The 50,169-nt window shown below is 53.1% G+C and carries 47 protein-coding genes and 3 tRNA genes; 28 read left to right on the top strand and 22 right to left on the bottom strand.

The features are described 5' to 3' along the window. A partial coding sequence (locus ACFE8Q_RS17160; RefSeq protein ID WP_375446648.1) for a hypothetical protein occupies positions 1-230 on the bottom strand: 230 nt, incomplete at its 3' end. Positions 231-384: 154 nt separating this feature from the next. Then, positions 385-1,755: a cytochrome P450 gene (locus ACFE8Q_RS17155; protein ID WP_375446647.1), complete on the bottom strand. Its 1,371-nt coding sequence runs from the start codon at positions 1,753-1,755 to the stop codon at positions 385-387. Positions 1,756-1,885: 130 nt separating this feature from the next. Here ACFE8Q_RS17155 and ACFE8Q_RS17150 point away from each other — a divergent pair, with 130 nt between their 5' ends. Further along, a complete protein-coding gene (locus tag ACFE8Q_RS17150) occupies positions 1,886-2,731 on the top strand; it encodes a ThuA domain-containing protein (RefSeq protein WP_375446646.1) in 846 nt (281 codons plus the stop codon). A 13-nt stretch (positions 2,732-2,744) separates the two neighbouring features. Here the strand turns inward: ACFE8Q_RS17150 and ACFE8Q_RS17145 are convergent, their stop codons facing one another. After that, positions 2,745-3,554 (bottom strand): hypothetical protein, encoded by an 810-nt coding sequence (locus ACFE8Q_RS17145; RefSeq protein ID WP_375446645.1) that lies wholly within the window; start codon positions 3,552-3,554, stop codon positions 2,745-2,747. Between the two features lie 345 nt (positions 3,555-3,899). On the opposite strand from ACFE8Q_RS17145, the gene ACFE8Q_RS17140 reads away from it, so the two are divergent. From ACFE8Q_RS17140 to ACFE8Q_RS17115, 6 genes are all read left to right on the top strand, one after another. After that, positions 3,900-5,036 (top strand): efflux RND transporter periplasmic adaptor subunit, encoded by a 1,137-nt coding sequence (locus tag ACFE8Q_RS17140; protein WP_375446644.1) that lies wholly within the window; start codon positions 3,900-3,902, stop codon positions 5,034-5,036. 159 nt (positions 5,037-5,195) lie between these two features. Continuing rightward, the gene (locus ACFE8Q_RS17135) at positions 5,196-8,399 is read left to right on the top strand and encodes an efflux RND transporter permease subunit (protein ID WP_375446643.1); all 3,204 of its coding nucleotides are present in this window, start codon (positions 5,196-5,198) and stop codon (positions 8,397-8,399) included. Beyond that, complete coding sequence (locus tag ACFE8Q_RS17130; RefSeq protein WP_375446642.1) at positions 8,371-9,843, top strand: TolC family protein; 1,473 nt, start codon at positions 8,371-8,373, stop codon at positions 9,841-9,843. The genes ACFE8Q_RS17135 and ACFE8Q_RS17130 overlap by 29 nt, the downstream gene beginning before the upstream one ends. Positions 9,844-9,927: 84 nt before the next feature. Then, on the top strand, positions 9,928-10,608 hold the full coding sequence (locus ACFE8Q_RS17125; RefSeq protein ID WP_375446641.1) for a response regulator transcription factor: 681 nt from the start codon (positions 9,928-9,930) through the stop codon (positions 10,606-10,608). 36 nt (positions 10,609-10,644) lie between these two features. Further along, on the top strand, positions 10,645-12,009 hold the full coding sequence (locus ACFE8Q_RS17120) for a sensor histidine kinase (protein WP_375446640.1): 1,365 nt from the start codon (positions 10,645-10,647) through the stop codon (positions 12,007-12,009). Between the two features lie 216 nt (positions 12,010-12,225). Further along, entirely contained in the window at positions 12,226-13,932 is a 1,707-nt protein-coding gene (locus ACFE8Q_RS17115) for a tetratricopeptide repeat protein (protein ID WP_375446639.1), read from the top strand. 42 nt (positions 13,933-13,974) lie between these two features. Here ACFE8Q_RS17115 and ACFE8Q_RS17110 read toward each other — a convergent pair whose 3' ends face one another. Next, positions 13,975-14,490: a DUF2231 domain-containing protein gene (locus ACFE8Q_RS17110; protein ID WP_375446638.1), complete on the bottom strand. Its 516-nt coding sequence runs from the start codon at positions 14,488-14,490 to the stop codon at positions 13,975-13,977. Between the two features lie 158 nt (positions 14,491-14,648). Here ACFE8Q_RS17110 and ACFE8Q_RS17105 point away from each other — a divergent pair, with 158 nt between their 5' ends. After that, positions 14,649-15,158, top strand: a complete 510-nt coding sequence (locus ACFE8Q_RS17105) for a hypothetical protein (RefSeq protein ID WP_375446637.1) — start codon at positions 14,649-14,651, stop codon at positions 15,156-15,158. 13 nt (positions 15,159-15,171) lie between these two features. On the opposite strand, the gene ACFE8Q_RS17100 is transcribed toward ACFE8Q_RS17105, so the two are convergent. The 5 genes from ACFE8Q_RS17100 to ACFE8Q_RS17080 all read right to left on the bottom strand — a co-directional run bounded on the left by ACFE8Q_RS17100 (position 15,172) and on the right by ACFE8Q_RS17080 (position 20,099). Beyond that, a complete protein-coding gene (locus ACFE8Q_RS17100) occupies positions 15,172-15,768 on the bottom strand; it encodes a hypothetical protein (protein WP_375446636.1) in 597 nt (198 codons plus the stop codon). Positions 15,769-15,980: 212 nt separating this feature from the next. Further along, on the bottom strand, positions 15,981-16,454 hold the full coding sequence (locus tag ACFE8Q_RS17095) for an adenylyltransferase/cytidyltransferase family protein (protein WP_375446635.1): 474 nt from the start codon (positions 16,452-16,454) through the stop codon (positions 15,981-15,983). Beyond that, positions 16,451-17,128: a nicotinamide riboside transporter PnuC gene (pnuC, locus tag ACFE8Q_RS17090; protein ID WP_375446634.1), complete on the bottom strand. Its 678-nt coding sequence runs from the start codon at positions 17,126-17,128 to the stop codon at positions 16,451-16,453. Before pnuC ends, ACFE8Q_RS17095 begins: the two co-directional genes overlap by 4 nt. A gap of 114 nt (positions 17,129-17,242) precedes the next feature. Continuing rightward, positions 17,243-18,901, bottom strand: coding sequence for a DEAD/DEAH box helicase (locus ACFE8Q_RS17085; RefSeq protein WP_375446923.1), 1,659 nt, complete (start codon positions 18,899-18,901; stop codon positions 17,243-17,245). A 169-nt stretch (positions 18,902-19,070) separates the two neighbouring features. Next, a complete protein-coding gene (locus tag ACFE8Q_RS17080) occupies positions 19,071-20,099 on the bottom strand; it encodes a S1C family serine protease (RefSeq protein WP_375446633.1) in 1,029 nt (342 codons plus the stop codon). A 345-nt stretch (positions 20,100-20,444) separates the two neighbouring features. Between ACFE8Q_RS17080 and ACFE8Q_RS17075 the strand changes: the two genes are divergently transcribed. Then, positions 20,445-20,852: a DUF4332 domain-containing protein gene (locus ACFE8Q_RS17075; protein ID WP_375446632.1), complete on the top strand. Its 408-nt coding sequence runs from the start codon at positions 20,445-20,447 to the stop codon at positions 20,850-20,852. Between the two features lie 158 nt (positions 20,853-21,010). Here the strand turns inward: ACFE8Q_RS17075 and cdaA are convergent, their stop codons facing one another. The 7 genes from cdaA to ACFE8Q_RS17040 form a co-directional block, all read right to left on the bottom strand. Continuing rightward, positions 21,011-21,814 (bottom strand): diadenylate cyclase CdaA, encoded by an 804-nt coding sequence (gene cdaA, locus ACFE8Q_RS17070; RefSeq protein WP_375446631.1) that lies wholly within the window; start codon positions 21,812-21,814, stop codon positions 21,011-21,013. An 87-nt stretch (positions 21,815-21,901) separates the two neighbouring features. Beyond that, entirely contained in the window at positions 21,902-22,882 is a 981-nt protein-coding gene (locus tag ACFE8Q_RS17065) for a ribonuclease Z (protein ID WP_375446630.1), read from the bottom strand. Then, the gene (locus ACFE8Q_RS17060; RefSeq protein WP_375446629.1) at positions 22,842-23,261 is read right to left on the bottom strand and encodes an anti-anti-sigma factor; all 420 of its coding nucleotides are present in this window, start codon (positions 23,259-23,261) and stop codon (positions 22,842-22,844) included. Before ACFE8Q_RS17060 ends, ACFE8Q_RS17065 begins: the two co-directional genes overlap by 41 nt. An 18-nt stretch (positions 23,262-23,279) precedes the next feature. Further along, on the bottom strand, positions 23,280-24,248 hold the full coding sequence (locus tag ACFE8Q_RS17055; RefSeq protein WP_375446628.1) for a phosphoribosylaminoimidazolesuccinocarboxamide synthase: 969 nt from the start codon (positions 24,246-24,248) through the stop codon (positions 23,280-23,282). A 115-nt stretch (positions 24,249-24,363) separates the two neighbouring features. Then, entirely contained in the window at positions 24,364-25,542 is a 1,179-nt protein-coding gene (locus ACFE8Q_RS17050; protein WP_375446627.1) for an acetyl-CoA C-acyltransferase, read from the bottom strand. Between the two features lie 34 nt (positions 25,543-25,576). Then, positions 25,577-26,284 carry a hypothetical protein gene (locus ACFE8Q_RS17045; RefSeq protein ID WP_375446626.1) on the bottom strand — a complete coding sequence of 236 codons (708 nt, stop codon included), beginning with the start codon at positions 26,282-26,284 and terminating at the stop codon, positions 25,577-25,579. A 102-nt stretch (positions 26,285-26,386) separates the two neighbouring features. Next, the gene (locus tag ACFE8Q_RS17040; protein WP_375446625.1) at positions 26,387-27,340 is read right to left on the bottom strand and encodes a VWA domain-containing protein; all 954 of its coding nucleotides are present in this window, start codon (positions 27,338-27,340) and stop codon (positions 26,387-26,389) included. Positions 27,341-27,556: 216 nt separating this feature from the next. Here ACFE8Q_RS17040 and ACFE8Q_RS17035 point away from each other — a divergent pair. Beyond that, positions 27,557-27,646 (top strand) — tRNA-Ser (locus ACFE8Q_RS17035). Between the two features lie 60 nt (positions 27,647-27,706). Further along, positions 27,707-27,780, top strand: a tRNA-Pro gene (locus ACFE8Q_RS17030). A gap of 278 nt (positions 27,781-28,058) precedes the next feature. Here ACFE8Q_RS17030 and ACFE8Q_RS17025 read toward each other — a convergent pair. Beyond that, positions 28,059-28,274 carry a hypothetical protein gene (locus tag ACFE8Q_RS17025; protein ID WP_375446624.1) on the bottom strand — a complete coding sequence of 72 codons (216 nt, stop codon included), beginning with the start codon at positions 28,272-28,274 and terminating at the stop codon, positions 28,059-28,061. Between the two features lie 352 nt (positions 28,275-28,626). Between ACFE8Q_RS17025 and ACFE8Q_RS17020 the strand changes: the two genes are divergently transcribed. Together ACFE8Q_RS17020 and ACFE8Q_RS17015 are read left to right on the top strand one after the other, a co-directional pair. Next, the gene (locus ACFE8Q_RS17020; RefSeq protein WP_375446623.1) at positions 28,627-28,797 is read left to right on the top strand and encodes a hypothetical protein; all 171 of its coding nucleotides are present in this window, start codon (positions 28,627-28,629) and stop codon (positions 28,795-28,797) included. A gap of 480 nt (positions 28,798-29,277) precedes the next feature. Continuing rightward, a tRNA-Arg gene (locus ACFE8Q_RS17015) sits at positions 29,278-29,351 on the top strand. Between the two features lie 496 nt (positions 29,352-29,847). Here the strand turns inward: ACFE8Q_RS17015 and ACFE8Q_RS17010 are convergent. The 4 genes from ACFE8Q_RS17010 to ispG all read right to left on the bottom strand — a co-directional run bounded on the left by ACFE8Q_RS17010 (position 29,848) and on the right by ispG (position 33,187). After that, the gene (locus ACFE8Q_RS17010; RefSeq protein ID WP_375446622.1) at positions 29,848-30,408 is read right to left on the bottom strand and encodes a tetratricopeptide repeat protein; all 561 of its coding nucleotides are present in this window, start codon (positions 30,406-30,408) and stop codon (positions 29,848-29,850) included. Positions 30,409-30,481: 73 nt separating this feature from the next. Beyond that, positions 30,482-30,841, bottom strand: coding sequence for an MmcQ/YjbR family DNA-binding protein (locus tag ACFE8Q_RS17005; RefSeq protein WP_375446621.1), 360 nt, complete (start codon positions 30,839-30,841; stop codon positions 30,482-30,484). Then, complete coding sequence (locus tag ACFE8Q_RS17000) at positions 30,838-31,026, bottom strand: DUF6728 family protein (protein WP_375446620.1); 189 nt, start codon at positions 31,024-31,026, stop codon at positions 30,838-30,840. Before ACFE8Q_RS17000 ends, ACFE8Q_RS17005 begins: the two co-directional genes overlap by 4 nt. Before the next feature lie 139 nt (positions 31,027-31,165). Further along, positions 31,166-33,187: a (E)-4-hydroxy-3-methylbut-2-enyl-diphosphate synthase gene (gene ispG, locus ACFE8Q_RS16995; protein ID WP_375446619.1), complete on the bottom strand. Its 2,022-nt coding sequence runs from the start codon at positions 33,185-33,187 to the stop codon at positions 31,166-31,168. A gap of 113 nt (positions 33,188-33,300) precedes the next feature. On the opposite strand from ispG, the gene nspC reads away from it, so the two are divergent. The 3 genes from nspC to ACFE8Q_RS16980 all read left to right on the top strand — a co-directional run bounded on the left by nspC (position 33,301) and on the right by ACFE8Q_RS16980 (position 37,495). Beyond that, positions 33,301-34,554, top strand: a complete 1,254-nt coding sequence (nspC, locus tag ACFE8Q_RS16990; RefSeq protein ID WP_375446618.1) for a carboxynorspermidine decarboxylase — start codon at positions 33,301-33,303, stop codon at positions 34,552-34,554. A 120-nt stretch (positions 34,555-34,674) separates the two neighbouring features. Then, positions 34,675-36,198, top strand: coding sequence for an aldehyde dehydrogenase family protein (locus ACFE8Q_RS16985; protein WP_375446617.1), 1,524 nt, complete (start codon positions 34,675-34,677; stop codon positions 36,196-36,198). A 109-nt stretch (positions 36,199-36,307) separates the two neighbouring features. Further along, positions 36,308-37,495: a tyrosine-type recombinase/integrase gene (locus ACFE8Q_RS16980; RefSeq protein WP_375446616.1), complete on the top strand. Its 1,188-nt coding sequence runs from the start codon at positions 36,308-36,310 to the stop codon at positions 37,493-37,495. A gap of 103 nt (positions 37,496-37,598) precedes the next feature. On the opposite strand, the gene ACFE8Q_RS16975 is transcribed toward ACFE8Q_RS16980, so the two are convergent. Beyond that, positions 37,599-37,850: a hypothetical protein gene (locus ACFE8Q_RS16975; protein ID WP_375446615.1), complete on the bottom strand. Its 252-nt coding sequence runs from the start codon at positions 37,848-37,850 to the stop codon at positions 37,599-37,601. A 474-nt stretch (positions 37,851-38,324) separates the two neighbouring features. On the opposite strand from ACFE8Q_RS16975, the gene ACFE8Q_RS16970 reads away from it, so the two are divergent. The 12 genes from ACFE8Q_RS16970 to ACFE8Q_RS16915 all read left to right on the top strand — a co-directional run bounded on the left by ACFE8Q_RS16970 (position 38,325) and on the right by ACFE8Q_RS16915 (position 49,563). Continuing rightward, positions 38,325-39,104, top strand: coding sequence for a LytR/AlgR family response regulator transcription factor (locus tag ACFE8Q_RS16970; RefSeq protein WP_375446614.1), 780 nt, complete (start codon positions 38,325-38,327; stop codon positions 39,102-39,104). Between the two features lie 246 nt (positions 39,105-39,350). After that, a complete protein-coding gene (locus tag ACFE8Q_RS16965; RefSeq protein ID WP_375446613.1) occupies positions 39,351-40,457 on the top strand; it encodes a DUF4440 domain-containing protein in 1,107 nt (368 codons plus the stop codon). A 72-nt stretch (positions 40,458-40,529) separates the two neighbouring features. Further along, entirely contained in the window at positions 40,530-41,033 is a 504-nt protein-coding gene (locus ACFE8Q_RS16960; RefSeq protein WP_375446612.1) for a RidA family protein, read from the top strand. A gap of 43 nt (positions 41,034-41,076) precedes the next feature. Beyond that, entirely contained in the window at positions 41,077-42,159 is a 1,083-nt protein-coding gene (locus ACFE8Q_RS16955; protein ID WP_375446611.1) for a DUF1624 domain-containing protein, read from the top strand. A 9-nt stretch (positions 42,160-42,168) separates the two neighbouring features. Next, on the top strand, positions 42,169-42,321 hold the full coding sequence (locus ACFE8Q_RS16950; protein WP_375446610.1) for a hypothetical protein: 153 nt from the start codon (positions 42,169-42,171) through the stop codon (positions 42,319-42,321). A 96-nt stretch (positions 42,322-42,417) separates the two neighbouring features. After that, positions 42,418-43,152, top strand: a complete 735-nt coding sequence (locus ACFE8Q_RS16945) for a hypothetical protein (protein ID WP_375446609.1) — start codon at positions 42,418-42,420, stop codon at positions 43,150-43,152. A gap of 196 nt (positions 43,153-43,348) precedes the next feature. After that, a complete protein-coding gene (locus ACFE8Q_RS16940) occupies positions 43,349-43,885 on the top strand; it encodes a GNAT family N-acetyltransferase (protein WP_375446608.1) in 537 nt (178 codons plus the stop codon). A 111-nt stretch (positions 43,886-43,996) separates the two neighbouring features. Further along, positions 43,997-44,485: a YybH family protein gene (locus ACFE8Q_RS16935; protein WP_375446607.1), complete on the top strand. Its 489-nt coding sequence runs from the start codon at positions 43,997-43,999 to the stop codon at positions 44,483-44,485. A 57-nt stretch (positions 44,486-44,542) separates the two neighbouring features. Next, entirely contained in the window at positions 44,543-45,082 is a 540-nt protein-coding gene (locus tag ACFE8Q_RS16930; protein WP_375446606.1) for a nuclear transport factor 2 family protein, read from the top strand. Positions 45,083-45,102: 20 nt separating this feature from the next. After that, positions 45,103-45,615, top strand: a complete 513-nt coding sequence (locus ACFE8Q_RS16925; RefSeq protein ID WP_375446605.1) for a YybH family protein — start codon at positions 45,103-45,105, stop codon at positions 45,613-45,615. A gap of 28 nt (positions 45,616-45,643) precedes the next feature. Beyond that, positions 45,644-48,823, top strand: coding sequence for a histidine kinase dimerization/phosphoacceptor domain -containing protein (locus tag ACFE8Q_RS16920; RefSeq protein ID WP_375446604.1), 3,180 nt, complete (start codon positions 45,644-45,646; stop codon positions 48,821-48,823). Between the two features lie 476 nt (positions 48,824-49,299). Beyond that, positions 49,300-49,563, top strand: a complete 264-nt coding sequence (locus ACFE8Q_RS16915; RefSeq protein WP_375446603.1) for a transposase — start codon at positions 49,300-49,302, stop codon at positions 49,561-49,563. Positions 49,564-50,169: the final 606 nt, after the last annotated feature.

Raw genomic sequence — 50,169 nt, 5'->3', positions numbered from 1 at the left:
TACACATACAATCCCCCCCCGTTGAACTGCACCTCCACGCCGGGGGCAATGGTCAGGGTGACGTTCGACGAAACGGTTATTCCCCCGTTAATCTGGTAAGGGCTTCCCGCTTTTGTCCAGGTGGTGTTTGTGGTAATTGAATTACGAACAACCGTTTGTCCGTATAAAATGCCTGTTTGCAAATGAACCAGCGACCAGACCGCCAGTAAAAAGAGTAAAAGGTGTCTCATAACTAATGTCAACAGAATGTGGATGGAAAATTGACGATGCGTTTACATCCACACAAGTTATGAGAATCGGCTCACTATGAAACTTTTAGTTGAAGAATTAAAGAATTATTAAAATGTGAATTTATTGATCGTAAGTAGTCGTTCTGTTTTGACGTTAGCGCAAGGTCAGTTTAACCTGAATTGGGCGGTTAGGACGGAGGGTGATCAGCGGTTTGGGACGGATCGAGGCGGCGTTGACAAGCTCAAAGTCGAAGGCTCGGATGAAGAAGGTGAGCAGGATCTGCATTTCCATCAGCGCAAACTGATTGCCGATACAGAGGCGTGGCCCACCGCCAAACGGCAGATAAGCGTAGGCCGGGCGATCTTTGTCGCGCCCCTCAGCAAACCGGTCGGGGTCGAACAGATCGGGGTTTGGCCAGTTGGTTGGATCGTGGTGAAGCAGGTAGGGACTCACGATGACGGTGTCGCCTTTGGGAATCCGATAGGGGCCGATGTGGTCGTCGTTGAGCGCCATACGGCTCATGGCCCAGGCGGGCGGGTAGAGTCGTAAGGCTTCCTGCACCACCTGTAGTGAGTAGGGCATGGCGCGAAAAGCAGCAACGGGTGGCAGCCCGTCGATCACCGCCTGGCCCGACTGGTCGGCATGGCCAAGCGCGGCGTCGGCTTCAGCGCGGAGTTTCGCCACTACGTCGGGGTGTTGGGCGAGCAGGTACGTTAGCCAGGCCATCGATACGGCCGTGGTTTCGTGACCCGCCGTAAAGAGGGTCACGCACTCGTCGCGCAGTTGCAGCTCCGACATCCCCTCGTTAGTATCTTCGTCTCTGGCATACAACAGCATGTCGAGCAGGTCGTCGCGGCGGTCGCCGGTTTGTTTGCGGGTGTGAATGAATTCGTAGATGAGCGAATCGACATGCGCTCTGGCCCGGTCGTAGCGGATGTTACTGGGCGTCGGCCAGGTACGTGGTAGCTTGATTGGCGACAGTAATGTTTTGTTAGCCAGTATATTAAGCGTCTCCAGTGAATGCGATAGCCCGTCGAGCCGCCCGTCGACGCTGGTGCTGAAGAGGGTTTTACAAACAATGTGCATGGTCACGTCCATGTACGATTGCGAGATGTTGACAGGCTGCGACAGGTTAAGCCGCCGAAGCTGATCTACCCAGTTGACCGATTCCTGCACCATTGTTTCGGCCAGTAGCGTGATTTTCTGCCGGTGAAAAGCGGGTTGCGCCAGCCGCCGTTGTTTGCGCCAGAAGTCGCCATCGCTGGTGAGCAAGCCTTCGCCCAGAAACCGTTTCAGCACCATAAACGCCGGGGAACGTACATAATTCCGGTTGTTTTCCTGCAATACATGCTTCGCGTCTTCGGGGTGGAAGACGATGTATTGATGCCTCCCGCCCAGACTGATGCGCACCACCCGATCATATTTTTGACGTAACCGGATGAACATGCCCAGCGGGTCGCGGGCCATTGACAGCGCATTACCGATCAGGGGCAGGCCGGGATAAACAGGGACGAGAGTTTCCATAAGTCAGCGATCAGTTACCCGTGTTCACAGTAGAGTGGGCGGTTCCTCATCTTAACGGTAAAGCTATTCAGGAGTTGTCAGGGTGATACTCGTCCAATCCGAAAGGCGTTCATTTTATTATGCGGGATGCATGAATAGGGCCATTAAGCAAGGTATATGTCTATTTTTCGGTTGCCTGGGTACGTTGCTGGCAATCGCTCAATCGCTTCCCAAAAAGCCCGATTTCAATGTTGTCGCGTTTTATACGGCTAAAAATGATCAGGCGCACATCAGTTTCGTGCACGAAGCCAACCGATGGTTGTCGAAGTTGGGAAAAACGTATGGTTTTCGGTACGATTCAACGGCCGACTGGAGCAACCTCAACAGTCAGTTTCTGTCGGCCTATCAGGTCGTTCTGTTTCTGGATACCCGCCCCGAAGAGGCGGCGCAACGGGCTGCGTTTGAAACGTATATGAAGCAGGGCGGTGGCTGGATGGGTTTCCACTTTGCCGCTTTCGCGCTGACGCCGTCGACGTACCCACAGAATTGGGACTGGTACCATAACCAGTTTCTGGGCTCCGGCTCGTATGGCAGCAATACTTGGCGGCCAACGTCTGCCGTGCTTCGGGTCGAGTCACCGAATCATCCGGCTGTTCGGGGATTGGCCAACACCTTCACGTCGGCCCCGAACGAGTGGTACCGCTGGTCGAACGACTTACGGACAAACCCGGATATTGACATATTGATGGCCATCGACTCGACCAGCTTTCCGCTTGGCACGGGCCCCAAACCACACGAGATCTGGCATAGTGGCTACTATCCGGTGGTCTGGACAAACCGAAAATACCGCATGGTCTACATGAACATGGGCCATAACGACATCGACTACGAGCACAAAACCAACCAGCAGCTTTCGTCTACGTTCGGGCGTCCTGAGCAGGATAAGCTCATCATCAACAGCTTGCTATGGCTCGGTCGGGCCAGACGAAAACCGTAGGTAAGTTGCCCGTTTATTTTTTCTTCTTCTTACGGTTTTTCCGCCATTGACCTACGTCATAGGTTAAATTCTCCAGGAAGAACGACGGGCCAACGGAGAAGTAAAGGCCCGAATAATTGACCTGGCTCTCAGGTACGTCCCGTTTCAGAATAAACCGGTATCCCGTCAGCAGGTTCAGGCCAAACCAGCGCAGGGGGCGGAGCCCGCGAATGGTCGGGAATTGGTAGGAGGCGGACAACCCAACACCGGCGGGTATGAAAATACCCCTTGCTACTTCGCGCTCAGTCGATTGATCGCTGGCTACCTCATAGCGCGAATGGCCGTAACCCAACTCAAGAGGCAGGCTGATCTCAATCGCTTTTTTTCGGTAGAGGTACGGTTCAAAATAGGCCGTTACAATGCGCAGATGACGTTCAACGGCTTCTGACGTACCGGGCAGCAGTCCCGGCCGGTCGAGCGTTTGATTCACAAAGTAAAAGCCGACGCCTGTTTTGAAGGCGGCCCGCATGCCGCCGGGCTCCACGTTTTCGGGATGCTTTACCGGAAACAGAAAACCCGCCCGAACGCCATAGACGCTGACCGGAACACGCTTCCCGTTATCATTACGGGTATCGTTGAAAAAGAAGAAACGCTGGTCGGTTGAGGCCGTGAAGGTAAGCGACCTGGGGTTAGCGACTTTGGCCTTGACTGAATCGGGTGAGGCTTCCTTGTCCGCCGCTAATTTGGTGGGTTCGTTGACATTGATCCTGGCCTGGGCAACGGCAGTGGGGTTGTTACTTACCCATAGCCCGATAAGTAGCAGTAAGCACCATAGAAATTTCATAGTTTATAGGAACGTTGGTGAGTCTATAACCGGAAAATTGCTCAATAGTTAAGTTGGCCTATTACCCGCATGTAGGCGTTGGTCTACCTGCCGGAATGGACTTGAAACCAATTGTAGCGATGGAGCCGCAACGAACTTAGGGTTCATCAGCTATGTAATTGACTTATTCTTATACCGATTGCCGCAATTGCCTTATTTCTAAGAAAATTCTAAGAGTTTTCTAAGCCAGAGCTAACGTATGAAAATTTACTTTGCCCCCAGACACAGCACGTAGTCAGGGCATCTTCGGGCAATGGCTGGTCTGTGCTACCGAATGCGTCACCAACAGTTAGACCAACTCAACCCATGAACGGCTATACGGGTATTGCCACTTCGTTTCTATTTGCGTTACTGGTTGGCTGTACGGCCAAAAGCGAAACGAAAGAAGAACCCAAAAACCAGGAGTTCCCGATTATTCAACTCACTAACCAGAACACTACCCTTGATCGCGATTATGCGGGCAACCTGGAAGCCGTGCAAAACGTGGAGATTCGCGCCCGAATAGCGGGCTACCTCGATAAGATCCTGGTCGATGAAGGGCAGGCAGTTCGGAAAGGACAACTGCTTTTCCAACTCAATGCGGCCGAATACCAGGTTGCAGTGGCCAAAGCACAGGCCAGTCTGGAAAGCGCCATTGCCCAGTCGAAATCGGTGGAGGTAGAGATGGAACGCGTCAAACTGCTGGTCGACAAAAACATCATCTCGCCGACAGAGTCAAAGCTAGCCAAAGCGAAAATGGAGTCGGCCAAAGCAGCCATCAACGAGGCCAGGGCTGCACTCGACAACGCCCGTCTGCGGGTGTCGCTGGCGAGCATCCGGGCACCCTTCGACGGGGTAATCAACCGGATTCCATTCAAAGGCGGGAGTCTCATCGAGGAGGGCGCATTGCTCACCACCGTCTCGGACCTGCGGGAGATGTATGCCTATTTCAATGTCTCGGAAAAGGAGTACCTCACGTCGATCAAAAAGCGGCTCGATCCCACCAAGACAACCGTCCGGGAAGTGGAACTGGTGCTGGCCGATGATACACACTACGGGCATAAAGGCCTGATCGAGACCACGGAGACCATTTTCGAAGGTAACTCGGGCACCATCGCCTTCCGCGCCCGCTTCCCGAATCCCAAGCACCTGCTCCGCCACGGAGCTACCGGCAAAGTTCGCCTGACGACCGATGTCGATGATGCGTTGCTGGTGCCGCAGAAAGCGGTGTTCGAGGTTCAGGACAAAAACTTCGTGTATGTGGTCGATAACCGGAATCGGGTCAGAACCAGGAGCTTCATTCCCCGCAGCCGGGTCGACCAGTTCTACATCGTTCAGTCGGGTCTTCGGGCGGGCGACCGGATCATCTACGAAGGTATTCAGAACGTGAAAGAGGGCATGACCATCGTGCCCAGGCCGCTGCCCTCCGACAGCCTCAAGGCGCTCTACGCGGCGGCTCTATAAAGCGCTTTGCTGTCATTGGGCTTCGCTGTCATTAGTTGTCATTACGTAGGCATTCGTAGTTTTCAACTGATGACAATCGATGACTATTTAATGACAACTAATGACAACTAATGACAGCGAAGCATAATGACCACTTAATGGCAGTTTACTCCATTCGTTATGTTCAACACGTTCATTAAACGTCCTCTACTGTCAACCGTTATCTCGGTGCTGATCGTGCTGTTGGGTGTGCTGGCGCTCAGCACATTACCCGTTACGCAGTTTCCTGATATTGTGCCGCCCTCGGTGACGGTAACGGCCAGATACACCGGTGCCAATGCCGAAGTATGTACCAAAGCTGTGGCTACGCCGCTCGAACGGGCCATCAACGGGGTGCCCGATATGACCTACATGACCTCGATCTCCGGCAACGACGGATCGACGCTCATTCAGGTATTTTTCAAGGTAGGAACCGACCCCGATCTGGCTGCGGTGAACGTGCAGAACCGGGTGACAACGGTGCTCGACGAGCTTCCCGAAGAGGTGATCAAAGCCGGTGTGGTTACCGAGAAGGAGGTGAACAGCATGCTGCTTTACCTCAACATCGTAAGCGAGGACCCTACAGTTGACGAAAAATTCATTTACAACTTCGCCGATATTAATGTGCTGGCCGAGTTGAAGCGGATCGACGGGGTTGGTTTTGCCGCCATTATGGGTAGCCGCGATTATTCGATGCGGGTGTGGCTCAAACCCGATCGCATGACGGTCTACGAAGTGTCGCCGGATGATGTTATCGGTGCTATTCGGAAGCAGAACGTAGAGGCTGCGCCTGGAAAAGCGGGTGAAAGTGCCGACCGCGACCCGCAGGTATTGCAGTATGTGCTTCGGTACACGGGTAAATTTTACGAGCCGGTGCAGTACGAAAACATCGTGATCCGCTCCAATGCGGACGGATCGCTGCTACGCCTGAAAGACGTAGCCGACATTGAGTTCGGGTCGGCCGATTATGGCGTGTTGTCGAAAACGGATGGTCGGCCGTCGGCGGCGATCATGCTGAAACAACGGCCCGGTTCCAACGCCCGCGAGGTGATTGCCAACATCAAAACGCGGATGGCTGAGCTGAAGGAAAGTTCGTTTCCAACGGGCATGACCTACAACTACGCCTATGACGTTTCCCGCTTTCTCGACGCGTCGATTCATGAGGTGGTGCGCACACTGATCGAGGCGTTTGTACTGGTGTTCCTGATCGTATTTCTGTTCCTGCAAGACTGGCGGTCAACGCTGATCTGTGCGCTGGCGGTGCCGGTAGCGCTGGTAGGTACGTTCGCGTTCATGAATGCCATCGGCTTCTCGATCAACCTGTTAACACTGTTTGCGCTCGTGCTGGCTATCGGGATTGTGGTCGATAATGCCATTGTGGTGGTTGAGGCGGTTCACGCCAAAATGACGGAAGAACACCTGTCGCCGATGGCGGCCACACTGGGGGCAATGAAAGATATTGCCGGTGCCATTGTCGCCATCACGCTGGTGATGTCGGCGGTGTTTGTGCCAGTGGCGTTTATGTCGGGGCCGGTGGGGATTTTCTACCGGCAATTCTCGCTGACGCTGGCTATTTCGATTGTCATTTCGGGTATCAACGCCCTGACGCTCACACCCGCATTATGCGCGTTGCTGCTGCGCCCGATGCATGGCGAGCAAACGGGGTTACTCGGCCGGTTCTTCGCCGGGTTTAACCGGGTATATGAGTCGCTGGCTGGGAAATTTCAAGGGCTGCTCGGCCGGGTTGTAAACCGGAGCGTAGTGACCTGGGGAATGCTCCTGCTGTTTGTGCTGGGTACGTGGGGCGTGAGCACCATATTACCCGGCGGATTTATTCCCACCGAAGACCAGGGTATGATCTACGTGAACGTGACGACGCCCGCCGGGGCAACCGTTGACCGCACGGAGAAAGTGCTGGACGCGATCGAAGCGATTGCTTCGGAAGAGAAGGCGGTCGAAAACATATCGACGCTGGCGGGTTTCAGCCTGTTAACAGACGGAGCGGGTGCGTCGTACGGTATGGGCATGATCAATCTGAAGCACTGGGACGAACGAACCGTATCGACGGCCGACCTGATTGCTACGCTGGAAGAGAAAACGAAAAACGTACACGACGCCAGCATTCAGTTTTTCCCGCCGCCTACCGTACCTGGTTTTGGTAACTCCAGTGGGTTTGAGTTACGGCTGCTTGATCGGGGAAAAAGCGGCGATCTGCTGAAAACCGCGAAGGTAGCCCAAGACTTTATCGAGGCCCTGAAAAAGCGCCCCGAAATCAGCAACGCCTTCACCAGTTTCGATCCCAGCTTCCCCCAATACATGTTGCACGTCGATCAGGACAAGGCGGCGCAGAAAGGCGTGTCGGTCGACAACGCGATGGGTACGTTGCAAACGTTGATGGGGAGTTTCTACGCCTCGAATTTCATCCGGTTCGGGCAGATGTATAAAGTGATGGTGCAGGCGGCGCCCAGCTACCGGGCTAAACCGGAAGACGTGCTGAACATGCGGGTAAAAAACGACCAGGGCGAGATGGTGCCGTATGCCAACTTTGTCAGACTGGAGCGCGTGTATGGCCCCGAACAGTTAACGCGCTACAACATGTATACCTCAGCGATGATCAACGGTGATGCGGCACCGGGCTACAGCAGCGGCGACGCCATCCGGGCCATTCAGGAGGTAGCCGTTGAAAAGCTACCAAAGGGGTTTGGCTACGAATGGTCGGGTATGACGCGGGAAGAAATTCTGTCGGGCGATCAGGCGATGTACATTTTCGCCATCTGTCTGGTGTTTGTGTACCTGTTGCTGGTGGCGCAGTACGAAAGTCTGTTCCTGCCGCTGCCGGTGCTGCTTTCGCTACCTGCTGGTATTTTTGGTTCGTTCCTCTTTTTGCAACTGGCTGGTTTACAGAATAATATCTACGCGCAGGTGGCGCTGGTCATGCTGATTGGCCTGTTGGGTAAAAACGCCATCCTGATCGTTGAGTTTGCCAACCAGCGCCAGAAAGAAGGACTGCCCATTGTAAAAGCCGCGATGGAAGGAGCCGTTTCGCGACTCCGCCCCATTCTGATGACCTCGTTTGCCTTCATTGCGGGGCTGATTCCGCTTTGCATTGCCTCTGGCGCGGGTGCGCTGGGCAACCGGTCTATTGGTACGGCGGCGGCGGGCGGTATGTTTACCGGCACCGTTTTTGGCCTGGTGCTGGTGCCGGGTCTGTATGTAGTGTTCGCCAAACTGGCCGAACGCGTTCGGTCAAAACCAACGGAGGGCGATGAGCAGGATCACAACCTGCACGAACCCATTTCCGTGTCCACACAAAATCATGTTAACGGTGCAATTCTTCAACCATAAAACGGCGCGATGGGCCGGGCTGGCAGTACTGGCTACGGCATTGTTGAGTGGGTGTCAGGTGTACAAACCATTGTCGCCAGCCCGCTTATCCGACGTTCCTTCTTCGTTCGCAGGTACGTCCCAGGCGGCTGGTGATTCGGCCAGTATGGCCAGTCAGAACTGGCGCACGTTCTTCGCCGATCCGTACCTGACGGCCCTGATCGACACGGCGCTGGGCGGTAATCTGGATCTGCGCATCGCCACGCAACGCATTGAAATGGCCAGGGCTGCGTTCGACTACAGCCGGGGGTATCTGGCGCCAACGGTCAATGCGGTGGCGTCGGCGGGGGTAGATCGGTATGGCCGGAACACCCTGAATGGTGTGGGTAATTTCGACACGAACCTGTCGGATAATATTCGGGGTAACCTGCTCATTCCCAACCCAACGCCCGATTATTTTCTCGGCGCACGCAGCACATGGGAAGTAGATATCTGGGGCAAGCTTCGCAACCGGCGTAAGGCGGCGTATCTGCGGTTGCTGGCGTCGGAGAAAGGGCGCCATGCGGTGATTACCGGGCTGGTAGCTGAGGTGGCCCGGTATTATTACGACCTGCTGGCGCTGGATGGCGAACTGGAGATCATTCAGAAAAACATTGATTTCCAGCAGCGCGCGGTGGAACTGGTTCGGGTGCAGAAACAGGCGGGGCGGGTTACCGAGCTGGCCGTTCAGCAGTTTACGGCGCAGTTGCTGAACACGCAAAGTCGGCAGGGTCAGGTACGTCAGCAGATCGTTGAGGCCGAAAACCAACTGAACCGCCTGCTGGGCCGTTACCCGCAACCGATCAGCCGGGGTACGTCGCTGCAACAGCGTGCGATGCCCGGCCAGGTGATGGCGGGTTTACCCACGCAATTCCTGAATCGCCGCCCCGATATTCGACAGGCCGAACTGGAGTTGTCGGCTGCTCAGGTGGATGTAGAGGTTGTTCGGGCCGAATTTTTGCCGTCGCTGAACCTGTCGGCCTATGCAGGACTGAATGCATTTCGGACGGCGGTTTTGTTCAATCCGGGATCTATTGCGGCCGGTTTGCTGGGTGGATTAACGGCCCCCGTCTTTAATCGCCGTTTCCTGAAAGCCAATTATAGCCAGTCGGTGGCGCAGAGCCGGGAGGCATTTTACCGCTACCGGCAAACGGTTCAAACGGGCTTCAGTGAGGTGGTTACAAGCCTGCGCGGTGTGGAGAATTACCGATCGGTAGCCGACCTTCAGGCGCAGGAGGTGGCCGTGTTGGGGCAGGCCGTTTCTACCTCCAACGATCTGTTCGCTACTGGTTATGCGTCGTATCTGGAAGTGATCACGGCTCAACGCAGCGTGCTGGAAGCTGAGTTGTCGCTCATCAACACCAAACGTGCTCAGTACCTGGCTTTGACTGATCTCTACCGGTCGCTGGGCGGTGGCTGGGAATAGCGCTGCTCGATAGTTTGGGAGGAAGTCGCTAAAAATCAGTTAGTGCTGTATAGCTTTGGCATTGCCTGTAAACCCCTTTTCCGTATGAAACTGTTAGTGATTGAAGACGAGCCTAAAACGTTACAGGCTATTCAGCAGGGGCTGGAGGAGAGCCAGTTTGAGGTCGATATTGCCTATGATGGACTGTTGGCGAAGCGACTGGCCATGAAAAACAACTACGCCGCCATTATCACCGATCTCATTCTGCCCGGTCTGAACGGCTATGAACTCTGCCGGCAACTCCGGGCGGAAGGGCTGACCACGCCCATTCTGATGCTGACGGCGCTGGGCGAAAGCGAAGACCGGATTAAGGGCTTCGACTCCGGGGCCGATCAGTACCTGAGTAAGCCGTTCCAGTTTGCCGAATTACTGGCGCGGGTACGTTCCCTGACCAAGCGCGGCACGCAGGTGTCGATGACTGCCCAGACGCTCTGGTACGAAGGTGTTGAAATGAACCTCGACGCAAAGACCGTCACCCGCGAAGGACAGCCTATTGAACTGACGGCCCGCGAATTTGCCCTGCTCGAGTTTCTGATGCGTAATCAGGGGCGGGTGCTCTCCAAGCCAGCCATTGCCGAACATGTCTGGGATATAAACTTCGATACGGGTACCAACGTGGTGGAAGTGTATATCAATTACTTACGGAAGAAGATCGATAGGAACTTCCCTAAAAAGCTGATTCATACCCAGTTTGGTATGGGGTACGTATTTAAGGCAGAAGACTAGGCCCGCACTGGCTGAAACCATGAGCCACCAGGCTGTATGACCATTCGTAACCGCCTCACCCTGCGTTTTACCGGGCTGGTATCCAGCATCCTGCTGTTGACCTTTGTGAGCATCTACGCCTTTTGCTGGTATTTTATTTCGTCGGATTTCTACCGTCGTCTCGACCGGAAAGCGATGACAACGGGTGAACTGCTCATCCGCCATAAGATTGATGCCCAGGTAATTCAGCAACTGGGGCGGCTCCGTAAAGATCATCTGCCCAACCAGAACATTGTGGTGTATGATCAGCGGGACTCGATCGTCTTCTCGGCCATCGAAGTACCAATTATTCCGCTTAGTAAGGCGTTGCTGGCTGAGATTCGGCAAGCCAGGCAGAAGGACTTCCGGCAGGAAAGTTATTACCTGTCGGGCATCCGGTTCCGGGCTGATTCAGAACAGTATGTGGTCGTTGCCAGCGCGCAAAATGCCTATGGCGATGAGTTTCTGGGGCATCTGGTGCTGTCGCTCACGGGCCTGTTCTGCCTGATTGCGGCCATCACCGCCCTGTCGGGCTGGGCTTTTGCGGGCGATGCACTCCGGCCCATGCAGGTGATCGACCAGACGGTGAGCGACATTTTTCCGCGCAACCAGGACGAACGCCTGTTTGTCAGTCAGGAAGATGATGAGATCAGCCGTCTGTCAATAACCATCAACCAGTTGCTCGATCGGGTGGGGGATTCGTTCCGGCTGCAACGCATGTTCGTGGCCAACGTGTCGCACGAACTTAGAAACCCACTCACCCAAATTAATTCGCAACTGGAAGTGAGCCTGTTGAAGGAACGCGAACCGGAATCGTACCGACAAACGATCCGGTCGGTGCTGGAAGATGTGGGCAACCTGACGGCCCTCACCCATGAGTTACTTCAGCTTTCGCAGGTGAATCAGGACGATGCCGCTACGCTGCTCACCCATACCGTACGGCTCGATGAACTGATCTGGGACGTTCGCGATGAGGTAGCGGCTATTCAACCACGCTACCAGGTGACAGTGGAACTGGGTACGTTGCCCGATGACCCTGACCTATTGACCATACAGGGCAACCGCACGCTGTTGGGCACAGCTCTGAAAAACCTGATCGAGAACGCCTGCAAATTTTCTGAAGATGGCCGGGCACTGGTACAAACCCATTTCGATCAGCGCACGGTGCAGATACGGATCAGTAATAAAGGCGATGCGATTCCCGACGCCGACAAACCCTATATTTTTCAACCGTTTTACCGAAGTCGGCAAACGGCCGATTTAAAGGGGTATGGCGTTGGGTTGTCGCTGGTAGACCGTATTGTCCGGCTGCATGGCGGGCAGGTGTCAGGTACGTCGGAACCCGGCAACCTCACCGTCTTTACCGTTGACTTATATCGGTAAACGGCTCGGTTTGGTTGTCTTAAGCCTACTCGCGTGCTACGCTTAAACGGGTTTAATAGCCACTATGTATCGGTCTTCTGCAGAGAAGCAGGTTGCCGATCTAAGCGAATTCTAAGCAATATCTAAGTCGGTTCTTATACCCGTTGGGTAGCTTGCTCCTGCTTTCCAGACGCGTCGTAGATGCTTCCGGGAAGAGCGATAAAACCTAAACAACGTATGAGAACTCAACTGTTTTTACTGGCAGCCATAACGCTGACCAGTACGTTGCCAGCCATTGCGCAGGCCCCCGAGGCAACCACGCTGATGAGCATGGGCCGCGTAAATGAAGCGAAACAAATCCTGGCTCGTAATGCCCGGCAAAGCCAGTCGGCTGAGACTTATTTTCAGGCAGGATATGGGTACCTGCGCGCTGGCCAGCCCGATTCTGCCCGTATCTGGTTTGAAAAAGGGTTGGGACTGGATGGCAAGCGGGAGCCGCTGAACGAGATGGGTATGGCAATCAGCTATCTTGTTCAGGCCGACAACGCCAATGCTGAGCCGAAACTGGCCGGGGTGCTCAAGAAAAGCAAGCGTAAGAACGCGGCAATCCTGTACCGGATTGGCGAGGCATATACGGGCTATCTGACGCCCGCCAACGGCTCGATAAAACCCGTGTACGAGAAAGCCGTCGATGCGGCCAAAGCTATTGATTACCTCAACCAGGCCGCTGACCGGGATAAAAAAGACGGGGCCATTCAGTTGGCTCTGGGCGATGCGTATTACCTGAACAAAGACGGCGGTACGGCCGTGGCCCGCTACGAAAGTGCGCTGGAGTTGGGCATGGAACCGGCGCGGGTGTATCAGCGGATTGGCGATATCTACTGGCAGGGCCGAAACCTGAATCTGGCCGTCGAGAATTACAAAAAAGCCATTGACGCCAATGCCGGCTATGCCCCGGCATACAACCAACTGGCCGAGTTGTATTACCTGGTGAACCGGTATAAAGACGCCGCCACTTACACCGATCAGTACATTCGGGTGGCTAATGACCGCCGCCCGGAGATGCTGCTACGGTCGGCTCAGTTTCATTTTCTGGCCAAAGAATACCAGAAAGCGGTGGATGTGATTGATAGTAACCGGACCGCGCTCGCCCGGAATCCGATTGTATACCGGATCGAAGGCTGGGCGTATTCGACCTTGAAGCAACCCCAAAAAGCCATCGACAACATTGGTGCGTTCCTGACTAAAGCGCCCGGAAAGGTCATTCCCGACGATTATAAATACCTGGGTCAGGCGTATCTGAGTCTGGAAGCAGGTGCCGATTCACTCAAGGCAGCTTCTGATTCCGTGGGTGTCACGTACCTGGAAAAAGCGGCGCCCTTCGACACGACGGATAATTTGTACAGCGATATTGCGAAGTACTATTATCGCGCCAAGAAACATCAGCAGGCGGTGGCTGCGCTCGATTCGGCGGCCAAACATGGGTTCAAGTCGGATGTGCAGGACTTGTTTCGCTACGGCATGAGCAATTACACGCTTGGCTTCGGTCGCGACAGCCTGGGTAAACTGGTGCGCGATACGCTTCGCTTTGCGAAGGCCGATTCGGCGCTGGCACTTGCCCAAAGCGGATCGCCGGAGTATGCGCCAACGGTGCTTTACCGGGCCAAATCAAATTACTACGCCTACGCGCCCGAAGAAGCCGTTCGTAACGGCAAGGCAAAGCCGTATTTCGAGCAGTTTATTACGATGGTGGCCGATAAGGAGGATGAGCGTAAACGGTATGAAAAAGACCTCATTCTTGCCTTCAAATACCTGATTTCTTATCAGGAGCTAGTCGCCAACGATGGAAATGCCCGGTCGGAGTGGATCAAAAAAGGGCTGGAGTTCTTTCCGGGAAACAAGGAACTGGCCCAGATAAGCGGCGCGGAATCAGCAAAGAAATGAGCATTTTTTGCTGCGTTGGTCTATACCAACGCAGCAAAAAACTTAGTTCACCGAATGGCGAATTTGCTGCGCATCGGCGGCAGACCGGCCCGATAGTGAGCTTGGCGCGTTCAGATTGGCGTGATCGTCGACGGCTACGCCGAGCCGTTCAACCAGTTCGCTGCCCAGCCAGCCCGTAATGGCCGCGAGGAGAAAACCGGCAAACGATGACCCCAGGGCAACGAGAGACGGCAGGTAGTCGGCTTCGTCGCGGCGGAATAGCCAACTCAGGGCAAACAGGATAAGCACCACTACATTACCGACTCCATGAACCAGACCAACCCGTTTGGCGCGTGTATCGCTGGCAATGGCAAACCAGTCGATCCAGCCGGGAACGGCAGCGATCAGGCCGCCAAGCAGGCCACCTACGATTGTCCAGAAAGAAACGAGGGCAAATGCCCGGTTGTCGGTGATCAGGTACGTAATGTCGAAGAGGACTGAAGCTGAGAGCAGACCGAGCGGAAAAACGATCAGAATAGGGTGGATGGCGTGGCCCATCACCTTTGCTTTACTTTCCATAATGTTGAGTTATCTGTTGTTTACCAGCTAACTCGACACGTTGACTGTAAAGGTAGAACCTGGACAGATTAGTGAGCAAATGCGGCCTGAACTGATCGAATGGCCCCAACTGGAATGGCCACTTTCGGGTTGTTCTGATACGTAAACGTCATCACCGTATGGATGAACTGATCCAGTCGCCTGTTAGTCTGATTCACGTTGGGGCTGCCATCGTCGCTCTGGCTACAGGTACGTTCGTGATTATGAAACCCAAAGGCACGGCCCGTCATCAGCAGGTGGGTTACGTGTATGTTGTTAGCATGATGGTTGTTCTGACAACCGCCTTTGGTATATACCGGCTCTTTGGTCGGTTTGGGATTGTGCACTGGGGGGCGGTATTCAGTTGGCTAGCCCTGATTGGCGGAATCGGTACAGTGTGGTTGCGGGCTCACCTTCGCAACTGGCTCCTGTGGCATTATCTCGGTATGAGCCTTTCTGTAATGGGCCTGTATACGACATTTGTGGTCGAGGCAACCTATCGTTTGTTTCCTGCCCGTTTTTTCTGGTGGACAACACTGGGTACGTCGTTAGTTAGTTTCGCCGTAGGGAGCCTGCTTATTTACAACTATTCGTCGTTGTCGCGTCAGCCCGCTGAGGCGGCGGATCGCGGTTGGCCGGTTATGGACTGATGCTTTTAATACATCAAAAACGGTAGCCGGCGCGCAGGCCGAACATTGGCGCGAAGCCGGACGGGCCAATAATAACTGCGCCGGAATGCAGACTGACCTGCGTGTTGAGCGAGAGCGCGTAGGTATACTCAATTTTGCCATGTCCGCCAATGTCCCAGTTTTCGGTCTGGAGGCGTTGCGCGTAGATGGGGGTGCCGCTGGGAACGGGGTAGGGCTCCACTTTCAGAAACAAATCATCGTTGCTGTTCCAAAGAGATGGGCCGAGGCCTACTCGCAGGGCGTGATGCACGGAATGCAGCAGGTTATACGAAGCGGTCATGTCGATGGTAATACGGCGCCGGGTGTTCTTACCCACGCTGACAAAATCGGGGACCAGAACGGTGGTTCGCTGGCTGCTCATAAACCCGACAGACAGGCTCAGGCTACTACGATCACGAGCCATATAACGCTGGTAACCGAAGGCGAAACGGTATTTGAGGCCGTTGGCGGGGTCAACGCCAAGGTAATCGCTTCCTATCTGAACGGCATTTTTCGCAGGTACGTAAGGTGCCTGCGCGTACCCTGCCAACGCGAGTGCTAAACAGCTAAAAAGCAGGAAAATGTGTTTCATACAGCTAGCAGTTAAATGACGGATCGTCGGTTGGCGTTGGAGCGTAAATCTGTTGTTTGCCGAAGACGTATTTTCGGTATTAAAGTTAAGCGTGTATTTGACTAAAACTAAGCCAATAAGCGATTTGAACGACGAACTACTGATTTGCCTGACTTCGTTGCGCTGCTACTCCAGCGATCAAAAACAGGGTAGCAGTGACGTACTATGCACAGTTACCTTTTTTCGGCGAAGTAAGGCTGCACAATAGTTGGGATATAAGACCAGTAGTGGGCTGGGTTTTCCCGAATCAGCGTGGCCGAAACAGGAACTGCCTGCCGGTCCGGGTCAAAGGGAACGTACCTGAGTCCGCTGTGGTGAGCCAGGGGAATACCGTAGCTTTCGGAGGCGAAAAAGACGCTCACCGCCGGAAATCGTTTCCTGATGAAGACTGCCCAGTCTTTAGTGGCTTCCCAGAGCGGTAGCGTTGGGTCATGAAAGTCGTCGGCTTCCATAACCACCTCGACGGTAGGGTACGGGGCAAGTAATTCTGTCAGCCAGGCCAGGCGGTTGGCTGACGGAATTGGATCGGCGGGCGTATAACTCATCGAAACAATCAGGTGGTCGCACTGTTGCCGGGCGAAGTCGATCAAGGCAAGATGACCAGCGTGAACCGGCATGAATTTACCGAAGACCAGCCCCGTTATCATGGCTGTATCTGGTGAGCAGTTGAATAACTACGGTACTCGCGGGTCCAGAGATAAGCACCCTGAAGCGCGATCAGGCAGAAAATGCCGTACTCGATGGAAACCACTTTTACGCCCTTTATAAAATAGACGTAGGTAAGAATCAGATCGATAAGGAGCCAGACATACCAGCACTCGACCCGCTTCTGAATCATCATATACGTCGCCACAATGCTCATGACTGTGGTAAATGAATCGAGATAAGGAAAGGCACTCGGTTGACTGAATACCAGCGGAAACCAAAGATGAAGGTGCTGGGCGAACGTACCCAGCACCAACGTACCCAGCAACCCCATACCCGACCAGACGAGGATCTGGCGAAGCGGCATCTGGCTGATTTTCAATTCCAGATTCTGGTTTTCTTCGCCCGGCTTGGGGTGTGTCCATCGCCACCAGCCCTGTATGTTCGTGATCAGAAAAAAGACCTGTAGAAACATGTCCGGGTAGAGCTGAATCTGGAAAAAAAGAAAGAAAAACAGCACCACGCTGACGGCTCCAATTGGCCAACTCCAGATGTTTGCCCGTGCCGATAGCCAGACCGCAATGCCGCCGCTAACTACACCGGCAAATTCCAGATAGCTCATCGGGTAGCCCCAAACGGTGAAAAAAATAGTTTTTATATCGAAAAGAGCGGGCATGCGGGTGAAGGTTGGCAGGGGCTACCTGATTCAAAAAACAAATGCCCGAAATCTGTTGGGCCATGTCTAGAAGACTAGCTTAACAGATTCCGGGCATGTTTAGAAGTCAATTCGTTAGTCGATATCGCGCCAGGTTGAAATAGGGGCAAACGAAACGGCCACGGCAGGGTCTACTTTGGGCACTGAAACCTCCGTGACAGTTTCTGAAACAGGACCAGCACCGACTTCGCCGGTAACGCCTTCTTTCGGGCGGCTCTTCCGGCGTTTTTTGCGGCGAGGTTTAGACGCTTCGCCCGCAACCGGCTGGGTCTCTCCCGTTGAGGCTGTGATCACCTCGCCAGTCTCACCACCTTCGGAACCAACAACCACTTGTTTTTCGCCATCCGGGCGTGGCCCGCGATTGCGGCGACGGTTGTTTCGGCGATTGGGATCACGTTCGGTGCGTGGTGCTACAGAACCGTCTGCCAATTCAGCCGTTGCCGATTCGCCCTCAGCGGGTGAAGACAGAGCTACCGGCGACGTTTCCAGGCGGGGAGGGCGTTCGGTAGACGAGCGTTCGGGCCGACTTTGTCTGTTGCTGCCTTCACTACTGCGTCCGTTGCGTCCGTTCCGGTTTCCATCGCGGCCACCTCGTCCGTTGCTACGACCACGATCAAATGGGCCGGGCTCATCACGAACACCGGCTACAGGACCAGGTCCGTAACCCAGTTCTTCGGTGATTGACAGGCGGTCGAGTTTGCGCTCGATCAGCTTCTCAATGCGGCCCAGCTTGTTCATATCGGCTTCGTTCACAAACGTGATGGCCGTTCCGGTCGTTGCCGCCCGGGCAGTACGGCCAATCCGGTGAACGTAATCTTCGGCGTCGCGGGGTACGTCGTAGTTGACGACGTGCGTAATATTATCAACGTCGATGCCGCGCGACAGTACGTCGGTGGCAACGATGATCTGTAATTGTTTATTCTTGAATTCGCGAAGTACCACCTCGCGTTCTTCCTGCTCCAGGTCTGAACTGATGCCTTTGGCAACGTACCCACGTTTGGCCAGCGCCCGCACAATGGCATTCACCTCCGATTTGCGGGAGGTAAACAGCACCATGCTTTTCACGTCCATCGTGCCCATCAAATGTTCGAGCAAGGGAAGTTTCTGGTGATCTTTTGCCAAGTAGATCTGCTGGTCGATACCCGCTGCCGGTTTCGATACCGACAGCCGGATCTCTTCCGGGTTTTGCAACAGTTTGCTGGCGAGTGTCTTAATCTTGGCTGGCATGGTAGCCGAGAAAAGCAGCGTTTGCCGTTCTTTCGGCAGGGTGTCCACTATCTTCAGAATGTCGTCTGAGAAGCCCATATCGAGCATCTTATCGGCTTCATCCAGCACCAGGTAGTTCAACTTGTCGAAGTTGACGTAGCCCATCTGCATGTGGGCAATCAGGCGGCCGGGTGTGGCAATAATAATGTCGGCACCGGTTTCAAGGGCTTTCCGTTGCTTATCCCAGTCGTCGCCTTTACCGCCTCCGTAGATGGCAATACTCGTCGCCGACACGAAATAGCTGAAGCCTTCAACCTGATCATCGATTTGCTTGGCCAGCTCGCGGGTCGGTACCAACACCAGTGTGCTGGTATGATCGTGTTCGGCGTGGGCAATCTTGTCGAGAAGTGGGATGAGGAAAGCCGCCGTTTTGCCGGTGCCGGTCTGGGCACAGGCGATAAGGTCTTTTCCTGCCTGGATAAGGGGGATGGCCTGCTCCTGAATGGGCGTAGCCTGTTTGTAATTCATGGCCTCAACACCCGACCGAAGGTCGTCGTGGAGGCTAAATTCCTGGAATGTCAAGGTAACAGCTTGTAAAGTGAATGATCGGCTGACCTTGTTTTCCCGGGTCAGCAACCGCTTGATACTGAAACAAAGATAGCCAAAAACCCGTTCGGCCAACCGACCCCACTCATCCTCAATTACCGGTTAATTCGCCGGGTGTCACCATGACCCCGCGTTTACGTCCGTCGCGCAGCACAATTACCTGGGCTGAGCGGCCAATGGTACTGTCGGTCAGTAGCTTGTGCAGGTCATCGACGGTGGCTACTTCGTGTCCATTATAGCCCACAATGATGTCACCCTGCCGCAGGTTGTTGTTATCGGCCACCCCATCCGGTTCCACACTGGCGATCATTACCCCTGTCCGGGCTGTCAGCTGGTTATATTGCCTGATCCGTTCGGTCAAATTAATCAACTGGCCGGCAATGCCCAGATAGCCGCGCCGAACACGCCCTTCTGTAATAAGCTTGCCCACCACCCGATTGGCCAGATTGGACGAGACCGCGAAGCAAAGTCCCTGCGCCGGCAGGATAATGGCGGTGTTCACGCCAATGACATCGCCCTGTGAATTTACCAGCGGGCCACCTGAATTACCGGGATTAAGGGCGGCATCTGTCTGCACCACATCGTCGATGAGCCGGCCTGATTCAGAGCGCAGCGTTCGGCCAAGGGCACTGACCACACCGGCCGTAAGTGAATACTGAAAACCGTAGGGATTACCCAGTGCAATGGCAATCTGCCCCACCTGCACTTTCCCGGAGTCTGCGAACCGAATAGCCCGTAAACCATCCGTATACACCTTGAGCACAGCAATGTCGGTGGCTGGGTCACGGCCAACAAGGGTAGCTGGTAGTTCGTCACGATCAGGAAGAACGACACGGATCGTAGAGGCTCCGGCTACCACGTGGTTATTTGTAACCAGGTAGCCATCCGTGGAAATGACGAAACCCGACCCTGTACCATCTCCCTCATGCGTTCGTCCCCGTTGAGCGGGCTGACGGGCAGGCTGTGGTTGACCAGACACCTTAATCTGTACAACTGATGGACTTACTTTTTTAGCAACATTCACAACTGTACTGGAGTAAGCATCCAGTAGTACATCGTCAACTTCTGACGAACTGGCAGACCCGGTGCCTAACTCTGGGCCACTAATTACTATGTTCATTGATGTAGACTGTATTTGTTGGAATATATTCGCTCAACAAAGTCTACTCCAGCTCACAGAGTCATCAGGTTTTGCGACAGTATGGCAGACGAATACCTTGTTCTATGACGTTTACAGACTACCTGGCGAGTAAGAAAATTGATGCAGCCCGGTTTGCCGCATCAGAACCGACGACATTCGCAGAATGGGCCGAGTTATTTAGTCAAATGCATCCAGACAGTTTCACCGTTCAGAAGAAATTTCTACTCAACCCAACGCGACGTAAATACTTATTACGTTAATTTATGGTTGACAAACTGACTTCAATGTCAGTACAGTTTCACTTTTTACTTCTACGATACAACTATGAGCCTCACTCTTGGTGAATTAAAAGGCATTAACGATGCCTTAATTAATTTGTTAAAAGCCCAGGGTTTAATTGATTCCGACACCCTTTTGGAAGCAACCCGCACCCCTAGCGGACGAAAAGAACTAGCCGAAACCATCGGCGTAGACAAAGGAATTATCCTGGAATTAGCGAACCGTGCCGACTTAGCTCGGATCAAAGGCATCGGCCGGGTATACAGCGATCTAATGGAAGAAGCAGGTGTAGATACGGTAAAGGAACTCGCGCAACGGGTGCCGGCAAATCTGCACGCTAAACTGGTCGAAATCAATAGTGTTCGGCAATTAACGCAGCGTCCACCCTCTGCCGACCAGGTAGCCGGGTTCGTTGAACAGGCAAAAAGTCTGCCTGCCATGCTTGAATATTAAGTATAATTCTATAAAAAGAGAGGGGTCAGCCACAACCTAATTTCCTCTCTTTTTGTCTTACCAATCACTGGTAGTTAGCCGGTTTTTTACAAAATGGCTGGTTGGCAAACAAGTCTTAAAAGCAAAAACAGGTAGCCAGCAAGCCGTGCCATTAGAAACTACGTTAATGGCCTGTCCAAATATCTGACCAGCTTTTCTTCCAGATCATGGAGGCTCAGATTGGTGTCTAACTGCCCATCTGTGGCTAACGAAAGCCGTCCGGTTTCTTCTGAGATGGCAATGACAGCGGCATCAGTTGCTTCACTCATGCCAATGGCCGCCCGGTGCCTGAATCCCAAAGTTGCCGGTAATTCAGCATCATCGGACAGGGGCAAAATGCATCGTGCCGCCCGGATGCGTCCTTCGCCAATGAGCACTGCGCCGTCGTGTAACGGGCTATACTGATTGAAAATGGCTAAGAGTAACGGTTTCGACAGCTCTGCGTCGAGTCGTTCGCCAGTGTCGGCTACTTTCGATAAATCGTCGTTTCGTTGAATAACGAGCAAGCCACCGGCAAATTCGGCTGCGAGCATTTTGCAGGCATCCAGTACCGGCCTGAGCGGCGTTAAAGGCTCGGGCTTGTCGATCTGCCGCAATAACCACCGACGTACCCAGCGGTTGTTTCCAATGTTGGTCGATCTGCCAATGAGCAACAGAAAACGCCGGATTTCCTGCTGAAAAATGATGATCAGGGCCAGTGCACCCACGCTGATAAAGTATTCTAGGATGGTAGTCAGCAGGTTCAGCCCCAGCGCTTTAGCAACCAGGTAGAACAGGTAAACCAGCAGGTAACCGACAAATACCCGGCTGGCCACACTACCCCGCACTAAATTATAAATCTGGTACAGCAGCAGGGCAACAACCGTTATATCGAGCAGATCGAGCCAGCCGACATCAAGAAAGCCAAGGCGGAAAGCGAGCATGAAAAGGAAACTAGTATAAACGCGATTGTCGGCCAAGATACGACGATTGCCTGCTCAACAGCACAAAAACCTTCGTATTTACCGGGTTTATACCTTAAATGATTGGCCTTCTGTGGCTAGTTCGGTCAGCGGGAATTCGTCCTGTGCCTCGCTGCGAAACTCGTCGAAGGTTTTGTAGCGCGACGAGAAATGGCCGATCAATAACTGGCCAACACCTGCTTTTCGAGCGAGTTGTGCCGCCTGTCGGGCTGTACAATGATGTACCTCGGAGGCTCGCTGCCCGTTATCATCCCGGAAGGTTGCCTCGTGGTACAATAAATCTACACCCTGAATCTGCTCGATGATGCGTTCGTTATATCGGGTATCAGAGCAGTAGGCGTAGGAACGTGGCTTGGGGCCGGGCGTGGTGTAGTCGGCGGCAGCATAAAGCACATGCCCCGTTTCGTCTAGTACGTTTTGGCCTTCCTTGAGGGCTTTCAGCACGCCTACAGGTACGTTGTCAGGGAGCCTGTCGCGAAGCAGTTTGGGTTTGTGCTGCTTCTCGCGGAACAGAAAGCCCGTGCAGCCGATACCATGATCGAGCGGAATACTTTCAACGGTCAGTGCAGGCAGGTCGAGCAGCAGCGCTGGCTTGTCGGCGTCGATTGCCTGGAAATGGAGGGGAAAGAAAAACTGTCCGTTCGACATCCGAAATGTGGTCGTAATGATTTCGTCCAGACCGTGCGGGCCAAACAGGTACAGTTCCTCGGTTCGCCCACCCATGTTCAGGCTCGACAGCAAGGGCATCAGGCCAAAGTAATGGTCGCCGTGGAGGTGGCTGATGAAAATGTACTTCAGCCGACTGGGCCGGGCACGCTGCTCGATGAGCCGATATTGCGTACCCTCGCCACAGTCGATCAAAAAATGATCACCACAATAGGTTACCAACTGAGCCGTCTGATGGCGATCCAGGGCAGGCGATGCCGACCCGGACCCCAGAATGGTTACGGCAAAAGGCACTGCCGATGGCTTTTCAGCAACCGGATTGTCAACGTTCTGGCTCGAAGCTTTCGTCCAACTCTCCATCATACTCGTCGTCGGCTCCGTTACCGAAATCGTTTTCTAATTCGTTGATAAACACGGCGTCGATGGCTTCTTCAACCGTGGGCAGGATGGTGAGGTCCGCGATGTTGGTTTCGTACAGAAAATCGGTCAGGTCGTCATTTTTTGTGACGAGTACCAGTAGCCCCAATTCATTGCTGCACTGCCGGTTGATTTTCCGGATGGCCATCACCCCGGCGTCATCTACTGTCAGGATTGTGCCCAGATCAACGATGAGGCGGCTGAACCCTTCGCGAAACAGTCCTCTGGCTGTTGTTTCAAACTTAGCGGGCACCTCACCAACAAATTGCCCTTCACCGGCGCGAAGCAGGGCGTACCGCTCCGTCTTCTCGATACTAAACTCCATTTAGTCTAATGCGTTTTTTTAAGTAGTACGAACAGGTTTATTCAAGTAGGCCAGAATAGCTTCTTCAACGCGGGCGTTGGCATCACCTTCGCCCGTTGATGTGAATGTCTGACCGGTCACAGTTTCGTAGAGCTCAATATACCGGGCCGAAATCTGGTTGATCCATTCGTCGCCCATCGGCGGAATCGTCTGCCCGTCTTTTCCCTGAAAGTTATTCGCAATAAGCCATTCTCTAACGAATTCCTTTGATAATTGTTTCTGGGCTTCGCCAGACTGTAGCCGTTCGGCATACCCACCTACGTAAAAATACCGGCTCGAATCGGGCGTGTGTACTTCGTCGATGAGGTAAATGGTGTCGCCAATGCGGCCAAATTCATATTTGGTATCCACCAGAATCAGTCCCCGATCGAGCGCCATCTGACTGCCACGGGCAAACAAAGCCAGGGCATACGCTTCCAGTTGGATGTATTCAGCCTCATTGACCAGGCCGCTGGCGATAATAGCGTCACGCGAAATATCTTCGTCATGGCCTTCATGCGCTTTGGTGGTTGGCGTGATAATAGGCTGTGGCAACTTCTCGCTTTCGCGGAGGCCGTCGGGCAGGGAAACACCGCATAGTTCGCGGCCGCCGTCGCGGTAGGTCCGCCAGGCATGCCCGGCCAGGTAACCCCGCACCACCATTTCAACCGGGTAAGGCTCGCAGGCCAGGCCGACGCTTACATTGGGATCAGGTACGTCGATCAGCCAGTTGGGCACGATGTCGGCGGTTGCCGCCAGAAAATGCGCCGCTGTCTGGTTTAGTACCTGCCCTTTATACGGAATGGGTCGGGGGAGAACTACGTCAAAGGCCGAAATCCGGTCCGATGCGATCATCACCAGAAGCGGTCCACCGGGATTGTTGGCAAACGAATAGACGTCGCGTACTTTCCCCTTGTAGTAGCCGGTCTGTCCGGGGAATGAGAAATGGGTTTCCTGAATGGCAGGCATAGAAAAAGAAGTCGTTAGTCAAAGAAAGGTTGGCGTCTGGGAGGTCGTCACCAGCGCGAAGGTAGGTACAGGTACGTTCGTTGCCTATATACGACCTTCCAGACGCCCGGCAAGATTAGTTCAGACGCTCAATAATAATGGCTGATGCACCACCGCCGCCGTTGCAGATGCCCACGGCCCCGTAACGTCCTCCGCGCTGATGCAGTACGTTGGTGAGTGTTGAAACGATGCGTGAACCCGACGAGCCCAGCGGATGCCCGAGCGAAACAGCCCCGCCAAATACGTTCAGTTTTTCCAGCGGTACGTTCAGCACCTGGCTAAATGCCAGTGGCACGACCGCAAAGGCTTCGTTCACTTCAAAAAAGTCAATCTGGTCAATAGTTAGTCCGGCGCGTTCCAGGGCCAGGGGCACGGCTTTGGTGGGTGCCGTGGTGAACCATTGCGGCTCCTGTTCAGCGTCGGCGTAGGCCACGATCCGGGCGAGGGGTTTCAGGCCCAGTTCAGCGGCTTTGGTCGCGCTCATCAGCACCAGGGCCGAAGCCCCGTCATTGATGGTCGACGCGTTGGCGGCCGTTACGGTGCCTGTTTTGGTGAAAGCGGGTTTCAGCGTCGGAATTTTGTCGAAAAACACATTTTTGTATTCTTCATCTTCGGTCACGGTAACCGGCCCTTTTCGGCCAGGTACGTCGACAGGCACGATTTCCGACGCAAACAGACCGGCGTTGGTTGTTGCTTCGGCCCGTTGGTACGACTGCACCGCATAGGCATCCTGTTCTTCGCGGCTGATGTTGTATTTCTCGGCTGTGGCGTCGGCAAAAACGCCCATCGCGCACTGATCGTACACATCCAGTAGACCGTCTTTAGCCAGACCGTCGACCAGTTCGGCGTTGCCATATTTATAGCCAAATCGGGCCTTGGGTACGTAGTAGGGCACATTCGACATGCTTTCCATACCACCGGCAACGGCCACATCGATCAGCCCAAGCTGAATGCTCTGCGCGGCCAGCATAATTGCCTTCGTACCCGACGCACATACCTTATTGATGGTCGTACAGGGAATTGTGGGGGGTAATCCGGCTTTCAGGGCGGCCTGTTTGGCAGGGGCCTGCCCCACGTTTGCCGAGACGACGTTGCCCATGTATACCTCCTGAACCTGGTCGGGCGTTACGCCTGCCCGCTCCAGGGCTCCTTTGATGGCGGCCGCCCCCAGATCAGTAGCCGACAGCGTTGACAGCGCGCCGCCGAAACTGCCGATAGGTGTACGTACTGCCGATATGATAACTACATCCTGCATGATTGATTTATCGAGTATTGATGAACGGAATGACTCACCACCGTCCGGTTGGTTTGTCGGTTTTTTGTTGGGCAGCCCGTCGCCGCGACAGCGCGTAGGGTAGGTCGTCGGCCTGAAGCGCGTCGAGTACCTGTCGGGCCTGTTCGTCTGACAATGTTGTGTTTCTAAACCGGTCCAGGCGATCTTTTTGCTGATCCGTTTTTTCCGCCTGTTGCCCCTGCATGGCCTCGGGTTGTGGCGTGGGTTGCGGTGTTTGCTGAATGGCTTTGCGGCGCGGCTGCTTTCCTGAAAAACGTAACTTCAGTAGTTCAAAGTTCTGGCGGGCCGCTTTGTTATCCGGATTGTTGAGCAGGGCATTGCGAAACTGACTCAGAGCGGTGGTGGTATCTTTGTTAAAGCAGGCCAACAAGCCAAGCTGAGTGGCTGCAACTGCCTGTAGGTCAGGTGTTGCGGTACTGTCTGTTTGCTCATACTGCCGTTTGGCCGACGCGTATTGACCAAGCCTGAAATAAACGTGACCCAGATTCACCCGTTCGCCCGGCGTAGGCGTGGAACTGCTTTGCACTAGGTAGCGATAATGTGTTAATGCTTCCTGATAACGACCGGCCTGATAGGCCGCGAGGGCTTGCCTGCGGACCCGATTTCGTTGCGAAATCAATCCCAGTTTGGTCTCTGCCAACGAGGTTTCGAACCAGGGGGCGGCGATAATAAGTAGACTTACCAGGCGGACCAGAAGCATCATATTGGCATCAAAAGTACGGAAATTTATGTGTCAGAGCGGCTGCGACTTGGACATTAGGTGCCGGGTAATAGCCAGCCGGTCGCCAACATCTGCTTGGCGAGCTTACAGCCGGAGTGTACGCACGGTGATCAGTACATCAAGCATAATCAGGAACAGCGCGATACCCAGAAAATAATAGTATTTGTTGGTGGTGACCGTAACCCGCCGCTGATTGATGGTGCGACCAGGTAGCGCACGCAGCCCGGTAGCCAGATCGTCGGCCAGGTGATCAGAGAACTCAATGTATTGGCCTGATGAGCCGAGCGACAGGTTACGCAGAAAATCGCGGTTGAGGCGGGTGTGGGCCAGTTGCCCCTGATCATCCATCAGAAACGTTCTTCCGTTGCGAAGGGTGCTGCCTGTTTCTGTACCTATGCCTGCCGTAAAGAGGGCAATATCGTAGCGAGATAGCCGGGCCAGGGTAGCGGGAGGGCAGTTACCAAAGTTTTCGCCATCGCTCAGCAGAACGATGGCCCGGGTACGTTGCCGGGTGCTCGAATCGGTTACCATTTTGTCGCGAGCCAGGTCAATGGCTTCGCAGAGGTTGGTGCCGCCATTGCTGGCATCGGTGCGCACGGCCTGCATCAACTGGTTCAACGCCTGGTGATCGGTTGTCAAAGGCGATAACACAAAGGCTTCGTCGGCCACAACAATGAGTCCAAATCGATCTGTCACCAGCGAATCGGTGAGTTGCTGGAGGGCGAATTTAGCCCGTTCCAGGCGGGTAGGTGCTACGTCGGTGGCGTCCATCGAGCGTGATACGTCAAGTAGCAGAAATACATCCCGCCCCTGAGCTGACATTGCGCGGGTAGCTTCGCCAAATAAAGGGCCCATCAGTGCGATCAGCAGGACGCAGAGCGTGAGTGACCGGAGTACGAATTTGGGTACTACCGACCAGGGAGTTGTATGTAACTGCCGGGCCAGCCGGAGTGTCCGAACGAAATAAAGTGCGTAGAAGCTCAAAAAAAGACCAATGAGCAGTGCTTCGACTAATGAGAACGAAAATAACCAGTTCATAAAAAAAAGTTTGCTCGCTGTCGGGTCGGGTAAGTGCCTTCTCAGTAGACTCACTCCCAGCGAATTGTAGGGCTGGTGGTGTGAAATTGGCGGAACAAGCTGCTGCGAAATTAGCGGGATTGTAAAGAATTTCGCGGCTGGGGGTTGTCAAACGTAATTTCTCCTTCTATATTTGCATCCTCATCAGGCGGGAAACGGCAGGATGATCAGCCAAGTGGAGAGATGGGTGAGTGGCTGAAACCAGCAGTTTGCTAAACTGCCGTACCCGCAAGGGTACCGCGGGTTCGAATCCCGCTCTCTCCGCCACAATCAGTGCAGTACCTTTGTTTGCCAGATTTTCACCGGATGGTAAACAGATTAACACCTCGGGGTGTAGCGTAGCCCGGTATCGCGCCTGCTTTGGGAGCAGGAGGTCGTAGGTTCGAATCCTGCCACCCCGACTATATAAAAGCCCGGAATCATCCTGATTTCGGGCTTTTCCTTTTTTAGACTCAGCAAAATCAGCTTTTCAGGGTAACCAGCTATCTACGCTGCCGACGACGTTCAACACCAGCGTTCCTACGGCCAGGCCAGGACCTGCTACACCAGGAACGGTTAGAATCGGATGGTTACTTGTCCTGACGTACTAATCTAGAACGGTATAGCTCTGGTAATACCAAAAGTCAAGTAGTTATCGGCAATCCTAAAATAGGCAAGGCGCTGGTGAAAGAAATGGGGCCTAATTCGACTCTTCTCTGAACGCTTTGAGGGCAGCCTGTAGCCGATTGCAGCGCTTTTCCCAGTCTTCGAGGCGCTTATTATTCGCCGTTCTCTGTTTCTGCGCGTGTTGTGTCACACGAATCAGGTTCTGGGTACGTGTACGACTTGCCTCGGGAAAGCCATTTATGAGCACACTACGTCCCCAATGCTCCAATTTAGCTTGATCAATTACCATATCATACATGGCTTTCGTTTAGAACGTCCATACCAGGATACTCTTTACAGAATCTATATGCTGTATAACCCTAACTAAAAAAGATTGATAGACCGAATACTCATTTGTTGGGCCATGTAAATCTATAGGTAAGACAAAGTCGTTAGTAACCAGAGGTGGTCTGTGTTTCGATAATAGCCCTATACCCGCATTATGCAGAGAGTTTACATAGAAATACCCCACGAATTACACCTTGCTATCAGACAGTTGCAACTGGACACAGAGATGGATGGTGAACAGAAGAAGCGTAAAAAATTGTATTGCGGCCTGATTGCTAAAGGGTTAGGATGTATCCAACAAAAGAGGAGAGCTTATGAAACGCTTAAGCGTTAGGATTGAACCCGGACTATACCGGCGGGTACGACAGTACCAACTGGACCAGGCAGCCAAAGGGCGAAAATTACTGATAGGTGAAGCCGTAAGCGAGTTGCTGGACAAAGGATTACCCGCTGCTACTCAGCAAGACGAAAAGTCGGCTCAGTAGAGCATTTTTGCCTTAATCTTAGCTAGTCGATCACGTGTACGTTATGCCATAGGCTACCAGTTTAGCCTTGAATCGGCAAGCGCGGTGGCCGTAAACGGCTTACGTATAGAAGCAAGATAGGCTATCCGCTTTTAACGAGTATTGCAGAAAACGAACGGCAAGGAACCTGCCGCTCAGTCAGCTAGATGAGCGACCAATAAGTAGCCGCACAACGACGATTTTTGCGTAGGGTAGCCGCTAGCTCTTACGGGCGCTAAACCCGAAGGATCAGGCCTTTACAAACAATTGGCTACTTAGAGTTGATATTTTATAAGCTGAAAAGTGGTGTAAAGAGTGGCTTTTTGGAGAAATTTGCCCTCTAATGCGTACTTTTGAGGCGTATAGCTCAGCATTGAGTAGGTCAGGCTACTGGCACCCAACCATGAGTGTTTACTAGTTTAAGGTTTGTCGTGATACTAATCCCACACATAACCTGTTTTTGGTCCTATAGCTCAGTTGGATAGAGCATCTTCCTTCTAAGAAGGCGGTCGTTGGTTCGAATCCAACTGGGATCACCTAGAAATCAGTCAGTTAGCTACTTTGCTGACTGGCTTTTTTGTTTCTTATAGGTACGACACGTACAGCGATCAGGCACCCGAACCAGCATAAGCTCCTGTTGATACGCTGACATGAAGCGGAGGCGGGTTAATCAAGACCTTCTTGTTTAGAAAAAGCTGTTTTTGTAAAAATTTCGTTAAATTATACTGCTTTATAGTTACTCAATGGCGCCTATGTTGTCTAATAGGTATGATCACTAAAAAGTACTTAGAAACTACTAGCCCTGATGCGTTGCTTATGCGGATCACCTGGTTTACCGTAGCTTTGTTCTCCTGCCTGACTGCTTACGGATTGTGTCGTATAGGTAGCTTATTAATAGGGGCCTGATCAGGCACTCCATCCAAGAAATTAGTCAGTGACTGAACTGACTATAACGACTTCAACTGGAGCTTTACTGGAATTCTTCTACGCTAAGCGTGTGCTTAAATTGAGGTAAAGCTATTGGCAATAGCTTTACCGTTTGCTGTTAACAGGTAGCGGTCGTGTAAACGGAGGTTGCCGAAGGAGCTGAAAGGCGTTCTCATCGCCCAGCAGCACAGCCCGGCGCAGATCGTTTTCGGCCTGACTGATCTGCCGGAGCTGAATCCGGGCTATTGCCCGCCACCGGTAGGCGTCGGGGCGCTCGTCGCGGATATGCCAAACTGCCTTGTCGAATTCGCGGAATGCTTCGGTAAACTGATCAACGCTGTAGAGCGCAATACCCCGGTCGAGGTAACAATCGGCGAGCGTGTTGTCGATGCTGATGGCTTGCGTGAGGTCGTAGATGGCCGAATAATGATTCCCCACCAGCAACTGGCATTTACCACGCCAGGCGTAGGCCACGGCCGATTTAGGGTATTTCAATACAGCATTATTAAAGTAATCGAAGGCTGTTTCGATCTCCCGCTGTTTAACAAGCAGGATGCCTTCCTGAAACCGCTTCGTGTCTTTATCGGCGGGTGTTTCATGGTCGATCAGGTAATAACGCATCACCAGATAGATCATAAACAGTAAACCCAGTAGTGCAACTTCCATAACGTTACCCTATCGCTTCAGCTTGCTAAATTACATATAGTCGATTAAAACCGGAAGTGTAAACCAGCCGCTATTATCGGGATGTGGCCAGGTTTTCGCGAACGGTTTTGGGGAGCCCGGCAACCACCCGTTCGTAGGAATGATCGATGAGTTCGCGAATAAAACTATCGCGAAGCGACCCGTCCGAGGTGATTGTGTTCCAATGTGTTTTGTTCATGTGAAAAGCGGGCTGAATGGCTCCGTGAAGTTCACGAAGCTCAACGGCCCGCTCTGGCTCGCACTTTAAACTAACGCGCATTGGCCGGGCTTCCATATCGGAAAGGGCAAACATCTTACCCGCCACTTTAAAGACCAGCGTCGTCTCGTCGAAAGGAAACGATTCGGTGGTGGCGGGCTTGTTCAGGCAGTAGTCGCGCAGTTCGTCGAAGGTCATCGAATGAAAGCCCGGTAAAGCATCACCAGGATACAGAACAGGAACATGATGATCGATATCCGGTTGATACCATGCATCATGCGCAGGTTAACGTTGGTTGGGTGGCTGGGGTCTGGTTTGCGGAATACCCGCAGGAAGTAATTGAAGACAGGCCCTATTTTGAGATAATCAGCTAAACGGCTCACAGAAAGTGTGTTTAAAGGGTGTTTATCTGGCAGGTGGCAGTCCAAATCAGTCATTGACTGAGCAACCGAACACCTACTACTATAGCATTTTGCGGGGCAAAAAGGTTTATCAGATGCCTGGTTTTTTAGGGGTACGGCCCTACAGGGCGGCGGCCTGAGCGGGCTCCAGCCAGCGGCCATCTTCCCGGATCAGTTCGATCAATTCATCAACGGCATTGGCGGCTGGTACAGATTTTTTCATTACCTGCTGACCCCGATACAGGGCGATCTTATCACGACCAATACCAACGTACCCATAGTCGGCATCGGCCATCTCGCCGGGGCCGTTGACGATACAGCCCATGATCCCGATTTTTACGCCTTTCAAATGGTCGGTCCGTTGCCGGATATGGGCCGTGGTTTCCTGTAAATCGAACAATGTGCGGCCGCAGGAAGGGCATGAAATGTATTCGGTTTTGGTGATACGCGTCCGGGCAGCCTGCAAAATACCAAAGGCCAGGCCGTTCAGTTGTTTCAACTCATCTTGCCGGGTAGCCTGCAGGAATACGCCATCGCCGAAACCATCAATGAGCAGGCCGCCAACGTCGGTAGCCGCATACAGGGGCAGATCGACAGGGTTAATGGCTGGGTAACCGCGTTGCACCACAACAGGCAGCGTGAGATCGCGCCTGACGAGTTCAACAAACAACCGGCGCAACTCGGGCATGGCGTGCGTGTTGGTGGTTGTCACTACGCCCACCAGATTATGATCCAGTCGAAAGGCTTCGGCCAGTTCGTCGGTCAGGTCGGTCAGGGCAAACTGAACGAAGTTGAGGCGGATGTGCAACCCCTGTGGCTGCGAGCGGGCCAACAGATACTCCGCTGCGGTCAGCATCGGGTGCGTTGTCAGGGTGTCGGTCTGAGCACGCCATGTGTTGTAGCTCTGAACCTCTCTAAGGCCGTTGGGCAACATAAAACCGGCGGGGGTGCTACCCGTATACAGGTAGTCGACGCCCAGATCGTTCATCGCCCATTTGTCGGGAACGGGCAAATAAAAGTGGCCAACAGCTTTCAGCACATCGGTTTCCTGCACCGGAATCTGACTGTAATCGGCCAGAACTCTGGGTACGTTCGTTCCGCCAAAGTTGGCTACCTCGTGCGTATGCCGACGGGTGTACTGAAATGGATTGTAGGGCAGTTCGGTCAGGGCAGGAATGGGGCTGGCGGTGGTAGCACGGGTTGTGTAGCGGTCGATCAGGGCTTTCGCCACGGGTGCCTCCAGTTCAGGATCTTCGGTGAGCGAAACCCGGACGGTATCGCCCAGGCCATCTTCGAGCAACGTACCTATACCCAGCGCCGATTTGATGCGCCCATCTTCAGCTTCGCCCGCTTCGGTTACACCCAGGTGGAGCGGATAAGGCTTTAACCCTTCTTCGTCGAGCCGGTGAACCAGCAGCCGGTAGGCCTGTACCATCACCTGCGGGTTGCTCGATTTCATCGACAGCACGATATTGTAATACTGCTCGTCTTCGCAGATACGCAAAAATTCCAGCGCCGACTCCACCATGCCAACGGGTGTATCGCCGTATCGGCTCAGAATCCGGTCGGAGAGCGAGCCGTGGTTGGTGCCAATACGCATGGCGGTGCCGTATTCTTTACAAATACGAACCAGCGGCAGAAACTTCTCGCGAATCCGTTCCAGCTCAGCCGCGTATGAATCGTCGGTATAGTCGATATGCTCGAAGCGTTTCCGATCGGCGTAATTGCCGGGGTTGATCCTGACTTTTTCAACTACACGAGCTGCCAGTTCGGCCGCGTTGGGTGTAAAGTGAATATCGGCGATCAAGGGTGTTGTGTAGCCCCGTGCCCGCAGTTCTTTACGGATATTCTCCAGATTCTGCGCTTCTTTCACGCTGGGTGCCGTAATTCGGATGTACTCGCAGCCCGCCTCAATCATCCGGATCGACTGCTCCACCGAACCCAGCGTATCCATAGTATCGATGGTGGTCATCGACTGCACCCGGATAGGGTAGGCCGAGCCCATAGGTACGTTGCCAACGTTGACGGTAATGGTCTCACGCCGAACGTATTCGGTCAGCGATGGGGCATACAGGCGGGGTGGTTGAGCGGGCCCACTTTCAGGGGCATCGCCCGTGAGGGCACGGGTCAGAAAATCGAGCATACAAATGGCTTAGATCGCACTGCAAAGGTAACACAATCTACTGCAAGCCTGTTCACCTCACCGATACGTCGCCGACGTATCGGTGAGGTGAAGCCACGTGTTATCTTTGCACCATGTATCCAGAAACAGCTAGACTTGAGCAGGCACCGTCGCCCTGCTTTGTGCTCGACGAAGCCAAACTCCGTCAAAATCTACAACTCATCGACTCCGTGCAGCGCGAGGCTGGCGTAACCATCATTCTGGCCCTGAAAGGCTTTTCGATGTTCAGTGCCTTCCCCCTTGTGCATGAATACCTGAGCGGTGCCACGGCCAGTAGCCTCAACGAAATCAAACTGGTCAACGAGTACATGGGCGTGCCGGCCCATGCCTACGTACCTGCCTACCGCGATGATGAATTCGACGAAATACTCAGCCGCAGCAGCCACGTAACGTTCAACTCCTGGACGCAGTGGGAGCGGTTTAAGTTTAAAATTCAAGGTCTAAAGTCTAAAGGCTCTCTCGTCGCAGTTGATTCGCTACCAGGCAGCGCAACCGCTACGGCGGAGCCTTTGGCCTTTGAACCATTGGACGTTAGACCTTTTGACTTTAAACTCCCTTCCTTCGGTATTCGCGTGAATCCGCAGTACTCGGAAGTAGCTACAGCTATGTATAATCCGTGTGTGCCTGGTTCACGGCTGGGTGTTACGCGCGACAAACTGCCCGATACGCTTCCCCCTGAGATCGAAGGTGTTCACTTTCACACCCTGTGCGAAAATGACTCGTTTACGCTCGAACGTACCCTGGCCGCGCTCGAAGATAAATTCGGCGATCTGCTCCAGCAGGTGAAGTGGGTAAACATGGGCGGCGGGCACCTGATGACCCGCGAAGGCTACGACACGCAGCACCTGATCGGGCTGTTGAAAGCATTCCGCCAAAAATATAACGTAGAGGTAATCATGGAACCCGGCTCGGCTATTGGCTGGCAAACCGGCGTGCTGGTCAGCACCGTGCTCGACGTGTTCGACAGCCAGGGCATAGCCGTGGCCGTGCTCGATACATCGTTTGCCGCCCACATGCCCGACACGCTGGAGATGCCGTACAAGCCCCGCATCCGCGACGCCTATCAGGAACCCGTTGCCGGAAAACCAACCTATCGCCTCGGTGGCATGACCTGCCTGGCCGGTGACTTCATGGGCGACTATAGTTTCGATGAACCGCTGAACGTGGGCGACCGGATCATCTTCGAAGACATGATTCACTACACGATGGTGAAAACCAGCACCTTCAACGGGGTGAACCTGCCCGCCATCGGTATCGCCAAAGAAGACGGCTCGTTCCGTCTTGTTCGCGAATATGGCTACGAGAGTTTTAAAGATCGATTGTCATAATAAGTCCTCAGTCTTCTGTCTTCCATCCTCTGTTGCGCTGCTTCTTGGCAAGTAATGTGATGTTGCACCGCAACAGAGGACGGAAAACAGAGGACTGAAGGCTGTTAACTATCTTCATCAATGGAAAATATCCTCCCCGTTCCGCAGCACAAAAACAAGCCTGGTACCAGTACCGGCCAACAGTTCTGGCATCATGGCGACAAAACAATCGACTCTTATTCGCCCACCGACGGTAGCCTGATCGCCCGCGTTTACGCCTCGACCCGCGCCGACTACGATCGCGTGGTAGAAACGGCACAGTCGGCGTTCAAAACGTGGCGTAACGTACCTGCGCCCCGGCGCGGCGACATTGTTCGGCAGATGGGCGACCAGTTCCGGCTTTACAAAAGCGACCTGGGCAAGCTCGTTAGCTTTGAAATGGGTAAATCATTGCAGGAAGGACTCGGTGAAGTGCAGGAGATCATCGATATCTGCGATTTTGCCGTGGGCCAGTCGCGGCAACTGTATGGTCTCAGCATGCACTCCGAACGTCCCGCCCACCGCATGTACGAGCAGTACCACCCGCTGGGTATCGTGGGCATTATCTCCGCCTTCAACTTCCCCGTCGCCGTCTGGTCCTGGAATGCCATGCTGGCCTGGGTATGCGGCGACGTATGTATCTGGAAGCCATCGGAGAAAACACCGCTCACGGCCCTTGCCTGTCAGCAGATCATTCAGGACGTATTACGAAACAACGACGTACCCGAAGGCGTATCGTGCCTCGTATCGGGGGGGCGTGATGCCGGCGAATGGCTGGCGCACGACCCCCGCGTGGCGTTGGTGTCGGCAACGGGCAGCACCCGGATGGGCAAAGCCGTGGCCGTGGCCGTGGCTGAACGACTGGGCCGTAGCCTGCTTGAACTGGGCGGTAACAACGCCATCATCGTGTCGCCCCACGCCGACCTCGACCAGGCCATTCCGGCCATTGTCTTCGGTGCCGTCGGCACGGCCGGACAGCGCTGTACCACTACCCGCCGACTGATCGTGCACCAAAGCCTATTGCCCGAAGTACGTACCCGGCTGATTCGTGCTTATGCCCAACTCCGTATCGGCGATCCGCTGGATGTCAACATGCACGTCGGACCACTGATCGACAAAGACGCGGTGGCAAACTACCAGAAAGCTGTTGACGAGATCCGGGCGGCGGGCGCAGCATTCATTGTGGAGCCGGGCGTACTTGACGGACCAGGCTATGAATCGGGCTGTTATGTGAAACCCTGCGTGGCCGAGGCTCAAAATAACTGGCCCATTGTGCAGCGCGAAACCTTTGCGCCAATCCTCTACGTCATCTCCTACACGACGCTCGACGAAGCCATTGCCCTTCAAAATGGCGTGCCACAGGGCCTTTCGTCGGCCATTTTCACCCTGAACCTGCGCGAATCGGAGCAATTTCTATCCGTTGCCGGGTCCGACTGCGGTATTGCCAACGTCAACATCGGCACGTCGGGTGCCGAGATAGGAGGGGCTTTTGGCGGTGAAAAAGAAACCGGCGGTGGTCGCGAATCCGGCTCCGACGCCTGGAAAGCCTACATGCGTCGTCAGACCAACACCATCAATTACGGCACCACCACGCCACTTGCACAAGGCATTACGTTTGAGCTGTAAGGATGAGCGCAAACCTATAAGGTTTTAAACGGGGCAGCCCAGGCCTTATAGGTTTGATTTGGATCATTACTTACAATTTTGTTCATTGGTCTAAATTTCGTGCGTCTCCATGATTACCATCCGTATCGACCAGAAAGATCCGGCGCTGCTTACTGTCATGTTTCCAGCAGACATTGCCGCCAACGACCTCATCCGCAACGTACCTGGCCGTCGGTGGAGTTATTCGCGCCATTGCTGGACCGTACCCAACACGCGCGAATCGGTTGTGCAACTAGGTCGGCTATTTGGTAAAGACTACTGCCGGTTCGATGAAGCCGTGGTCAGGCTCTACAAACCCGCCGCGAGTCATGTTGCTGTCGAGCAGGCGACTAATCCTGCCTGGCCGCCCGTTGGTGTTCAACTCGCAGAGCTACAGCGTACCCGTAAGTCGTTTCGGCACGTGCCGTTAGCCACCGGGTTCGACAGTCACCCCGTAATCTGTGCCCTTTATGACCGGATGCGTATTCGGAATTATAGTCCCAAAACCATTAAAAACTACAAACAGGCACTTACCACCCTGATCCGGTATGCGGGCAGCAGGCCACTCGATGAACTGACAAAAGCCGATTTTCGAACGTACCTGCTTTTTTTGATCGACAAAAAACACCTCAGCAGTTCGTCGGTCAACGTACACATCAACGCCTGGAAGTTTTACCAGGAGAAGCTCCTGCAACGCGACAAAACGTATTACGAGATCGACTATCCACGTCAGGCCGACACGTTGCCGGCGGTGTATAACGTTGCCGAGGTAAAAGCCATTTTTGGAGCCACCACCAGCCTGAAATACCGGACATTGTTTCAACTCGTGTATGCCACCGGGCTACGGCTTGATGAAGTCACCCACCTTCGACTGACCAACTTTGACCGGCGGCGTAACCTGATCTATATCAAAGCAGGGAAAGGCAAAAAAGACCGCATCGTCATGCTGTCGCCAAAGCTGCTAACGTACCTCGACGACTACGTGCGGATCTACGCTCCCCAAACCTACCTCTTCGAGAATGCCGACCTCCATGAACCCCTGGCCAAGCGCACCGTGCAGCACGTATACAGCGAATCGGTCCGGTTTGCCCGTATCCTGAAAAAGGGCGGTATTCATACCCTGCGGCACAGTTTCGCCACGCACCTGCTCGAATCGGGCACCGACATTCGCTACATCCAGCAGTTACTGGGTCACGAAAGCATCCTGACCACCATGCGCTACACCCACGTCACCGCCGACAAGATCAGCGCGATCAGGTCCCCTCTAGACAACCTATAAGTCATCCACGGCACCAGCCGTGGAGTATGTCAGGCTTATGGTCGAAGCTCGACCTCGATCCGCCCAACACATTTTCTTCCTGCCAGTACCATCCCGGAAACCGTCAGGGAATCAAGCTGCCTTGATCGCTTTCAACATGCCGCCGCAGCAACGGGCGCAATTGTGACAGGCTGTAGAAGCGGCTTTTGAGTACGTACCCAGCCGTATAGCGAAGCATGATTCGCTTGTTCTGCTGAAGCCGTCCTCGCGCGTCGAATCGGTATAATTTCTTGTCGGCTCCGAAGAAGTAAGTTGGAAACCCATCAATGTCCCATTTCCGCTCGATCAACTGATAAATAGGGATACGTTTACTCATTTTATTTGCCTCTACCGTTATACATACTCATGATTGTGACGAAAGCGATCGTCGCTGAGACACATCTGAAAAGTAGTTAATTCTTGTCTTGCCTATAAAATGTCTCGTCCGGCTTTAGCTTTACAGTTTTTGCGGGTTGTCTACCGCATCGTCCGGCTGCGGAAAACAACTGTCTCCTTAAGTTGCTTACTGTATTGGAAGCGACTGAGCAGGTCGCGAATGTGTCTTGCATGGTTGTCGTTTTTGCGTAAAAAACGGACAACCTATTTCAGGCTAAGACAATATAAGGTATCATACACCGCTTGGTCTGATTCTGTCTCAGAGGTTGTTTAGTGGGGTTTGGGGTACTGGAGTAGCCAACAGAGTATATCGGCTCAATTATAAGACCTTAGCCACAACAGGGATAGGGGGGCAAGTGTAATTGCTTAAATGAAGCTATATTGACGAACCGATTCGTTACCGATGCACCAAGCTATGCCCTTTCAGCCATCCAGCCCCGATGGGTCGCCCGTCAGACTGCTCGTCGTGGAGGATGATATGATTATCGGGGCCAAAATCGTCCTGCTGTTGACAAGCCTCGGCTATGAGGTAACAGGGGTGGTGGCTCGGGGCGAAGAGGCCCTCCAACATGCCGAAGCCAACCGCCCGGATATCGTATTGCTCGACGTGCAGTTGCGTGGCGCGACCGATGGCATCGAAACGGCGCAGGCGTTACATGAGCTTGGTGCCATTCCGGTCATCTTTGTGACGGCCAACACCGACGAGGCGACCTTCAACCGGGCAAAAGCCACTCACCCTTATGCCTTTATAGGTAAGCCCATCAACAACCTCGACCTGCAACGGGCCATTGAACTCACACTGAGTTTACTACCTGAACGTACCCAGCCGCCCACGGCCGACGTCTCCACGTCACTGGAACAGAACGAGGCACCCTATGTTTTGAACGACCGGATTTTTGTGCGTCACAAAGATCGCATGGTGCGTATTGCACTGGCCGATATTCTCTACCTTGAGGCCGACCGAAACTACTGCCATCTGTTTACTGCCGGGCAGCAGTATACCCTTACGACACCATTAAAAATACTGGTAGAGACCCTTCCCACACAGCAGTTTCTTCGGATACACCGCTCATATATGGTCAATCTGTTGCGGGTAGACGAGGTGGCTGAAAACCGCCTCACGGTAGGGGGCAAAACCGTTCCGTTGGGCCACATTTTCCGCGACGAGCTGCTCCGCCGAATCAGAATGGTGTGACCGCTCAGTTACCTGTACAAATGGAAGCGGGTTTGGGATAACAAAAGGGGACGTTCGTCCGGGCGGGGTTGCCTGCCAATAGTCTTTAGGGTTGATTTACAGGGCTGCTCCGTTGGAGTGGCCTTTTTCTATTCCGACCCAGCGGTACGTATCGGCTACCAGCAACGGGGTAGGTACGTCGTGGGCCGTGTAGTAAGGCACTAGCTCATGCATTCACACAATCAACCCAAATAACCATACACACCCATGAAAACCAGTAACTTATTTCTCGTCATGGCCCGGCTGTTGACGCTGCTGCTTCTCCCGGCCTTCGCAGCCACCACCCTCGCTCAGGGCCTCAACCCCGAGGCTGTTGCCTTTACCAAAACCTACCAGACAGCCTACAACAAAGGCGACCGGCCCACGCTGATGACCCTTTTTGCCGACAATGTGGGCTGGGTAAACCCCGATGGCAGTGTAACGCCCGGTTCTAAAGCCGATGTTGAAGCCGACTATGTACGCGATTTCGGCGAAACGGCCGGATCGTATATGGACTTCACGGTGGTCAGCACCGAGGCACAGCCCGATGGTAAGGTAAAAGTCAGCACGACCGTCAGCGGCTACGATTTTGTGCGGAAAACCGGCGCGAAGCTCAACCCCACGGCAGGCACCTACGAGATGCTGATCGGCAAGGTCGGCGGGCAGTGGAAGATTTCGCAGGTGAAATGGGCCATGAACACGGTGCTGCTTGAGATGCGCGACCTGATGAAGCGGTTTCAGGATGCCTTCAACCGCGAGGAGGCAGCGACCCTGAAAACGATGTTCACCGCCGATGCCGTGCGGACGGCTACGGACGGCACCACTACAAAAGGGGCTGCGATAATTGACTTTTACACACAGGGGTTTGTCGATGCCGACGTGACCAATGTCGTTTCGCTGGCTAATGTTAGCCCGCAATTCGATGGCAGCGTGATTTTCACGGGAACCTATCATCTAAGAGGGCGGTCGGCAAAAGGAGAACGGATCGTGAGGGAGGGGGCTTACAGCAACACGGCGGTCAAAGAGAACGGGCAGTGGAAGATCAGCCGCAACACACAATCCAATCTCGTCAAAGCGATGGTCTATCACAAAGTGGCCGACTATGCCGCCTGGAAAAAAGGCTTCGATCTGTTTTACAACGAACGAATGCTGGCGGGTGAACTAAGTGCCGAAGTCAGTACGCTGGCCGACGACCCCAACACGGTTTGTATCATCAGCGAGTGGGCCTCACCCGACGCACCAAAGGCTTTTTTCGCCCGCCCGGATTTGGCAGAAACGATGCGGAAAGACGGTGTCATTGGTAAGCCTACCATGCTGATTATGAGCAAGAAATAATCGACTCTATCCCACACCACATTCGCCCGGTTTGCCGCGTCGCAAACCGGGCGAAACAACCAAACCAAGTCGTTGAAAACCAACCCACTCGCCCCCGTTCTGCCCCTTTTTGCCGCCCTGATCCTGTTTACCGTCGGTTGTACTACCGCTCCCCAAAAAGCAGATGAGAAACCAGCGGCTCAATCCGATGCACCGGAGTATTTTATGTTACGCCCCGACGTCGAGAAAGCGTACGGCTATTCCCATGCCGTTCGGATTGGCAATGAACTGAACATATCGGGTGCGGTCAGTATGGACGAGAAAGGAAACCTGACGGCTAAAGGTGATTTGGGGCAACAGATGAAAAACTGTTACGCCGATCTGGACAAGATCCTGAAGCACTACGGCTACACCTGGGACGACGTTGTGGTGGAAAATATTCTGACCACGAACATGCCCGAATTTGAGAAACAGGCGGGGTACCGAAATACGATCTACAAAAAGCACTTTCCGACCGGATCGTGGTTTGGCGTGAAGGAATTAGCACTGCCCGGTCAGTTGATTGAAATTGAGTTAGAAGCCTATAAGGTTAGGTAAAACATTCCCGAATACATAGACGCCTATTAGCCGCTACACCGAGATGACCCTTCCGCTCCTCCGCACATCTGTAACCGTAGGCTCTCTCAACCCTGTGCCTTCATTAATCAAAAGCCGCATCGAGTCCATCGACGTACTGCGGGGCCTGATTATGATTATTATGGCGCTGGACCATACGCGCGATTTCTTTCACGCCCAGGCCTATACCGACGACCCGCTCAATCTCGCTACCACCACGCCGGTCCTGTACACAACCCGCTGGCTTACCCACTTCTGCGCCCCTACGTTTGCCTTGCTGTCAGGTACGTCCATTTATTTGCAGGGTTTACGAAAATCGCGCAGCGAGTTGAGTCTTTTCCTGTTGAAACGGGGGCTATGGCTCATTGTAGCCGAGGTACTTCTGATTGTGCCGGCGGATACATTTACCCTGTTTAATACCATCACGCTGGTCGTTTTCTGGTCGCTGGGCATCAGCATGGTGTTCATGGCTGGGCTGACGTGGCTACCGTTTCGGGTCCTACTGAGCATTGGTTTAGCGATCGTTTTAGGCCATAATCTGCTGGATGCGGTGGAACAGGCACCGGGATTTACGTCGGGTTTTTGGTGGGCGCTGTTTCATGGTGGCAATCACCGTGTGTTTGACTACGCGCCTGGCCGGGTCATTAATGTACTGTACCCGTTTCTTCCGTGGCTGGGGCTAATGATGCTGGGCTACTGCCTGGGCCGTTTGTTTGAGCCAGCGGTTTCGGCCACGAAGCGTCAACAGTGGCTGGTTTATCTCGGTGCCGGCGCCATTGGGTTATTCATGGTGCTGCGTTTGCTGAATGGATACGGCGATCCCTTCCCCTGGAGCGTCCAGAAAGACGGCCTCACCACCTTGTTCTCGTTCCTGAAGGTGCATAAATACCCCCCATCGCTGCTGTATATGTGCATCACGGTAGGGCCGGGACTGCTGGGACTGGCGTTGCTGGAGAATGTACACAATCGCGTGACGGGCGTGCTGCGCACCTACGGACGAACGGCCTTTTTTTATTACACGATCCACTGGTATGTGCTGCATACCCTGCGCATGCTTGTCTTTTTTGCCGCTGGCCATACCATGACGGAGGCCGATAAATCGCTGTAAACCATACCGATGCGGTTTGTTCTACCCGGCGATGGAGGTTACAACCTTGGGGTGGTTTACCTCATCTGGATAGCCGTTATCGCGTCGTTGTACCCCCTGTGTCGCTGGTTTGATGCCTACAAGACAACGCATAAAGAGCAGTGGTGGCTAAGCTATCTGTGATCAATCCATTCGGGATGGAACAACAGGAATTCGGCGAATTAGCGGCAATATCCCGGCAATTCGCAAGCCAAACAACGTGTAACCAAACAAATTAATATGGTAGCAATCACAAAAAAAATACGCTTCGACAACTCAGGCTACTATTTTATCGGACTGCCAATATTGGTTTTATTGGGATTTTGGGACAGCTATTTTTCAAAACTCTTTCCCGGAACAAACGACTACAACTTCTATTTTCATTTTCACGCTGTTATAATGACTTTGTGGGTTTTAGTATTAATCATTCAGCCAATTTTAATCAGAAAAAAGGAACTTGCTCTTCATAAAGTCATTGGGAAACTGAGTTACATAGTAATGCCGTTATTATTTATTTCCGTTATTCTACTGACACATGTTCAACTTCAAAAACGGATAGACATTGTAAACGGCGAAATTTCTTTGAGTGGACCTTCACCACATTTGCTGCTACCGTTTAAAGACCTGTTGATTTTGGGAATCATGTATATCATTGCTATTGTGCATCGGCGAGACGTTAACATCCATGCAAGAGCAATGATAGCAACGGGAATTGTATTTATAGAACCTGCTCTTTCCCGATTTCTCATTGAAATTACCGATAGTGTTCCCGTTGGATTCCTTACAACAATCGGACTTGTATACACCATTTTAATCGCTTTAATGGTTGTCGAAAGAAAACAGAAAAAAGGCAGATGGGTTTTTCCGCTTGTTCTTAGTTTGTATATTTTCGTACATTCCTTACTTATTTTTCAGGTACAAATCGGATTTTGGGAAACATTCGCAAAATGGTTTGCAGGTTTACCTTTGACATAATTGCGAGGGACAAAACTGCCCTAACATTGTAATGAAAAAGCGGGGCTAAAATGCTTCAATTGGACATTTGTGCAACGTTTCCATTGAACCGCTCGGGCGGCCCCGTTTTGTGCTAAAAATCCCCGCCTTTGGCAATACCCAAGCCGTTAGCTGCAAGGCTACCACAGAAAATAAACAACCAAAACCTATTTAGGAAATGGGCAAAATTGGAACAGTAAAAACAAGAACTATTGTCATTCCTGACGACCTGGAAGCCGTTAAAAAATTATGGTTTGATTATTTAGTTTGGGGTAACGACAATATGCAGGAACGCTATGGCGTCCATCCTCATAATCCCAAAGAAGCTGTTGACCAGGATATCCAACAGATTGACAAGTTTCAACCACCTTACGGACAGCTAATCCTGGCTAATTATGAAGGTAAAATCTGTGGACTTGGCAGTCTAAAACGTATCAGCCCCGAAATCGGTGAAATAAAACGGATGTTTGTCCATCCAGCTAGTCGACGAATTGGGGCTGGACGAGCTATCCTCGAAAGCCTTTTACTTGAAGCGAAAAAGGTCGGTTATAAAAAAATCCGGCTCGACAGTCCGAAGTTTATGGAAGCAGCTCATTCTTTATATAGAAGTTTCGGATTTCGTGACATTGACGCGTATCCAGAAATGGAAATTCCCGCAGCATTTAAAGACTATTTGTTATTTATGGAATTGGATTTAACGGTCGCCACTGTGTAAATCTAATTAGAAGTGACACGGCAATTAGTGAATCAAAAAATCTGGAAACTAATCGACACAATAAACTGAATTAATCAGTAATCTTTTAACTCTAAAACCAAATTAAGCTCTATGAAAACCAACCAATTTATCCTAACTCTGGCGGCTTTTGTCGGTATACTTGTGTTCACTGTAGGCTGTAATTCATCTGCCGAAAAAAGGCCCGCCACTGCCGGGGAACTCTCGCAGGTAAACCGCGATTTTGCGAAAGCGTTAAATGCTAAGAATGCCAAAGCAGCCGCTAATTGCTACGCCGACGATGCCGTAATACTACCGCCCGGCCAACCCAACGTGACGGGTCAAGAAGCCATACAAAAATACTGGCAGGGCTTCCTGGATGGCGCGGGCTATGTCGATGGCACCGTCTCGACGATCGCCACGGGCAGCAACGGCGACTTAGGTTATGAAATCGGGACGGCTGACCTTCGCTTCAAAGGCACTGACGGGAAAATCGCGACCGAAAAAATAAAATATACCATCGTTCTTAAACGCAATGCTGAAGGCAAGTGGCTCCAAACCTACGATATGTGGAATCCGGTGGCGGAACCTACGGCTAAGTAGGTCGATAACCTCAATCAATCCGACTGACAGATCCCCATGTTAACTTCTGAACCCCTAATGAAAACCAACCCATTAGCCCCCATTCTGACCCTTTTTGTCGCAGTGACCCTGTCTGTTTGCACTACTGGATGCAACACCAATAAACAGGAAACCACCACCACTAACGTACCCGTCATGACCGCTGAGAAAAAGCAGGCGATCGAACAGGAAATTTCTGGCCTTATCAAAGAATTCTTCCAACAGGTCGAAAAACTGGACATCGATAAGTGCATGACGTACTTCGAGAATACGCCTGATTTTCAGGCTGTCAACCCCGATGGCACCTTCGGTGACTATAACGCGCTAAAAAAATTGAACGCAGACGGGTTTAGCCAGATGACGACGTTGAGCGTCGTGCCCCAAAAGGAAGCGATTCGTGTTTTGACGGACTCACTGGTGCTTTATACGTTCTCGATGGAACAGAATGCAACGCTCAAAACCAGCCAGAAAATAAAGTACGAACACGTAGCGGGAACGATGCTCTTCACTAAAATCAACGGCGCGTGGAAGGCGACATTCTACCACGAGTCTGCCGCTCCGCCTGTACCAGTAAAGTAATGATTTCTAAAAAACCAACCATGAAAAACACGCCATTTACCCTACTCCTGGCCGTTGTTGCCAGTACGTCTGTCTGCGTTACCGGCTGCAACGCTCCCGCCCAGAAGGCAGAAACTACCACGGAGCAGGTAGCTGCTAAACCCGATACAGCCACCATCAAAACGGAAATACAGGCGATCGAAACCGAATGGGCCAGCGCCACAACAGCCAGGGACATCGACAAAGTAATGGCACTCTACGCAGACGATGCCGTAGAAATGGCCGATGACGAACCTATGTGCGTGGGAAAGGCTGCTATCCGGCAGGTGTTGCTCAAAAGTATGAAAGCGCGCAAGGCCGGGACTACGGTTTCCTACGAGACGATGGACGTGTACGGCGATGGCAACGTAGTGACCGAGGTGGGGAAGACAACGATTAAAGACACGGCTGGCAACGTAGTGAGCACCGGCAAATACATGGGCATTTTTGAAAAACGCGACGGAAAATTTATCTGCATCCGCGATATCAACAACGAGGATCAGAAAGACAAGTGAAGTAGCTTAGGCCACTAAACAGGTCAGTATGAATGGATACGTTGTTTTTGGGTGGCTCCTGGTACTATTGTGCCTGTCCGCATCTGTCGGGCAGGCACAATCCACGGTGCTTTATTTCAACGAACCACCCAAAGAGACGCTGGGCCGCAACCGGAATCAACTAACCATCAATCGATTCTTTACCGACCGCGACGATTTTCTCTGGTTCGTCAGTTCGAATGGCATAAGCCGCTACGACGGCCAGGAAATTGAGTCGATCCACTCCAATCCGGTCGATCTGAATTCGTTATCGTCTGCCCAGGCGGTGGATATGATCCAAGATGAGCAGGGGAACTTCTGGATCACCACCCGCGATGGTGGCCTGAATGCCTATACTCCGCAAACCGGGAAGATCTCCCACTTTCGGCACGTACCCACCGACAAGGCTAGCTTATCGTCCGACAACCTGCGGTTTCTGCAACGTGATGCGGCGGGGAAACTCTGGATCGGGAGCGATTGGGGCATGAATCGGTTCGACCCCAAAACAGGCCGAACTGTCCGGTATTTGCCCAAGCCCGGTAAAGTCGGGGCGTTACAGGGCAACCCACTGTCGCCCATTGTAGTTACGGCCAGCCAGATTTACGTCAGCACCACGGCCGGGTTCGAGTATTATGACCTGGCTGGTAACCAATGGCATTATGTCCCACTCGATAAACAAGGCGTATCTTCCAGCTCAACCGGTAGGCTGAGTACCTCCGGTAGTCTCTGTAAAGATCACCGGGGCCTGCTCTGGATGGGTGTTCCCAACCAAACCGGGCTACGGGTATTCAATCCTGAAACCGGGCAACTCACCTCGTTTACCAAACAGACGGCCGGGGGAAAAGCGATTCCGTTTCCGAAAGTGATCCTGGAAGACCGGCTGGGGCGGCTTTGGCTCTGTTGCGAGAACGATATTTTCCGCATTTCGGCCGATCGGGCCGTGGTAGAGCATTGCACGCCGGTAGCCGTCGACAATCAGGAGCAGTTATCCGGGTTTGTAACGCTCTACGAAGACCGGCAGGGGCTGATCTGGCTGGAGCGGCTTAGCGACAAAAATCCCCTCTTTTTCGACGGTCGTCAGGAGCGCTATCCCAACATTCAATTGCCGACGTTGGGCGGCGTCAGGCCGTTGGCAACGGACATCTTACCCGACTCGAGCGGCCTGCTGTGGATCAGTACGGCCCTGGGTCTGATTCGCTACGATCCGAACCGGGGCGACACCCGATTTGTGCTCAAACGACCCAATGTGCTTTCCTGTAGTGTACTGGCTGATGGCTATCTGCTGGTTATGTCGGAAGACGATGGCTTGTTTATCTTCAATAAGAAAACGGGCCTTTCCCGCCCCCTCCGGTTTCCGGCAGGGAAAGGCAAACCCATCCAGACTCCCATCTGCTCGGCCCTCGACCATGACGGCGATCTCTGGATTTCGACCTGGGGCTATGGCCTTTTCCGCATCCCGAAAGGTAGTTTATCGCTGGAAACGGGGCTCGTGAGCGTCTATGAGCAATGGAAAAAGAACCCGGCCGACGCTAACAGCCTGCCTTCCAACAACCTCCAGAAAATTGCCGTCGATGCGCAGAACACCGTTTGGGTGTGTGGATCGGCCAACGGACTGTGCCGGGTAAACAAACGTACCCGTCAGGTGCAGCGGTATATGCTCCGGCAAGGCGACCCTTACGGATTAGCCAGCAACTATACCTACACCCCGCTAGTCGATAAGCAGGGCGATGTGTGGGTGATGAGTGGGTACACCGCCCCGTTACAGCGGCTGTCGGTCAAAACAGGGCGGTTCAAAAAGTACGGCCTCTCCGACGGGTTTACGGATGATTACTTTGGCAATTCCGCGCTGGACGAAACCGGCAACATCTGGTTCAATCAGAATCAGGTGGTTTCCTGTATCGACCCCGTCTCCGGGCAGGTAACCACGTTTCCGCAGTTTGTGGGAACCTCGCCCTATTCCACCCCCATTGCCGCTCAGCCCCTCACCGGCGAGATTTATTTCGGCTGCCAGAACAACCTGCGGCGGTTTAGGCCAGCCTATAATCAAAACGCCTCCCGAACACCGTCGCCCCTGCGGTTGGTGGCGGTATCCTGTTTTGATGCCGATGAAACCCAAACGATGAGGCCACTGCCCCAACAATACTGGCGAACCAATGACCTGACGTTGTCGTACCGACAAAACACCCTTGAACTCCGATTTGCGCTGCTCGACTACCGCAACACGGCCAGTCGGGAATATGCCTACGCCCTGAGTGGCGTCGATGAGCCGCCGCAATGGGTAAGTATAGGCCCCAAACATACCGTCGATTTTGCTCAACTGAAACCGGGAACGTACCTGTTCCACCTGAAAGCCCGTAACACAGACGGCGTCTGGACCACCCTGGCAGCTCCCCTCCGTATTGGTATCAGTCCGCCCTGGTGGCAAACTCCGTGGGCTTATTCGATATATGGGTTGTTAGCGGTGATTGGTTTATGGTACCTGATGCAGGCCCGACTCCGCGAGCAGGCCCGCAAGCAGGCCCTGCACGAAGCAGTGATTATCAAACAACAACGCGATGAGATTGCGCAAAAAAACGCCCAGAATGAACTGTTGCTGAAAGAAATTCACCACCGTGTCAAGAATAATCTGGAGATTGTGTCAAGTCTGCTCGAACTCCAATCGGCCCAACTCAACGACCCTGTCGTGCAGGATGTGCTACGCGCTAGCCAAAACCGGGTGCAAAGCATGGGCATTTTGCATCAGCAACTTTATCAGGACCGCTACGTAGCCCTCATCGAGATGCGGTCGTACTTTCACCGGTTGGCCGAAACCCTACTCGATACCTACAATGCTACCCAGCGCGTTAGCATCGAATGCCTCATGCCAGAATTGGCCATCGACGTAGATACGGCGCTGTCGTTAGGATTGATTGTCAACGAGTTAGTGAGTAATGCCCTCAAATACGCCTTTCCCAACCAGCAGCCGGGCTGGGTACGTATCGAACTGAATGACCTCGGCGCGGACCACCTCCGGCTCATGGTGGCCGATAACGGTGTGGGCAAAACCACCGCCGCATCGTCGGGTACTGGCTTCGGCACGCAGTTGGTGGCCCTCCTCACCCGGCAACTCGATGGCAAATTGCGGCATGATATCACGCAGGGCACCGCACGAGGCACCAGCGTCACTCTCGATTTTGCCCGCACCCGGTAACATATATCCCCAACAAAAAAGCTGTTCCCAACCGGGGAATGGTTTTCTGCCTCTTCGGTTGTTCTAAAAAAAGACCATTAATAGACGAAAGAAACCGCCCCGTTCGTGTTCCGTTCTGCTGGGGATGTATATGATTGCTTTAAACTCATTGCGATGAGCATTATAACAAGACGTGGCAACGAGTTTAAAGTAATGAATGCACAACAATTGGTTGTCAATAAATCAAAACCGTCACAAGCAGAAGTGCATAGTACTGTGCATTTTATGCACAAAATCCCGGCTTACGCCAATGCCTCGATCTTTTAGCTCGCCTACCCATCGACGGGGGCCATATCGGCGACGGTGTAGGGCAAAGATGTCCTTAATCTGCTGTTGACTGTCGATCTTCACCCCCTTAGTGGCTGACAGAGAAGTTGGACGGGATAATGGTATGGTCGTCTCCATACGGACAGTAATCTTGCGTAACTTCGGTTATCATGGCAAGTCCCAACAAACCAACTACCGCCTCACGCAAGTTTGACAAAGCCTTCAAGGCGAAAGCCCTGCGGGTGCTTGACGAAGGTCAAGCCGTGGCTCAAGTGGCCAAGAGCCTCAACATCAGCGACCAACTACTGCACACCTGGAAGTATGCCTATAAAAAGTACCCGCTCGAGCAGGCGGGCAACAATGGATTGATCGCTGAAAATGAGCGGCTTAAAGCGCAACTCAAACGCGCCGAGCTGGAACGCGACATAATTTGAGTCTAAACACATCTCTCAAAATTAGCAAGAGACTGTCCGCCTAAACAAGACCAACCCAATGTATCCTTCTCTTTGAGAACTTCGAGAACGACTTTGAGCTTAAAGTCGGCACGGTCCGGCCGCTGCGGTCTTTTTCATAAGCGATTTTGGATTGTTTAAAGTGCCGAAAAATCACCCAGGCTCTCAACTTTAGACCGGTCCAGCTTATTGGCTCTTACGCACTTTGTGTGGTATCCAGAACGCTGATGACGTGTAAGTCGGCAAAAACATGTCTTTGAGACTTAAACCACACGAATTGCGTAAGAGCCAGCTTATTGGGGGAGGTCAGTTGTTCTGATCAGGATCCAACTTCCAAAAGCAATATGATGTATAAAAAATGTTTACGTTTAGGGTGGTTCTATTTGCTTGTATCCAGACCTATCACTATGATTGTACCACTAACAGCCAATAATTTATCAGAACGTTGGCTGGGCGCATAAAAACGTGTGTTAAGCCATTACCCGTTGACTATCAATTTTTTGTAGTTTAGTGCCGTTGCGCCCTCTAATTTCGTTGGGTGCTCGGCCAATCGTTTACTGGTTTGGCGCGTGTCGTGTGACAGGATAA

Source organism: uncultured Fibrella sp. (assembly GCF_964250085.1).
In the GTDB taxonomy this organism is placed as follows: domain Bacteria; phylum Bacteroidota; class Bacteroidia; order Cytophagales; family Spirosomataceae; genus Fibrella.
This window is presented reverse-complemented; position numbering and strand designations above follow the sequence as displayed.

Bases quoted from the DNA above. Each gene is read 5' to 3' on its own strand.
- ACFE8Q_RS17155 (WP_375446647.1), bottom strand. From the start codon at position 1,755: ATGGAAACTCTCGTCCCTGTTTATCCCGGCCTGCCCCTGATCGGTAAT.
- ACFE8Q_RS17150 (WP_375446646.1), top strand. From the start codon at position 1,886: ATGAATAGGGCCATTAAGCAAGGTATATGTCTATTTTTCGGTTGCCTG.
- ACFE8Q_RS17145 (WP_375446645.1), bottom strand. From the start codon at position 3,554: ATGAAATTTCTATGGTGCTTACTGCTACTTATCGGGCTATGGGTAAGT.
- ACFE8Q_RS17140 (WP_375446644.1), top strand. From the start codon at position 3,900: ATGAACGGCTATACGGGTATTGCCACTTCGTTTCTATTTGCGTTACTG.
- ACFE8Q_RS17135 (WP_375446643.1), top strand. From the start codon at position 5,196: ATGTTCAACACGTTCATTAAACGTCCTCTACTGTCAACCGTTATCTCG.
- ACFE8Q_RS17130 (WP_375446642.1), top strand. From the start codon at position 8,371: ATGTTAACGGTGCAATTCTTCAACCATAAAACGGCGCGATGGGCCGGG.
- ACFE8Q_RS17125 (WP_375446641.1), top strand. From the start codon at position 9,928: ATGAAACTGTTAGTGATTGAAGACGAGCCTAAAACGTTACAGGCTATT.
- ACFE8Q_RS17120 (WP_375446640.1), top strand. From the start codon at position 10,645: ATGACCATTCGTAACCGCCTCACCCTGCGTTTTACCGGGCTGGTATCC.
- ACFE8Q_RS17115 (WP_375446639.1), top strand. From the start codon at position 12,226: ATGAGAACTCAACTGTTTTTACTGGCAGCCATAACGCTGACCAGTACG.
- ACFE8Q_RS17110 (WP_375446638.1), bottom strand. From the start codon at position 14,490: ATGGAAAGTAAAGCAAAGGTGATGGGCCACGCCATCCACCCTATTCTG.
- ACFE8Q_RS17105 (WP_375446637.1), top strand. From the start codon at position 14,649: ATGGATGAACTGATCCAGTCGCCTGTTAGTCTGATTCACGTTGGGGCT.
- ACFE8Q_RS17100 (WP_375446636.1), bottom strand. From the start codon at position 15,768: ATGAAACACATTTTCCTGCTTTTTAGCTGTTTAGCACTCGCGTTGGCA.
- ACFE8Q_RS17095 (WP_375446635.1), bottom strand. From the start codon at position 16,454: ATGATAACGGGGCTGGTCTTCGGTAAATTCATGCCGGTTCACGCTGGT.
- pnuC (WP_375446634.1), bottom strand. From the start codon at position 17,128: ATGCCCGCTCTTTTCGATATAAAAACTATTTTTTTCACCGTTTGGGGC.
- ACFE8Q_RS17085 (WP_375446923.1), bottom strand. From the start codon at position 18,901: ATGAATTACAAACAGGCTACGCCCATTCAGGAGCAGGCCATCCCCCTT.
- ACFE8Q_RS17080 (WP_375446633.1), bottom strand. From the start codon at position 20,099: ATGAACATAGTAATTAGTGGCCCAGAGTTAGGCACCGGGTCTGCCAGT.
- ACFE8Q_RS17075 (WP_375446632.1), top strand. From the start codon at position 20,445: ATGAGCCTCACTCTTGGTGAATTAAAAGGCATTAACGATGCCTTAATT.
- cdaA (WP_375446631.1), bottom strand. From the start codon at position 21,814: ATGCTCGCTTTCCGCCTTGGCTTTCTTGATGTCGGCTGGCTCGATCTG.
- ACFE8Q_RS17065 (WP_375446630.1), bottom strand. From the start codon at position 22,882: ATGATGGAGAGTTGGACGAAAGCTTCGAGCCAGAACGTTGACAATCCG.
- ACFE8Q_RS17060 (WP_375446629.1), bottom strand. From the start codon at position 23,261: ATGGAGTTTAGTATCGAGAAGACGGAGCGGTACGCCCTGCTTCGCGCC.
- ACFE8Q_RS17055 (WP_375446628.1), bottom strand. From the start codon at position 24,248: ATGCCTGCCATTCAGGAAACCCATTTCTCATTCCCCGGACAGACCGGC.
- ACFE8Q_RS17050 (WP_375446627.1), bottom strand. From the start codon at position 25,542: ATGCAGGATGTAGTTATCATATCGGCAGTACGTACACCTATCGGCAGT.
- ACFE8Q_RS17045 (WP_375446626.1), bottom strand. From the start codon at position 26,284: ATGATGCTTCTGGTCCGCCTGGTAAGTCTACTTATTATCGCCGCCCCC.
- ACFE8Q_RS17040 (WP_375446625.1), bottom strand. From the start codon at position 27,340: ATGAACTGGTTATTTTCGTTCTCATTAGTCGAAGCACTGCTCATTGGT.
- ACFE8Q_RS17025 (WP_375446624.1), bottom strand. From the start codon at position 28,274: ATGGTAATTGATCAAGCTAAATTGGAGCATTGGGGACGTAGTGTGCTC.
- ACFE8Q_RS17020 (WP_375446623.1), top strand. From the start codon at position 28,627: ATGAAACGCTTAAGCGTTAGGATTGAACCCGGACTATACCGGCGGGTA.
- ACFE8Q_RS17010 (WP_375446622.1), bottom strand. From the start codon at position 30,408: ATGGAAGTTGCACTACTGGGTTTACTGTTTATGATCTATCTGGTGATG.
- ACFE8Q_RS17005 (WP_375446621.1), bottom strand. From the start codon at position 30,841: ATGACCTTCGACGAACTGCGCGACTACTGCCTGAACAAGCCCGCCACC.
- ispG (WP_375446619.1), bottom strand. From the start codon at position 33,187: ATGCTCGATTTTCTGACCCGTGCCCTCACGGGCGATGCCCCTGAAAGT.
- nspC (WP_375446618.1), top strand. From the start codon at position 33,301: ATGTATCCAGAAACAGCTAGACTTGAGCAGGCACCGTCGCCCTGCTTT.
- ACFE8Q_RS16985 (WP_375446617.1), top strand. From the start codon at position 34,675: ATGGAAAATATCCTCCCCGTTCCGCAGCACAAAAACAAGCCTGGTACC.
- ACFE8Q_RS16980 (WP_375446616.1), top strand. From the start codon at position 36,308: ATGATTACCATCCGTATCGACCAGAAAGATCCGGCGCTGCTTACTGTC.
- ACFE8Q_RS16975 (WP_375446615.1), bottom strand. From the start codon at position 37,850: ATGAGTAAACGTATCCCTATTTATCAGTTGATCGAGCGGAAATGGGAC.
- ACFE8Q_RS16970 (WP_375446614.1), top strand. From the start codon at position 38,325: ATGCCCTTTCAGCCATCCAGCCCCGATGGGTCGCCCGTCAGACTGCTC.
- ACFE8Q_RS16965 (WP_375446613.1), top strand. From the start codon at position 39,351: ATGAAAACCAGTAACTTATTTCTCGTCATGGCCCGGCTGTTGACGCTG.
- ACFE8Q_RS16955 (WP_375446611.1), top strand. From the start codon at position 41,077: ATGACCCTTCCGCTCCTCCGCACATCTGTAACCGTAGGCTCTCTCAAC.
- ACFE8Q_RS16950 (WP_375446610.1), top strand. From the start codon at position 42,169: ATGCGGTTTGTTCTACCCGGCGATGGAGGTTACAACCTTGGGGTGGTT.
- ACFE8Q_RS16945 (WP_375446609.1), top strand. From the start codon at position 42,418: ATGGTAGCAATCACAAAAAAAATACGCTTCGACAACTCAGGCTACTAT.
- ACFE8Q_RS16940 (WP_375446608.1), top strand. From the start codon at position 43,349: ATGGGCAAAATTGGAACAGTAAAAACAAGAACTATTGTCATTCCTGAC.
- ACFE8Q_RS16935 (WP_375446607.1), top strand. From the start codon at position 43,997: ATGAAAACCAACCAATTTATCCTAACTCTGGCGGCTTTTGTCGGTATA.
- ACFE8Q_RS16930 (WP_375446606.1), top strand. From the start codon at position 44,543: ATGAAAACCAACCCATTAGCCCCCATTCTGACCCTTTTTGTCGCAGTG.
- ACFE8Q_RS16925 (WP_375446605.1), top strand. From the start codon at position 45,103: ATGAAAAACACGCCATTTACCCTACTCCTGGCCGTTGTTGCCAGTACG.
- ACFE8Q_RS16920 (WP_375446604.1), top strand. From the start codon at position 45,644: ATGAATGGATACGTTGTTTTTGGGTGGCTCCTGGTACTATTGTGCCTG.
- ACFE8Q_RS16915 (WP_375446603.1), top strand. From the start codon at position 49,300: ATGGCAAGTCCCAACAAACCAACTACCGCCTCACGCAAGTTTGACAAA.